At 61.3% G+C, this 57,671-nt stretch carries 49 protein-coding genes and 1 tRNA gene (1 of these 50 running past the window's edge); 34 read left to right on the forward strand and 16 right to left on the reverse strand.

Annotated features, from left to right (window positions below; translation table 11 throughout):
* Nucleotides 1-370: 370 nt before the first annotated feature.
* Nucleotides 371-1,567, reverse strand: a complete 1,197-nt coding sequence (locus tag LMG28727_RS31945; protein ID WP_201646307.1) for a M20 aminoacylase family protein — start codon at nt 1,565-1,567, stop codon at nt 371-373.
* A 185-nt stretch (nt 1,568-1,752) separates the two neighbouring features.
* Here LMG28727_RS31945 and LMG28727_RS31950 point away from each other — a divergent pair, with 185 nt between their 5' ends.
* Both LMG28727_RS31950 and LMG28727_RS31955 read left to right on the forward strand, forming a co-directional pair.
* A complete protein-coding gene (locus LMG28727_RS31950; RefSeq protein ID WP_201646308.1) occupies nt 1,753-3,831 on the forward strand; it encodes a molybdopterin-containing oxidoreductase family protein in 2,079 nt (692 codons plus the stop codon).
* Between the two features lie 147 nt (nt 3,832-3,978).
* Nucleotides 3,979-5,652 carry a long-chain fatty acid--CoA ligase gene (locus LMG28727_RS31955; protein ID WP_201646309.1) on the forward strand — a complete coding sequence of 558 codons (1,674 nt, stop codon included), beginning with the start codon at nt 3,979-3,981 and terminating at the stop codon, nt 5,650-5,652.
* A 183-nt stretch (nt 5,653-5,835) separates the two neighbouring features.
* Here LMG28727_RS31955 and LMG28727_RS31960 read toward each other — a convergent pair whose 3' ends face one another.
* Nucleotides 5,836-7,005 carry a porin gene (locus LMG28727_RS31960; protein WP_201646310.1) on the reverse strand — a complete coding sequence of 390 codons (1,170 nt, stop codon included), beginning with the start codon at nt 7,003-7,005 and terminating at the stop codon, nt 5,836-5,838.
* 304 nt (nt 7,006-7,309) lie between these two features.
* Between LMG28727_RS31960 and coq7 the strand changes: the two genes are divergently transcribed.
* The 18 genes from coq7 (at nt 7,310) to lpxC (ending at nt 27,845) form a co-directional block, all read left to right on the forward strand.
* Nucleotides 7,310-7,948, forward strand: a complete 639-nt coding sequence (gene coq7, locus LMG28727_RS31965) for a 2-polyprenyl-3-methyl-6-methoxy-1,4-benzoquinone monooxygenase (protein WP_201646311.1) — start codon at nt 7,310-7,312, stop codon at nt 7,946-7,948.
* A gap of 463 nt (nt 7,949-8,411) precedes the next feature.
* Nucleotides 8,412-8,840 (forward strand): division/cell wall cluster transcriptional repressor MraZ, encoded by a 429-nt coding sequence (mraZ, locus tag LMG28727_RS31970; protein ID WP_074765919.1) that lies wholly within the window; start codon nt 8,412-8,414, stop codon nt 8,838-8,840.
* Between the two features lie 15 nt (nt 8,841-8,855).
* On the forward strand, nt 8,856-9,809 hold the full coding sequence (gene rsmH, locus LMG28727_RS31975) for a 16S rRNA (cytosine(1402)-N(4))-methyltransferase RsmH (protein WP_201646312.1): 954 nt from the start codon (nt 8,856-8,858) through the stop codon (nt 9,807-9,809).
* Nucleotides 9,806-10,156 carry a cell division protein FtsL gene (gene ftsL, locus LMG28727_RS31980; RefSeq protein WP_201646313.1) on the forward strand — a complete coding sequence of 117 codons (351 nt, stop codon included), beginning with the start codon at nt 9,806-9,808 and terminating at the stop codon, nt 10,154-10,156. The genes rsmH and ftsL overlap by 4 nt, the downstream gene beginning before the upstream one ends.
* On the forward strand, nt 10,153-12,036 hold the full coding sequence (locus LMG28727_RS31985; RefSeq protein ID WP_201646314.1) for a peptidoglycan D,D-transpeptidase FtsI family protein: 1,884 nt from the start codon (nt 10,153-10,155) through the stop codon (nt 12,034-12,036). The genes ftsL and LMG28727_RS31985 overlap by 4 nt, the downstream gene beginning before the upstream one ends.
* A complete protein-coding gene (locus LMG28727_RS31990; RefSeq protein ID WP_201646315.1) occupies nt 12,033-13,580 on the forward strand; it encodes a UDP-N-acetylmuramoyl-L-alanyl-D-glutamate--2,6-diaminopimelate ligase in 1,548 nt (515 codons plus the stop codon). Before LMG28727_RS31985 ends, LMG28727_RS31990 begins: the two co-directional genes overlap by 4 nt.
* Nucleotides 13,577-14,989 carry a UDP-N-acetylmuramoyl-tripeptide--D-alanyl-D-alanine ligase gene (locus LMG28727_RS31995; RefSeq protein ID WP_201646316.1) on the forward strand — a complete coding sequence of 471 codons (1,413 nt, stop codon included), beginning with the start codon at nt 13,577-13,579 and terminating at the stop codon, nt 14,987-14,989. The genes LMG28727_RS31990 and LMG28727_RS31995 overlap by 4 nt, the downstream gene beginning before the upstream one ends.
* Before the next feature lie 17 nt (nt 14,990-15,006).
* Complete coding sequence (mraY, locus tag LMG28727_RS32000; RefSeq protein ID WP_201646317.1) at nt 15,007-16,176, forward strand: phospho-N-acetylmuramoyl-pentapeptide-transferase; 1,170 nt, start codon at nt 15,007-15,009, stop codon at nt 16,174-16,176.
* 22 nt (nt 16,177-16,198) lie between these two features.
* The gene (gene murD, locus LMG28727_RS32005) at nt 16,199-17,713 is read left to right on the forward strand and encodes a UDP-N-acetylmuramoyl-L-alanine--D-glutamate ligase (RefSeq protein WP_201646318.1); all 1,515 of its coding nucleotides are present in this window, start codon (nt 16,199-16,201) and stop codon (nt 17,711-17,713) included.
* A complete protein-coding gene (gene ftsW / locus LMG28727_RS32010) occupies nt 17,710-18,981 on the forward strand; it encodes a putative lipid II flippase FtsW (protein WP_201646319.1) in 1,272 nt (423 codons plus the stop codon). Before murD ends, ftsW begins: the two co-directional genes overlap by 4 nt.
* Complete coding sequence (gene murG / locus LMG28727_RS32015) at nt 18,978-20,096, forward strand: undecaprenyldiphospho-muramoylpentapeptide beta-N-acetylglucosaminyltransferase (RefSeq protein ID WP_201646320.1); 1,119 nt, start codon at nt 18,978-18,980, stop codon at nt 20,094-20,096. The genes ftsW and murG overlap by 4 nt, the downstream gene beginning before the upstream one ends.
* Complete coding sequence (gene murC / locus LMG28727_RS32020; RefSeq protein WP_201646321.1) at nt 20,093-21,496, forward strand: UDP-N-acetylmuramate--L-alanine ligase; 1,404 nt, start codon at nt 20,093-20,095, stop codon at nt 21,494-21,496. Before murG ends, murC begins: the two co-directional genes overlap by 4 nt.
* A gap of 1 nt (nt 21,497) precedes the next feature.
* Nucleotides 21,498-22,451 carry a D-alanine--D-alanine ligase gene (locus LMG28727_RS32025; protein ID WP_201646322.1) on the forward strand — a complete coding sequence of 318 codons (954 nt, stop codon included), beginning with the start codon at nt 21,498-21,500 and terminating at the stop codon, nt 22,449-22,451.
* A gap of 24 nt (nt 22,452-22,475) precedes the next feature.
* Nucleotides 22,476-23,228: a cell division protein FtsQ/DivIB gene (locus LMG28727_RS32030; RefSeq protein ID WP_201646323.1), complete on the forward strand. Its 753-nt coding sequence runs from the start codon at nt 22,476-22,478 to the stop codon at nt 23,226-23,228.
* Between the two features lie 27 nt (nt 23,229-23,255).
* Nucleotides 23,256-24,488 carry a cell division protein FtsA gene (gene ftsA, locus LMG28727_RS32035; protein WP_007180311.1) on the forward strand — a complete coding sequence of 411 codons (1,233 nt, stop codon included), beginning with the start codon at nt 23,256-23,258 and terminating at the stop codon, nt 24,486-24,488.
* Between the two features lie 183 nt (nt 24,489-24,671).
* Entirely contained in the window at nt 24,672-25,874 is a 1,203-nt protein-coding gene (ftsZ, locus tag LMG28727_RS32040; protein WP_201646324.1) for a cell division protein FtsZ, read from the forward strand.
* Between the two features lie 258 nt (nt 25,875-26,132).
* Nucleotides 26,133-26,636 (forward strand): peroxiredoxin, encoded by a 504-nt coding sequence (locus tag LMG28727_RS32045; RefSeq protein WP_201646325.1) that lies wholly within the window; start codon nt 26,133-26,135, stop codon nt 26,634-26,636.
* A gap of 291 nt (nt 26,637-26,927) precedes the next feature.
* Nucleotides 26,928-27,845 (forward strand): UDP-3-O-acyl-N-acetylglucosamine deacetylase, encoded by a 918-nt coding sequence (gene lpxC, locus LMG28727_RS32050; RefSeq protein WP_074765890.1) that lies wholly within the window; start codon nt 26,928-26,930, stop codon nt 27,843-27,845.
* 76 nt (nt 27,846-27,921) lie between these two features.
* On the opposite strand, the gene LMG28727_RS32055 is transcribed toward lpxC, so the two are convergent.
* Nucleotides 27,922-28,404, reverse strand: coding sequence for a DciA family protein (locus tag LMG28727_RS32055; protein WP_201646326.1), 483 nt, complete (start codon nt 28,402-28,404; stop codon nt 27,922-27,924).
* A gap of 299 nt (nt 28,405-28,703) precedes the next feature.
* Here LMG28727_RS32055 and secA point away from each other — a divergent pair, with 299 nt between their 5' ends.
* The 4 genes from secA (at nt 28,704) to LMG28727_RS32075 (ending at nt 34,243) form a co-directional block, all read left to right on the forward strand.
* Complete coding sequence (gene secA, locus LMG28727_RS32060; RefSeq protein WP_201646327.1) at nt 28,704-31,520, forward strand: preprotein translocase subunit SecA; 2,817 nt, start codon at nt 28,704-28,706, stop codon at nt 31,518-31,520.
* Between the two features lie 151 nt (nt 31,521-31,671).
* A complete protein-coding gene (argJ, locus tag LMG28727_RS32065) occupies nt 31,672-32,913 on the forward strand; it encodes a bifunctional glutamate N-acetyltransferase/amino-acid acetyltransferase ArgJ (RefSeq protein ID WP_201646328.1) in 1,242 nt (413 codons plus the stop codon).
* Nucleotides 32,914-32,954: 41 nt separating this feature from the next.
* Complete coding sequence (locus tag LMG28727_RS32070) at nt 32,955-33,824, forward strand: ATP-binding protein (RefSeq protein ID WP_201646329.1); 870 nt, start codon at nt 32,955-32,957, stop codon at nt 33,822-33,824.
* Nucleotides 33,821-34,243 (forward strand): NUDIX domain-containing protein, encoded by a 423-nt coding sequence (locus tag LMG28727_RS32075; RefSeq protein ID WP_201646330.1) that lies wholly within the window; start codon nt 33,821-33,823, stop codon nt 34,241-34,243. The genes LMG28727_RS32070 and LMG28727_RS32075 overlap by 4 nt, the downstream gene beginning before the upstream one ends.
* A gap of 98 nt (nt 34,244-34,341) precedes the next feature.
* Here the strand turns inward: LMG28727_RS32075 and LMG28727_RS32080 are convergent, their stop codons facing one another.
* The 9 genes from LMG28727_RS32080 to LMG28727_RS32120 form a co-directional block, all read right to left on the reverse strand.
* Nucleotides 34,342-34,539 carry a DNA gyrase inhibitor YacG gene (locus LMG28727_RS32080; protein WP_201646331.1) on the reverse strand — a complete coding sequence of 66 codons (198 nt, stop codon included), beginning with the start codon at nt 34,537-34,539 and terminating at the stop codon, nt 34,342-34,344.
* A gap of 124 nt (nt 34,540-34,663) precedes the next feature.
* Nucleotides 34,664-35,419: a cell division protein ZapD gene (gene zapD, locus LMG28727_RS32085; RefSeq protein WP_201646332.1), complete on the reverse strand. Its 756-nt coding sequence runs from the start codon at nt 35,417-35,419 to the stop codon at nt 34,664-34,666.
* Between the two features lie 283 nt (nt 35,420-35,702).
* Complete coding sequence (gene coaE / locus LMG28727_RS32090) at nt 35,703-36,305, reverse strand: dephospho-CoA kinase (protein ID WP_201646333.1); 603 nt, start codon at nt 36,303-36,305, stop codon at nt 35,703-35,705.
* Between the two features lie 3 nt (nt 36,306-36,308).
* Nucleotides 36,309-37,250: a prepilin peptidase gene (locus tag LMG28727_RS32095; protein ID WP_201646334.1), complete on the reverse strand. Its 942-nt coding sequence runs from the start codon at nt 37,248-37,250 to the stop codon at nt 36,309-36,311.
* A gap of 27 nt (nt 37,251-37,277) precedes the next feature.
* Nucleotides 37,278-38,507, reverse strand: coding sequence for a type II secretion system F family protein (locus LMG28727_RS32100; protein WP_201646335.1), 1,230 nt, complete (start codon nt 38,505-38,507; stop codon nt 37,278-37,280).
* The gene (locus tag LMG28727_RS32105; protein WP_201646336.1) at nt 38,504-39,823 is read right to left on the reverse strand and encodes a GspE/PulE family protein; all 1,320 of its coding nucleotides are present in this window, start codon (nt 39,821-39,823) and stop codon (nt 38,504-38,506) included. The genes LMG28727_RS32100 and LMG28727_RS32105 overlap by 4 nt, the downstream gene beginning before the upstream one ends.
* 148 nt (nt 39,824-39,971) lie before the next feature.
* The gene (locus LMG28727_RS32110; RefSeq protein ID WP_201646337.1) at nt 39,972-41,270 is read right to left on the reverse strand and encodes an HlyC/CorC family transporter; all 1,299 of its coding nucleotides are present in this window, start codon (nt 41,268-41,270) and stop codon (nt 39,972-39,974) included.
* A 179-nt stretch (nt 41,271-41,449) separates the two neighbouring features.
* Nucleotides 41,450-41,526: transfer RNA gene (locus tag LMG28727_RS32115), tRNA-Pro, on the reverse strand.
* Between the two features lie 38 nt (nt 41,527-41,564).
* Nucleotides 41,565-42,557, reverse strand: coding sequence for a polyprenyl synthetase family protein (locus tag LMG28727_RS32120; RefSeq protein ID WP_201646338.1), 993 nt, complete (start codon nt 42,555-42,557; stop codon nt 41,565-41,567).
* A 238-nt stretch (nt 42,558-42,795) separates the two neighbouring features.
* Between LMG28727_RS32120 and rplU the strand changes: the two genes are divergently transcribed.
* The 4 genes from rplU (at nt 42,796) to proB (ending at nt 45,947) form a co-directional block, all read left to right on the forward strand.
* Nucleotides 42,796-43,107: a 50S ribosomal protein L21 gene (rplU, locus tag LMG28727_RS32125; RefSeq protein ID WP_007180329.1), complete on the forward strand. Its 312-nt coding sequence runs from the start codon at nt 42,796-42,798 to the stop codon at nt 43,105-43,107.
* Between the two features lie 25 nt (nt 43,108-43,132).
* Entirely contained in the window at nt 43,133-43,396 is a 264-nt protein-coding gene (rpmA, locus tag LMG28727_RS32130; protein ID WP_007180330.1) for a 50S ribosomal protein L27, read from the forward strand.
* Between the two features lie 238 nt (nt 43,397-43,634).
* The gene (gene cgtA / locus LMG28727_RS32135; RefSeq protein WP_201646339.1) at nt 43,635-44,756 is read left to right on the forward strand and encodes an Obg family GTPase CgtA; all 1,122 of its coding nucleotides are present in this window, start codon (nt 43,635-43,637) and stop codon (nt 44,754-44,756) included.
* A 72-nt stretch (nt 44,757-44,828) separates the two neighbouring features.
* On the forward strand, nt 44,829-45,947 hold the full coding sequence (gene proB, locus LMG28727_RS32140) for a glutamate 5-kinase (protein WP_201646340.1): 1,119 nt from the start codon (nt 44,829-44,831) through the stop codon (nt 45,945-45,947).
* 136 nt (nt 45,948-46,083) lie between these two features.
* Here the strand turns inward: proB and LMG28727_RS32145 are convergent, their stop codons facing one another.
* The gene (locus LMG28727_RS32145) at nt 46,084-46,635 is read right to left on the reverse strand and encodes a CNP1-like family protein (protein WP_201646341.1); all 552 of its coding nucleotides are present in this window, start codon (nt 46,633-46,635) and stop codon (nt 46,084-46,086) included.
* A gap of 76 nt (nt 46,636-46,711) precedes the next feature.
* Nucleotides 46,712-47,452: an RNA pyrophosphohydrolase gene (locus LMG28727_RS32150; RefSeq protein ID WP_201646342.1), complete on the reverse strand. Its 741-nt coding sequence runs from the start codon at nt 47,450-47,452 to the stop codon at nt 46,712-46,714.
* A gap of 312 nt (nt 47,453-47,764) precedes the next feature.
* On the opposite strand from LMG28727_RS32150, the gene LMG28727_RS32155 reads away from it, so the two are divergent.
* Both LMG28727_RS32155 and LMG28727_RS32160 read left to right on the forward strand, forming a co-directional pair.
* Nucleotides 47,765-49,501, forward strand: coding sequence for a proline--tRNA ligase (locus LMG28727_RS32155; RefSeq protein ID WP_201646343.1), 1,737 nt, complete (start codon nt 47,765-47,767; stop codon nt 49,499-49,501).
* A 12-nt stretch (nt 49,502-49,513) separates the two neighbouring features.
* Nucleotides 49,514-50,113 carry a MarC family protein gene (locus LMG28727_RS32160; protein ID WP_201646344.1) on the forward strand — a complete coding sequence of 200 codons (600 nt, stop codon included), beginning with the start codon at nt 49,514-49,516 and terminating at the stop codon, nt 50,111-50,113.
* Between the two features lie 82 nt (nt 50,114-50,195).
* On the opposite strand, the gene LMG28727_RS32165 is transcribed toward LMG28727_RS32160, so the two are convergent.
* The gene (locus tag LMG28727_RS32165; RefSeq protein WP_074765851.1) at nt 50,196-50,747 is read right to left on the reverse strand and encodes a hypoxanthine-guanine phosphoribosyltransferase; all 552 of its coding nucleotides are present in this window, start codon (nt 50,745-50,747) and stop codon (nt 50,196-50,198) included.
* A gap of 142 nt (nt 50,748-50,889) precedes the next feature.
* Nucleotides 50,890-52,257, reverse strand: coding sequence for a signal recognition particle protein (gene ffh, locus LMG28727_RS32170; RefSeq protein WP_201646345.1), 1,368 nt, complete (start codon nt 52,255-52,257; stop codon nt 50,890-50,892).
* An 84-nt stretch (nt 52,258-52,341) separates the two neighbouring features.
* Between ffh and LMG28727_RS32175 the strand changes: the two genes are divergently transcribed.
* The 4 genes from LMG28727_RS32175 to LMG28727_RS32190 all read left to right on the forward strand — a co-directional run.
* Nucleotides 52,342-53,259: a cytochrome C assembly family protein gene (locus tag LMG28727_RS32175; RefSeq protein WP_201646346.1), complete on the forward strand. Its 918-nt coding sequence runs from the start codon at nt 52,342-52,344 to the stop codon at nt 53,257-53,259.
* Between the two features lie 10 nt (nt 53,260-53,269).
* Nucleotides 53,270-53,575: a PP0621 family protein gene (locus LMG28727_RS32180; protein WP_201646347.1), complete on the forward strand. Its 306-nt coding sequence runs from the start codon at nt 53,270-53,272 to the stop codon at nt 53,573-53,575.
* Complete coding sequence (gene ampD / locus LMG28727_RS32185; RefSeq protein ID WP_201646348.1) at nt 53,572-54,168, forward strand: 1,6-anhydro-N-acetylmuramyl-L-alanine amidase AmpD; 597 nt, start codon at nt 53,572-53,574, stop codon at nt 54,166-54,168. Before LMG28727_RS32180 ends, ampD begins: the two co-directional genes overlap by 4 nt.
* Before the next feature lie 539 nt (nt 54,169-54,707).
* Nucleotides 54,708-57,671, forward strand: partial view of a ribonucleoside-diphosphate reductase subunit alpha gene (locus LMG28727_RS32190; protein WP_201646349.1) — the 5' portion only. The gene runs 42 nt beyond the window's last position; the window shows 2,964 of its 3,006 coding nt (coding positions 1-2,964); the start codon lies at nt 54,708-54,710; the stop codon falls past the right edge of the window.

Raw genomic sequence — 57,671 nt, forward strand, 5'->3', positions numbered from 1 at the left:
GCAGCCCATTGGGCAGCCCATCCGCTGGCCGGATCATCCGGTCCACGTGTAACTACTACGGTAACTACTACGCGTGCGACCACCCCCGCCCGGAAACACTTCCTGCACCCCCCTCCCGCCGCAGATACCGTTGCGGCATAGGCCCCAGCGTCTTCCTGACCATCGAAATAAACGCGCTCAAAGCCTGATAATCCGGTTCAACCGTAACCGTAACCGTAACCGCAACCGCAACCGCAACCGTCGACGCCAGCACATCGAGCCAGCGACGATCAGCGCGTCAAAGCCCGCCCGCTAACCGCAACGGCCCATTCCTCACAGCGAACCGCAGCGGCCGCAACATCCCCGTCTCATCAACTCGTCCACAAAAAATCTACTCACCCTGCGCGAGAAACCGTTGCGCCAGTCGCACCCAATACGTCGAGCCAATTGGCAGTAGTTCATCGTTGAAGTCGTAGCTGGCGTTATGCAGCATGCAAGGACCCGCCCCATGTCCTGAATCCCGGTGGCCACCGTCGCCGTTTCCCAAAAACGCATAGCAGCCAGGCTTCGCAAGCAGCATGAACGAAAAATCCTCGGCGCCCATGGTAGGTTCCACGGCGTCGTCGACATTTTCCGCCCCGACTATCTCCTTCATCACCGTCGCTGCAAAGCGTGCTTCTTCGCTGCTGTTGATCGTCGGCGGATAGTTTCTGTGGAAATGGATCTTGACCGAGCAATCGTATGCGTCGGCCGTGCTCTCCGCGATCTTGCGCATGCGCGTTTCGATAAGATCAAGCGTTTCAGTGGTAAACGTCCGCACCGTCCCGGCGATCCATGCATCATTTGGAACGACGTTCACGGCGTCGCCAGCATGAATCTGGGTAATGGACAACACAGCGGTATCGAGCGGCTTTTTATTTCGCGTGATGATGCTCTGCAATCCATTCGCAATCTGCACCGCGGTGAAAACGGGATCACGACCGTTATGCGGCAGCGCCGCGTGAGATCCTATCCCTTTGATTTCGATGCGAAATTCGTTGCTCGACGCCATGATCGGACCTTCAGTCACACCAAAGTGTCCCGCCGGCATACCCGGCCAGTTATGGATGCCAAACACGGCATCAACCGGAAATTTCACAAACAGGCCGTCGTCGATCATGGCCTGAGCGCCCGCACCGCCTTCTTCGGCCGGCTGGAAAATGAACACGATCGTGCCGTCAAAGTCACCATGCTTGACCAGATGCCGCGCCGCACCGAGCAGCATTGCGGTGTGCCCGTCATGACCGCACGCATGCATCTTGCCGTCGTTTTTCGAGCGATGTTCGAAACTGTTCAACTCCTGAATCGGCAGCGCATCCATATCTGCGCGAAGACCAATGGAGCGTGGGCTGCTGCCGCGTTTCAGGACTCCAACCACGCCGGTCTTGCCCAAGCCACGGTGCGTTTCGATGCCCCACGATTCAAGGGTCTTGGCAACCAGATCAGATGTCGCCGTCTCTTCGTAGCGCAATTCCGGGCGGGCATGGATCGTTCGTCGAAGAGTCTGAATTTCGCCGTGTGCGGCTTGGATTTCGGGAATCAGTTTCATGATGGAGTGTTTGACGCACTTGTACTTTGACTTGCTTGGGATCGCTCGGGGCCACATAGGCCCGGGCACGGTGATAATCGATTCTACGCCGAAGGCCTTTTTGACGGCACTATCGAGGCCACTCGCCAATGGACGTAAAATCCCGCTTTGCTCCGTCGCTTTTCGTTTCCGCCGATAAATAACCCATGAATGCTCCGACAGAATTCGCGCGTGCCGTGTGCCCGCATGATTGCCCCGATACCTGCGCAATGCGCGTAACCGTCGAGAATGGTCGAGCGCTCAAGGTCGCCGGTGATCCGGATCACGCGCCGACACAGGGAGCGTTGTGTACCAAAGTCACGCGCTATCCGGAGCGTGTGTACCATCCGAACCGGCTGACTACGCCGATGAAACGCGTCGGGCGAAAGGGCGAAGGGCGCTTCGAGCCGATCAGTTGGGACGAGGCAATGGAGTTGGCGGCAACCCGTCTGTCGGAAATTGCGAGCCGCGCGCCGGAAGCGATCCTGCCCTACAGCTACGCGGGCACGATGGGCCTCGTTCAGGGCGACAGTATTGCGCAACGGTTTTTTCACAAGCTGGGCGCGTCGCAACTGGACCGCACCATCTGTGCGGCAGCCGGAGCCGCCGGTTTGAAGTACACGTATGGCGCAAGCGTCGGCATGCTCACCGAGTTTTTTGCGGAAAGCGAAGTGATTTTGATCTGGGGATCGAATCCGATCGCGTCGAATCTGCATTTCTGGACCCGTGCGCAGGAGGCCAAGCGTCGCGGCGCGCGTCTGATTGCGATCGATCCTTATCGCTCGTTGACCGCCGAGAAATGCCATCAGCATATTGCGCTCAAGCCCGGTACGGACGGCGCATTAGCACTCGGCATGATCAACGTCCTGATTGCAGAAAACCTGCTCGATCACGCGTACATCTCCGCGCATACGCTGGGATTCGACGAATTGAAGGGGCGCGCGCTGACCTATACGCCGTCGCGCGTTAGCGAAATCTGCGGCATTAAAGAGCAGGAAATCATCGAACTTGCACGACTTTATGCAGGTACGAAGAAAGCCGCCATTCGCATGAACTACGGTCTGCAGCGCGTTCGCGGCGGCGGCAATGCCGTGCGCGCAATCGCCTGTTTGCCGTCGCTCACCGGCGCCTGGCGCGAGCGTGCGGGCGGTGCGCTGCTGTCCTCCAGCGGGTGGGCGCCGGTCGACTCGCACGCGCTTCAGCGTCCGGACCTGATGCCGGGATGGCCGTCCAAGGTCAGCCGTGTCATCAATATGAATGCAATTGGCGACGCGTTGCTGCATCCCGGCGACGCCACTTTCGGCCCCAAGGTCGAAGCCGTCGTCGTCTATAACTCGAATCCTGTCGCCGTTGCACCCGATTCGCAGAAGGTCGCGGAAGGTTTTGCGCGCGACGATCTCTTCACGATCGTCCTCGAACACTTCCAGACCGATACCGCCGATTACGCCGATCTGCTGTTACCCGCGACGACGCAACTCGAACATCTCGACGTGCACAAATCGTACGGGCATACCCACGTGATGCTCAACCAGCCGGCCATTTCCCCCGTCGGAGAGGCACGCCCAAACACCGAGATCTTTCGCGGCCTGGCGCGTCAAATGGGACTCGACGACCCCGCATTGTTCGAAACGGACGAAGTCGTCGCGCAAGCCGCATTCCGCTGGGAAGACAAGACGCTCGAAGGCGTTGACTGGGACACGCTAAAGAACACGGGTTGGGCGAAGCTGAACCTGCCGGACGCGCCCTTCGCCGAAGGTGGTTTCAGAACGCCGTCCGGAAAATGCGAGTTCTACAGTGAGCGTCTGGCTCAGCAGGGACTCGACCCACTGCCGGACTATCTGCCGCCCTACGAATCTGCGGATGGCGCGCCCGAACTCGCCGCCCGTTATCCACTCGCCATGATCTCGCCGCCCGCCCGCAATTTCCTGAACAGCACGTTCGTGAACATCGAAAGTCTGCGATCCACGGAAGGCGAACCGCATCTCGACATGCACCCGTCCGACGCGCATATGCGCGACATCGTCGACGGAAACCAGGTGCGCATTTTCAACGATCGCGGTTCGATGCAGGCGCGCGCCCGAGTCACCGACAAAGCGCGCGAAGGCCTCGTCGTCGGCCTGTCGATATGGTGGAAAAAACTCGCGCCGGACGGTCGCAACGCCAATCAGGTCACGAGCCAGGCGTTGACCGACCTCGGCGGATCGGCGACCTTCTATGACTGCCTGGTCGAAGTCGAACGCGTTTGAAAATACAGGAGAAATCCCTGTCGCGCTGGCTCAGGAGCGGTTCGAGGCTGCAGTCTAACCAGGTTGCTTTTCGCGAATAGCAACGTGGTGTGCATGCTACGATGCGTTTTTAGCACGACCATTCGAAAATAAATCAGGAGACGCTGCATGGACAAAATCTGGCTGAAATCTTATCCGCCTGGCGTTCCCGCAGAAATTGACACGAGCCGCTATTCATCGGTTGCCGACCTGCTTGAAGAGGCCTTCCGTGAGCATCGCGCAAAACCTGCGTTCGCCTGCATGGGTAAAGAGCTCAGCTACGGCGAAATCGACACGTTGTCACGCAAGCTTGCGGCGTGGTTCCAGTCAAAGGGAATCGCCCGCGGTGCGCGTATCGCGATCATGATGCCGAACGTGCTGCAATATCCGGTGGCGATTGCTGCCATCCTGCGCGCGGGTTATGTGGTGGTGAACGTGAACCCGTTGTACACGCCGCGGGAGCTCGAGCATCAGCTCAAGGACAGCGGCGCAGAAGCTATTATTCTGCTCGAAAATTTCGCGGTGACGTTGCAGCAGATCGTGCGCAACACCTCGGTCAAACATGTCGTCGTGGCGGCGATGGGCGATCTGATGGGGATCAAGGGCGCGCTGGTGAATTTCGTCGTGCGCAAGGTGAAGAAGATGGTGCCGGCGTGGAGCCTGCCGGGCCACGTGCCGTTCAATACCGCGATCGCCGAAGGCGCGCGCCAGAGTTTCAAGCCGGTTCAGCAAGGTCCGGACGACGTCGCATTTCTCCAGTACACGGGCGGAACGACCGGCGTGGCAAAGGGGGCGACGCTGCTGCATCGAAACCTGATTGCGAACGTGTTGCAGTCGGAAGTCTGGCTCGATCCGGTTCGCGCGAATCGCACGGATATCGATCAGTTCATCACCGTGGTCGCGTTGCCGCTTTATCACATCTTCGCGCTGACCGTATGCGGGCTGCTGACCATGCGTACCGGCGGCCTCGGCGTGCTGATTCCAAATCCGCGTGATATTCCCGGCACTATCAAAGCGCTCGAAGGTTATGCGATCACGACGTTCCCGGCCGTCAACACGCTATACAACGCGTTTCTGAACAGTCCGGACTTCCACAAGCTGAATTTCTCGAAACTGCTGGCAGCAAACGGCGGAGGCATGGCGGTGCAGGAAGCGGTGGCCAAGCGCTGGTTCGAACAGACGCATACGCCGATCATCGAAGGGTACGGCCTGTCGGAAACGTCGCCATGCGTGACCTGCAATCCGGCCACGGTCACCGAATACAGTGGGACGATTGGCTTGCCGCTGCCGTCCACGGAAATTTCGATTCGCGACGACGAAGGCAATGAAGTGCCGCTCGGCCAGCCTGGCGAGATCTGCATTCGGGGCCCGCAAGTGATGGCTGGCTACTGGAAGCGGCCCGACGAAACCGCCAAGGTGATGACATCGGACGGCTTCTTCAAATCAGGCGATGTCGGCCTGATGAACGAAAACGGCTACGTGAAGATTGTCGACCGTAAAAAGGACATGATTCTGGTGTCCGGCTTCAACGTCTATCCGAACGAAATCGAAGACGTGGTCGCGAAATTGCCGGGCGTGTTCGAAGTCGCCGCGGTTGGCGTGCCAGACCAGCATTCGGGCGAGGCGGTGAAAATCTTCGTTGTGAAGAAAGACCCGGCGCTGACCGACGCCGATATCCTCGCTTACTGCAAAACGCAGCTGACCGGCTACAAGCGTCCCAAGATCGTCGAATTCCGCACGGAACTACCTAAGAGCAATGTCGGCAAGATACTGCGCCGCGAACTGCGTGATGGGCGCGTGTAAGCAATAGCGCCATAGCGAAACAGAAAGGCCCGGCAAACGAAAGTTTGCCGGGCCTTTCTGTTTATATCCGCAGCGATTCGAATCACAACGCTTGGCGCCGCTCCCACGCTATTCAAACAAAAAGCCGCACAAAAAAAAGGCGCCCGAAGGCGCCTTTGAGATGCACTGCTTTTTTACGACTTATTAGAACTTGTGACGGATGCCGACGCGTGCCGTGAACTGGTTCTGGCTGGTCGACGGCGTCAGGTTGTTGATGTTCGCCGTTGCTGCGACGACATCGCCTGCTGCGTTCACCGTGTCGCCCGTAGCGTGCTGGTACACGCCCGTTACGTACACGTCGGTACGCTTGGACAGGAAGTAGTCGATGCCCAACGCGCCCTGGTGGTACTGAGCGCGCGAATTGCCTTCGACCTGCGTGCCGCGCGTGTAGTCATACGCTGCGCCAACCAGCAGAGCCGGGGTCAACTGATACTTGAAGTTGACTTCGCCGTTGTTGAACGTAGCCGACTGGCCCTTGAACGGCGATGCGAATGCCGAGCCCAGGTTGCCGAAGCGGATGTTCGAGTACGTTGCACCGATCGTTGCTGCGCCGAACGTGTATGCGCCGCCAGCACCGATGACCTGATACGTGTTAGCCGATGCGAAGCCCGAGTAGATCGTGTTCGTCACAGCAGCGTTGGCAGCCGTTGCCGTACCGCCGTTGTTGAACAGGCCGCCCGAAGCTGCCGGCGTACGCGAGTTCAAGTACGCTGCGGCCAACTGGAGGGGACCGTTGTTGTAACCTGCGCCCAACGACCAGATCTGGTTGCCGGTGAAGTTGCCCGACTGGCCGCCGAAGCTGTACGTGCCGCCGAACGTCAGGCCGCCGTAGTTGCTGCTCGTGTACTTGACCGTGTTGTTGGTGCGGTACGCGTTGTTGAAGTTGTCGAGGTCGCCCGGGTGAGCCGCGATGTAGCCGCCCCACTGATCGCCCACTTCCAGCGGACCGACATAGTCGACCACGGAGTCGTACTGACGACCCAGCGTGACGGTACCAGCCTGGCTCGACAGACCCACGAATGCTTGACGACCGAACAGCAGACCGCCTTGACCCAGCTTGCCGTTGTTCACGTCAAAGCCGTTTTCCAACACGAAGATTGCCTTCAGACCGCCGCCCAGATCTTCCGTGCCGCGCAGACCCCAACGCGAGCCTTGCAGTTCGCCGCTGGACAGGTTGTACAGGTGGCTGCCACCTGCGTTCGTGTTGAAGTTGAAACCTTCATCAATAATGCCGTACAGGGTCACGCTGCTCTGAGCATGTGCGACGCCTGCGAATGCGCCCAGGGCTGCGAGAGCGAGAAGCGACTTTTTCATCGAATGATCTCCAAGGATTACGAATCTTTTATACAAGGCGAATATTTTGTGTGGCTCTCTGGGCCTTGCTTGTCCAACTTCGCGAGAAGTTGCACGTAATGTAACAAAAGGCATACATGGCACAAAGAAAAAGGAGGGGGCCTGGAAGGCTCCTGTTTCGTTTACGCAACATGGTCTAAAATCTTGAATTAGCTGCCCATTTCATGCGAAATCAAGGTTGCCGCGCAGTCGGTTTTGCCCCGCAAAGCCTTGTCACGTGGACCTGCCACTTCGGTGAGGCAGTTGTTGAATCAGGGAGTGCTTAATGTTTCTGGACGAGTTGATTACCGAGTTTGATCGGGGTTTACGCTCAATGACCGGCGTATCGCGGATGAGTCGTCCGTTGCCGGTTCCGCAAGAATCGGCGGCGCTGGCGGAGGCGCCCGAGCTCTCGCCGGCAGAGCGCGCACACGCCGCGGGTTTGATGCGTGTGAACCATGTGGGCGAGGTCTGCGCACAGGCGCTCTATCAGGCTCAGAAACTCGCTACGAAATCGCCGTCGTTGCGCGCCGTTTTCAATCACGCCGCGATCGAAGAAGAGGATCACCTCGCGTGGACCGCGAAGCGCCTTGAAGCACTCGACTCGCGCCCCAGTCTGCTGAACCCGCTCTGGTATACCGGCGCGCTCGCTATTGGTCTCGCGGCGGGCCGTCTGGGTGACCGCGTCAGTCTCGGTTTCATGGCCGAAACCGAACGCCAGGTGGAACAGCATCTCGATAGCCACCTGGATGAATTGCCGGCCGCCGACCGCGAGTCGCGAGCCATCGTCGAACAGATGCGCGCAGACGAAGCGGAGCACGGCAAAGCTGCGATCGACGCCGGCGGCATCGAGTTGCCATTCCCGGCGCGTGCGTTGATGCGCGCCGTATCGAAAGTGATGACGAAAACCGCCTATTACATATAGCGTTTACAGCACCGTCGCTTATCTCTTCTGAAAGTGGGACGGCGCCCCCTGCGCCGTCCTTTGAATGTCTCCCCAATACCCTCCGGCATCTCTTAAATCCGCTTAACGATCTCTTTCATTCCGCGCGCTTCCCCGGCACTTTTCACGTATCACCTTCACAAGCTTCACTAGCTCATTCATTTATAACGGTTTTCCGTTTTATGCATGATGTGAACGAGTCGCGCTAAGTCCTTGTTCTAACAAACAAAATCCGCTCGAAAAGCGTCGGTCTCCCTTGACCCCTGTTTAGCGTTCCTCTAAAGTGGGAGACAGTGTGAGAAAGTGTATTTTTGTGTGATCTCACGTGCAGTTTCGGGTAGATTTTCACGAATCGGGCAGCCGGCGCAAAAGTGCCGCGAGCAACTAGTCGCAGGGGACAGGAGTCAGCGCCAAAGCGCGAGCTCTGGTCACAGGGGAGAGCGAAGTGTTCCAAGGGGCGTCGGCGTTGACGCTCGATGCGAAAGGGCGGATGTCGATCCCTTCTCGTTATCGGGATGCGCTGCAAACACAGGCAGAGGGCCGGGTGACGATCACCAAGCACCCGGACGGCTGCCTGTTGCTCTTTCCGCGCCCGGAGTGGGAAATCTTTCGCGACAAAGTCGACAAGCTGCCCATGAACGCAGCCTGGTGGAAACGCATTTTTCTCGGTAATGCAATGGATGTAGATATGGACGGCGCAGGCCGCGTGCTGGTGTCGCCGGAGTTGCGCATGGCTGGTGGGTTGGAGAAAGAAGTGAACCTGCTCGGTATGGGCCGTCACTTCGAGTTGTGGGACGCACAAACTTACGCCGCGAAGGAACAGGCGGCGATCGCCGAGGGCATGCCCGAAGCGCTGAAGAATTTCACGTTCTGATCGCGGCATACATATATGGCACCTGCGATGGGAAACGAATTGCAGCATCGCTCGGTGCTGCTGGACGAAGCGGTCAACGCGCTGGTTAATCGCGCGGACGGCGTTTATGTGGACGGCACGTTCGGGCGCGGTGGTCACAGTCGCCTGGTGCTGGAGAGGCTGGGTGAGTCGGCGCGTCTGATCGCGTTCGACAAAGACCCGCTCGCCATCGCCACGGCGCAGCAGATTGCCGATCCGCGCTTTGAGATCGTGCACGAGAGTTTTGCTTCACTGCGCACCGCGATTGCGGAGCGCGGGGTTGGGCGGGTGTCGGGTGTGTTACTGGATCTGGGCATATCGTCGCCGCAAATCGACGATCCGGAGCGGGGCTTCAGCTTCCGCGCCGACGGCCCGCTCGACATGCGGATGGACCCGACGCGCGGCGAGTCTGCTGCTGACTGGCTGGCGCGGGCCACGGTGCAGGAATTGACGGAGGTGATACGAGATTATGGGGAAGAACGGTTTGCTTTTCAGATTGCAAAGGCGCTTGTTGCTCGCCGGGCAGAGTCCGACCGTCTTGGGCCTCTCGTCAGCACGGGCGAGCTTGCCCAAATCGTGGCTAACGTCGTCAAAACCCGTGAGAAGGGCAAGGATCCGGCAACCCGCACCTTTCAGGCTATACGGATTCACATCAATCAAGAGCTTGCGGAGCTGCAAGTCGTTTTAGAAGCAGCGTTGTCGCTGCTGGAGCAAGGGGGGCGGCTGGTGGTCATCAGCTTTCATTCGCTCGAAGACCGGATCGTCAAACGATTCCTGCAGGCGCACGCCAGTACGCCTGCAATCGATCGTCGCCTGCCGATTCGCGCCGTCGACCTGCCGAGCCCCCCGCTCAAGATCATCGGCCGTGTGTTCGCGAGCGACGCTGAAGTCGCCGCGAATCCGCGCGCCCGTTCTGCCGTCATGCGTGTGGCGGAGCGGATCGCGCCATGAATCGCCTCAACATCTTCCTGCTGATCATCGTGATGGGGTGCGCGTTGTCGGTCGTGAACGCCACCAATCAGCAGCGGCAGATATTTATCCAGTTGCAGCGCGCTCAATCACAGGAGCGCCAGCTGCAGCAGGACTATTCACAGCTTCAATATCAGCAGAGCGCGCTGTCGAAAACGTCGCGCATCGAGCAGATCGCCACCGACTCACTGAAGATGCAATCGGTCACGACCGGCCGCACCCAATACCTGACGCTCGACCCGGGCGCCGTGAAGGCTGAAGACGCGCCGATTCCCACCTCGGGCCCGGCGTCGGCACCGGTAGCGAAAGGTCGCGGAGGCGTGCGATGAAAAAATCATCGGCTCGCAAGAGCGTAGCTTTTTCGGCCAATCCGATCCTGTCGGTGCGTCTGCCGATGTGGCGTTCCAAACTCGTCGTGTTCATGCTGTTCATGGCGTTCGTCGCATTGGCCGCGCGCGCGTTCTGGATTCAGGGTCCGGGCAACGCGTTTTATCAGAAGCAGGGTGAAATCCGTTATCAGCGCCGGCTTGAGTTGCAGGCCACGCGCGGCAAGATTCTCGACCGTAACGGTCTCGTGCTCGCCACGAGTCTGCCGGTGCGCGCTATCTGGGCGATTCCCGAGTCTGTGCCGGACGACCTTGGCGCAGACAAGCTGAATTCGCTCGGGCAATTGCTCGGCATGACCAATAAGGAACTGCGCACGAAGTTGTCCGAAGACAAGAACTTCGTCTACGTGAAGCGTCAGGTTCCGGTCGACGTCGCCGACAAAGTGACTGCGCTCGACATCCCAGGCATTTATTCACGCGACGAATACAAGCGCTTCTATCCGGAAGGCGAGATCACGGCCCACCTGATCGGCTTCACCAATGTGGAAGACGAAGGCCAGGAAGGCGTCGAACTCGGCGATCAGAAGCTGCTCGCCGGTATGTCGGGCAGCCGCCGCGTGATTAAAGACCGGATGGGTCACATCATCGAAGACGTCGACGAACAGGTCGTGCCGCATAACGGCCAGGACGTCGATCTTTCTATCGACAGCAAGATCCAGTACATCGCGTACACGAATCTGAAAGCGGCCGTCGAGAAGTTCAAGGCGAAGGCGGGCGCGGCAATGGTGATCGACGTTCGCACCGGCGAAGTGCTGGCGCTCGTCAATTACCCGACATACAACCCTAACGACCGCTCGCACCTCACGGGCGACCAGTTGCGCAACCGCATTCTCACCGACACGTTCGAGCCCGGCTCGATCATGAAGCCGTTCACGATTTCGCTCGCGCTCGATCTGCACCGCGTCACGCCGACTACACTGGTAGATACGGGTGGGGGCCGCTTTGTGCTCGACGGTGCACCGATTACCGACGACAGCGGCTTCGGCGTGCTGACAGTGGGCGGCGTGATCCAGAAGTCGAGCAACATCGGCGCGACGAAGATCGCGATGCAGCTCAGGCCCGAAGAGATGTGGAATATGTACACCAGCATCGGTCTCGGCCTGGCGCCGAAGGTCGGCTTCCCGGGCGCGGCGGCGGGCCGCCTGCGTCCGTGGAGAAGCTGGCGCCGCATCGAGCAGGCGACCATGTCGTATGGCTATGGTCTGTCGGTGTCGCTGTTCCAGTTGGGCCGCGCGTACACCGCGATCGCGCACGACGGCGAGATCATGCCGGTGTCGATTTTCCGCACGCCGGGCGATCAGCCGGCCACCGGTCCGCAAATTTTCGCGCCGACTACCGCGCGTGAAGTGCGCGCGATGCTCGAAACCGTGGTGGCCCCGGGCGGCACGTCGCCGGATGCGGCGGTGCCGGGTTATCGCGTCGGCGGCAAGAGCGGTACGGCGTATAAGCACGGCGCTCATGGTTACGACCACTCCAAATACCGCGCGTCGTTCGTCGGCATGGCGCCGATGCCGAATCCGCGCATCGTCGTGGCCGTATCGGTCGACGAACCGACGGCGGGCAGCCACTTCGGCGGACAGGTGTCCGGTCCGGTGTTCTCGAGCATCGTCGGCGATACGCTGCGTTCGCTGAATGTGCCGCCGGATATGCCGGTCAAGCAGATGGTCGTGTCGGACGATTCGGCGAACGCTGTGCCCGGCAATCCGGGCAATGCGGCCACGCCTTCCACGCCGGGCGCAGCAAAGAAGCTGTCCACCAGCGCCAGCGCGAAAAAGCTGACGATTTCCGCCGACGCCAAAAATCACCCCGGAGTGGTGCGATGAGCGCGCTGCGCAAGCAACATCCCGCGCACCGGCAGATCGCCGACGCCGTCACCTGGCTGCACGCTCGCGTGCAGCCAGGTGCGCATCTGCACGCCGACACACGTTCGCTCGCAGCGGGCGACGTGTTTTTCGCGTATGCGGTGGACGGCGCGGATAACCGCGCGTTTATCGACGGCGCACTGGAACGTGGCGCGGCCGCAGTGCTGGTTCAACCCGAAGGCTTTAACGGCCCAATCGATCCGTCGAACACGCTCGCTGTGCCGGCGTTGAACGAACTCGCGGGCTCGATTGCAAGCGGCTGGTACAACGATCCGAGCGACCGCATGTTGACGGTCGGCGTCACCGGAACCAACGGCAAGACCTCGTGCAGCCAGTGGATTTCGACCGCGTTGACGGCGCTGGGCAAGCGTTGCGCGATCATCGGCACGCTCGGCACCGGTTTGCCCGGCCAACTCGTCCACACCGGTTTCACGACGCCCGACGCGCCGCAACTGCAACGCAGTCTCGCCCAGTTGCGTGACGCGGGTGCGCAGGCGGTGGCGATGGAGGTGTCGTCACATGCGCTGCATCAGGGGCGCGTGAACGGCACCGCATTCGACATCGCCGTGTTCACGAATCTCACGCAGGACCACCTCGACTATCACGGCACGTTCGACGCGTACGAAGCGGCGAAGACGCGTCTGTTCGCATGGCCGGAATTGCGCGCGGCCGTGATCAATCGCGACGATGCCGCAGGGCGTCGTTTGCTGGTCAGCACGCAAGGCCACGCGCGCACCATCGCTTACGGGCTTGATTCGACGCTGCAAGATGCGCCGCAAGCCGACGCGTTGCTGCTTGCATCGAATGTGCGCGCGACGGCGACTGGCACCGCGTTTCATCTGAGCACATCGGATTGGGGCGACGCCGAAATCGAAGTCCAGACGCTCGGCGCGTTCAACGTCAGCAATCTGCTGGGCGTCCTTGGCGCATTGCTCGCCGCTGACGTGCCGTTCGACGCCGCGCTCGTCGAACTCGCGAAGCTCGAATCGGTGAATGGCCGCATGCAACGCCTCGGTGGCCGTTTGCAGAACGACGAGCCGCTCGTTGTAATCGATTACGCACACACGCCGGACGCGCTCGAAAAGACACTCGAAGCGTTGCGTCCTATCGCGGAAGCACGCGGTGGCGAGCTGATCTGCATGTTCGGCTGCGGCGGCGATCGTGATGCGGCCAAGCGTCCTTTGATGGGCGCGATCGTCGAGAAGCTCGCCGACGGCGTGGTGGTCACCAGCGACAACCCGCGCAGCGAAGACCCGCAATCGATCATCGATCAGATCACGGCAGGCATGAACGACGCGTCGAAGGCCCGTCGTATCGAAGACCGCGCGAGCGCGATTCTGCAGGCCGTCCGCACTGCCGCACGCGAAGACGTCATCGTGCTGGCCGGTAAGGGACATGAAGCAACACAGGAAATCATGGGCAAGAAACGCGCTTTCTCCGATCAGGATCACGCACGCCTTGCGCTTGCCGCACGCGCGACGCACACCCGCGGAGGTGGCGAATGAGCATGTTCACGCTGCGTGATGCCGCCGCGCTGATTCCCGGCGCAACCGTTATTGGTGACGACAGCGTCGCGTTCGAACGCGTGTCGACTGATAGCCGCAGTGCAGGCCCAGGCGATCTGTTCGTCGCGATCAAGGGCGACCGTTTCGATGCTCACGACTTCCTGCCGGAAGTCGCGGCACGCAATGTCACGGCTGCACTCGTTACGCGTACGCCCGATGGCTGGAACACCCCCGCGATTCGCGTGAACGATACGCGCGTCGCGTTGGGTGCGCTTGCGCGTGGCTGGCGTCGTCAATTCGGCATGCCGCTCGTCGCCGTGACGGGCAGCAACGGCAAGACCACGGTCAAGGAAATGATCGCGTCGATTTTCGCCGCGTCGGTTGGCGCGGAAGCGCGTCTCGCGACCGCCGGCAATTTCAACAACGACATTGGCTTGCCGCTCACGTTGTTCCGTTTGCATGCCGCGCATCAATTGGCGGTGGTCGAACTCGGCATGAACCATCCCGGCGAAACCTCGTTGCTCGCGAAACTCGCCGAGCCGACGGTGGCTGTGGTGAACAACGCGCAGCGCGAGCATCAGGAATTCATGGCGACCGTCGAAGCGGTTGCGCTCGAACACGCCAGCGTGATTCATGCGCTGACGCCGGAAGGCATCGCCGTGTTCCCCGCTGACGACGCGTTCGCGAGCATCTGGCGGGTGGCCGCGACGGGCAACCGCATCATCGACTTCGCGCTCAACAGCGACGGCCGCACCACGGAAGCCGCCGTCACCGGCACGTTCGACGGCAATCAGCTCAGCATCGACACGCCCGAAGGCCACATCGAGCTCACGCTGCAAGTGCTCGGCGACCACAACGCGCACAACGCATTGGCCGCGACATCTGCCGCGCTGGCAGCAGGCGTTTCGCTCGACGCGATCAAGCGTGGTCTCGAATCGTTCGGCGCAGTCAAAGGCCGCTTGCAGGTGAAGCAGGCCGTACTCGGCACGCTCGCCGGCGCGACCGTGATCGACGACACCTACAACGCTAATCCCGACTCGATGCGCGCCGCAATCGACGTGCTCGCATCGCGCGCGTCACCGCGCGTCTTGGTGATGGGCGACATGGGCGAAGTCGGCGACAACGGTCCGGCATTTCACCGCGAAATTGGCGCTTACGCCAAAGAGCGCGGTATCGACGTGCTGTACGCGATGGGCGACGCATCGCGCGACGCCTGCACTGCGTACGGTGCAAACGCGCATCACGTGGCCGACGTTGGCACGTTGATCACGCAATTGCAGCAGGCCGGTTTCGGCGCTGCCGCAACGCTTCTCGTGAAAGGCTCGCGCTTCATGCAAATGGAGCGCGTGGTGGACGCCGTAACGAGTCCACAACCCAACGCTGCGGGCTCGAAGCCCGCCGCACATTGAAATAGAAGGACCGAAGCATGCTACTGGCGCTGGCGCAATGGCTGCAGAATGACGCAAGCTTCTTGCGCGTGTTCAGTTATCTGACTTTCCGTGCAGTGATGGCGACCATCACTGCACTGCTGATCGGGCTCGTCTGCGGCCCGGCAGTGATCCGCAAACTGACCGCGATGAAGGTCGGTCAGGCCGTCCGTAAAGATGGTCCGCAATCGCACCTGGTCAAATCGGGTACGCCGACCATGGGCGGCGTGCTGATTCTGCTCGGCATCGCTGTGGCGACATTGTTGTGGGCCGATCTGACGAATCGCTTCATCTGGATCGTGATTCTCGTCACGTTCGGTTTCGGCGTGATCGGCTGGGTCGACGATTACCGCAAGGTGGTCTACAAGGACCCGCGCGGTATGTCGTCGCGTGAGAAGTATTTCTGGCAGTCGGTGATCGGTCTGTTCGCGGCGGTGTATCTCGCGTTCAGCGTGTCCGAAGCTAGCAACGTGCGCGTGTTCGACCTGTTCATGGCGTGGGTGCGCAGCGGCTTGTCGATGGGCTTGCCCGCGCGCGCCGATCTGATGCTGCCGTTCTTCAAGTCGATCAGCTATCCGCTCGGCGTGTGGGGCTTCATCGTGCTGACGTATCTGGTGATCGTCGGCGCGAGCAACGCGGTCAATCTCACCGACGGTCTCGACGGTCTCGTGATCATGCCGGTCGTGCTGGTCGGCGCGTCGCTCGGCGTGTTCGCGTACGTGATGGGCAGTTCGGTCTATTCGAAGTACCTGCTGTTTCCGCATATCGCCGGTGCCGGCGAACTGCTGATTTTCTGTTCGGCGATGGGCGGGGCAGGGCTCGCGTTTCTGTGGTTCAACACGCACCCGGCTCAGATGTTCATGGGCGACGTCGGCGCGCTCGCACTCGGCGGCGCGCTCGGCACCGTCGCGGTGATCGTGCGTCAGGAAATCGTGCTGTTCATTATGGGCGGCATTTTTGTCGCGGAGACACTCTCGGTGATGTTGCAGGTCACCTGGTTCAAGTTCACCAAGCGCCGTTTCGGCGAAGGGCGGCGTCTGTTCAAGATGGCGCCGCTGCATCACCACTTCGAACTGTCGGGCTGGAAGGAAACGCAGGTGGTCGTGCGTTTCTGGATCATCACGTTGATGTTGTGTCTGTTCGGTTTGTCCACGCTCAAGTTGCGTTAAACGGGTAATAGGAAAGCAAGCGATGTTCGGCGAGAAGTTTCGGGATCGGCAAAAGCCGATGGTGCTCGTGCTGGGACTGGGTGAATCCGGTCTCGCCATGGCGCGCTGGTGCGCGCGGCACGGCTGTCGGCTGCGTGTGGCCGATACGCGCGAGGTGCCGCCGAATCTGCCCGCACTCGAAGCGCATGGCGTCGACGCCGAGTTTGTCGGCGGAGCGTTTTCGCCGGTGTTGCTTGACGGTGTCGAACTCGTTGCGATCAGCCCGGGTTTGTCGCCGCTCGCCGCCGATCTTCTGCCGTTGATCACGGCGGCGCGTGAGCAGGGCATTCCGGTCTGGGGCGAACTCGAACTGTTCTCGCAGGCATTGAAGTCGCTGGGCGAAAGCGGCTATGCGCCGAAAGTGATCGCGATCACCGGCACGAACGGCAAGACCACGACGACGAGCCTGACCGGCCTGCTGTGCGAACGCGCGGGCAAGAAGGTCGCGGTGGCCGGCAACATCAGCCCGTCGCTGCTCGACAAGCTCACTGAAGCCATCGATCAAACCGCGCTGCCCGATGTCTGGGTCCTCGAACTGTCGAGCTTCCAGCTGGAAACCGCCCACACGTTTGCTCCGGACGCGGCCGCGGTGCTGAACATTACGCAGGATCACCTCGACTGGCACGGTGGCCTCGACGCTTACGCGGCTGCGAAGGGTCGCATCTTCGGTACACAGACCGTGCGTGTGCTGAACCGCGACGACTCCCGTGTGATGTCGCTCGCGCCTTCAGCGAACTCCGAAGCTGAAATGATCACGTTCGGCGTCACTGAGCCGAAGAACGATGGCGACTACGGTTTGCTGCGCGATAACGGCATGGTGTGGCTCGTCGAAGCGCACGATCGCGACGCTAGCGACGAACCTGTGCCGAAGCGTCGCCGGAAGAATGAAGTGGTGAGCGCACCGAACATCGCGTTCAAGCGTTTGATGCCTGCCGATGCGTTGCGGATTCGCGGATTGCACAACGCGGCCAACGCGCTGGCCGCCTACGCATTGGCACGCGCGATCGGTCTGCCTGGCGCGCCGCTGTTGCACGGCTTGCGTGAATACCATGGCGAGCCGCATCGCGTGGAATTGATCGCGTCGATCGAAGGCGTCGATTACGTGGACGACAGCAAGGGCACCAACGTCGGCGCAACGGTTGCCGCACTCGACGGCCTCGCGCAGCGCATCGTGCTGATCGCCGGTGGCGACGGCAAGGGCCAGGACTTCGACCCGCTCGCCGCGCCGGTGATGCGCTGGTGCCGTGCGGTGATGCTGATCGGCCGTGACGCACCGTTGATTCGCGCGGCGCTCGAACACAGCGGCATTGCGCTGACCGATCACGCGACGCTCGAAGAAGCGACGCGCGCAGCGACCGCCCTGGCTGAACCTGGCGACGCCGTGCTGCTGTCGCCGGCTTGCGCCAGCTTCGACATGTTCAAAGGTTATGCACACCGTGCCGCCGTATTCCGCAGCACGGTCGAAGATATCGCGGCCGAACGGGGGACGATGATATGAGCTGGTCGGAACGTTTCGGTTCGCGTCAGGCTGCGGCAGGCGATGCAGGCGGTGGGTCGCGCGTCGCGAGCGGCCGCACAGGCGGCAGCGGTCTCGCGAGCGCGGTCAATGCCGTGCGCCCGTTGCGCTCACGGATGCTCGACTACGATCACTCGCTGCTGTGGGTGGTCGTCGCGTTGCTCGGCCTCGGCATCGTGATGGTGTATTCGGCGTCGATCGCGATGCCTGATTCGCCGAAATACGCGTCGTATCGCGACTACGCGTTCCTCGTGCGTCAGATCATCTTCGTGGTGATGGGCTCGGTGGTCGGCGTCATATCGTTCCGCATCCCGATCTCGACGTGGGAAAAATACGCGCCGAAGCTGTTCCTGATCTCGCTCGTCGCGCTGGTGATCGTGCTGATTCCGCACATCGGCAAGGGCGTGAATGGCGCGCGTCGCTGGATTCCGCTCGGCATCACGAACATGCAGCCGTCCGAAATCATGAAGCTCGCGGTGACGATCTACGCGGCGAACTACACGGTGCGCAAGCAGGAATACATGCACAGCTTCGCCAAAGGCTTCCTGCCGATGGCGTTTGCCGTCGGTGTGGTCGGCGCGTTGCTGCTGCTCGAACCGGACATGGGCGCGTTCATGGTGATCGCGGCGATCGCCATGGGTGTGCTGTTTCTCGGCGGCGTGAACGGCAAGCTGTTCGGCGGCCTGGTGGCGACGGCGGTCGGCACGTTCAGCCTGCTGGTGTGGGCGTCGCCGTGGCGTCGTGAGCGGATCTTCGCTTACCTCGATCCGTGGGACGACCGTTACGCGCAAGGCAAGGCTTATCAGTTGACGCACTCGCTGATCGCGTTCGGACGCGGCGAGTGGTTCGGCGTGGGTCTCGGCGGCAGCGTCGAAAAGCTCAACTATCTGCCGGAAGCGCACACCGACTTCATCCTCGCGGTGATCGGTGAAGAACTCGGCTTTGTCGGCGTGCTGGTGGTGATCCTGATGTTCTACTGGATCGTGCGCCGTTCGTTCGAGATTGGCCGTCAGGCGCTCGCACTCGACCGCACGTTTGCAGGTCTGGTTGCGAAGGGCATCGGCATCTGGTTTGGCGCGCAGACCTTCATCAACATGGGCGTGAACCTCGGCCTGCTGCCGACCAAAGGTCTCACGTTGCCGCTGGTCAGTTACGGCGGCTCGGGCATTTTGCTGAACTGCGTGGCCGTGGCTGTTTTGATGCGCGTCGATTACGAGAACCGGGTTTTGATGCGCGGAGGCAAGGTATGACCGCTGTGCCGCAACGCACGCTGATGGTGATGGCCGGAGGCACCGGGGGACACGTGTTCCCGGGGCTCGCGGTCGCTCATCTGATGCAGGCGTGGGGCTGGAAGGTCGTCTGGCTCGGCAACCCCGCGGGTATGGAAGCCACGCTGGTGCCGAAGCACGGCATTCCGATGGAGTACGTGCGTTTCGGCGGACTGCGCGGCAAGGGCATGAAGACCAAGCTGATGTTGCCGCTGAATCTGTTGCGCGCGTGTACGCAGAGCCTCTCCGTGCTGCGTCGCGTGAAGCCGGATGTCGTGCTCGGCATGGGCGGCTACATCACGTTCCCGGCAGGGTTGATGACTGCGTTGAGCGGCCGTCCGCTGGTGCTGCATGAACAGAATTCGATTGCGGGCCTCGCGAACAAGGTGCTGGCGAAGGTCGCGAAGCGCGTGCTGGTCGCGTTCCCGAATGCACTGCCGCACGGTGAATGGACCGGCAATCCAATTCGTGAGGAACTTGCGCGCGCGATTGCACCCAAAGCACGCTACGCGCAACGCAGCGGTCCGCTGAATGTGCTCGTCGTGGGCGGCAGTCTCGGCGCGGCTGCGTTGAACGAAGTGGTGCCGCGTGCGGTGGCTTTGCTCGCGCCGGATGAACGGCCGCGCATCGTGCATCAGGCGGGCGCGAAGCATATTGAAGCGCTGCGCGAGAACTACGCGGCAGCCGGTTTGCAAACGGGCGCGGACGTCGAACTCGTGCCTTTCATCGACGACATGACGAGTGCCTACGCGAAGGCCGATCTGGTGATCTGCCGTTCGGGCGCGATGACGGTGTCGGAGATTTCGGCGGTTGGCGTGGCGGCGTTTTTCGTGCCGTTCCCGTATGCAGTAGACGATCATCAAACAACTAATGCAGCGTTCCTCGCCGACAACGGCGCGGCGCTGGTCGTGCAGCAACGTGACCTGTCGGCGGAAAAGCTCGCTGACTGGTTGCGCAGCCAGACGCGGGAAACCCTCGCGGACATGGCGGAGCGTTCGCGCTCGCTCGCGAAACCCGACGCCACGGAACAGGTGGCGCAGATTTGCGCCACTGTGGCGGGTTCGATTTCGGGCGCGAGCCCAGAAGGAAAGCAATGAAACACATCGTCAAACATATTCACTTTGTCGGCATCGGCGGTGTCGGCATGAGCGGCATCGCGGAGGTGCTGGTCAACCTCGGCTATCAGGTGAGCGGCTCGGATCTGTCGAGCAACGCAATCACCGATCGCCTCGCCAACCTCGGCGCGCGGATCTCGATTGGTCACGCGGCGGAGAACATCGAAGGCGCGAATGCGGTGGTCGTGTCGACGGCTGTGCGCAGCGACAACCCGGAAGTGCTGGCCGCGCGTCATCGCCGTATTCCGATCGTGCCGCGCGCGGTGATGCTCGCGGAACTGATGCGTCTGAAGCAGGGCATTGCGATTGCCGGTACGCACGGCAAGACCACGACTACCTCGCTGGTGGCGAGCGTGCTGGCGGCGGGCGGGCTCGATCCGACCTTCGTGATCGGCGGACGCCTGATCAGCGCGGGCGCGAATGCGCGGCTCGGCACGGGCGACTTCATCGTCGCCGAAGCGGATGAGTCCGATGCGTCGTTCCTGAATCTGTTCCCGGTGATCGAAGTCATTACGAACATCGACGCCGATCACATGGACACCTACGGCCACGACTTCGCGCGGCTCAAGCAGGCGTTCATCGAGTTCACGCATCGTCTGCCGTTTTACGGTATCGCGGTGCTGTGCGTCGACGATCCGAACGTGAAGGAGATCCTGCCGTTCGTGTCGAAGCCGATCATCCGCTACGGTCTGGCGGCGGACGCGCAGGTGCGCGCGGTCAACGTGACGGCGCACGACGGCAAGATGCATTTCACCGCGCTGCGCGAAGACGCGGCGCCGCTCGACATTGTGTTGAACCTGCCAGGCGAGCACAACGTGCAGAACGCGTTGGCCGCGATCGCAATTGCGACTGAACTTGAAGTGAAAGATGCCGATATCCAGCGAGCACTCGCGGATTTCAATGGCGTGGGCCGACGCTTCCAGCGTTACGGCGAAGTGCCGGTCATCAGCGAAGGCAAAACCTCCGGCGCCTACACGCTGGTCGACGACTACGGTCATCACCCGGTCGAAATGGCGGCCACGGTGGCGGCGGCGCGCGGTGCATTCCCGGGGCGTCGTCTGGTGCTGGCATTCCAGCCGCACCGCTTCACGCGCACGCGTGATTGCTTCGAAGATTTCGTGAAAGTGTTGTCGACCGTCGACGCGCTCGTGCTGACCGAAGTCTATTCGGCCGGCGAGGCGCCGATCATCGCCGCGGACGGTCGCGCATTGGCGCGCGCGCTGCGCGTGGCGGGCAAGGTCGAGCCGGTATTTGTCGATACGGTGGATGAAGTGCCGGACGCGCTCTCAGCAGTGGTGCGCGACGGCGACGTGGTGATTACGATGGGCGCGGGTTCGATCGGCGGAGTGCCGGGTCGCCTGGCATTGGAAACCAAGGTGTGAAATGAGCAGTATTAAATCAGATCAACTCGCCAAACAATTCGGCAAGGTAGCAGTGCTGCTCGGTGGCGATTCGGCCGAGCGCGAGGTGTCGCTCAATTCCGGGCGGCTCGTGCTGCAAGGTCTGCGCGACGCCGGTGTCGACGCGCATCCGTTCGACCCGGCCGAGCGTCCGCTCGCCGCGTTGAAAGAAGAAGGCTTCGTGCGCGCATTCAATGCGCTGCATGGCGGCTATGGCGAGAACGGCCAGATTCAGGGCGCACTCGACTTCTACGGCATCAAGTACACCGGCAGCGGCGTGCTCGGCTCGGCGCTCGGTCTGGATAAATTCCGCACCAAGCTCGTGTGGCAGCAACTTGGTATTCCGACGCCGCCGTTCGAAGCCGTGCTGCGCGGCGACGACTATGAAGCGCGCGCGCAAGAGATCGTCGCGAAACTCGGCTTGCCGCTGTTCGTGAAGCCGGCGAGCGAAGGGTCGAGCGTCGCGGTGATCAAGGTGAAGAGTGCTGACGCTTTGCCGGCTGCGCTGCTCGAAGCGATCAAGTACGACCGGATCGTCGTGGTCGAAAAGAGCATTGAAGGCGGCGGCGAATTCACCGCGTGTATCGCCGGCGATCTGGACCTGCCGGTGATCCGCATCGTGCCGGCCGGCGAGTTCTATGACTATCACGCGAAGTACATCGCCGACGACACGAAGTATCTGATCCCGTGCGGTATCGCAGCGGAAGAGGAAGCGCGTCTGAAAGTGCTAGCACGCCGCGCGTTCGACGTGCTCGGCTGCACCGACTGGGGCCGCGCCGACTTCATGCTCGACGCGGACGGCAACCCGTACTTTCTGGAAGTGAACACGGCGCCTGGCATGACCGACCACTCGTTGCCGCCGAAGGCGGCGCGCGCAGTGGGTATCAGCTATCAGGAACTGGTTGTCGGCGTGTTGGCGCTGACGCTCAAGGACTAACCGGGGCGACCCGAAAGCAACACCATGTGGAACAACGTTCGCCAGCTCAATCTCGCCGCCAACGCATTGCATGTGTTGCTGGTGCTCGTGCTGCTGGCGGCAGGCGGTTACTGGCTGATCCAGCGTCCGAATTTCGCGCTGCGCGAAATCCAGATTGGCGGCGATACGGAGCACATCAATTCGCCGACGGTGCGTGCCGGGGTAGTGGGACATTTGAAGGGCAACTTTTTCACGGTCGATCTCGACGTGGCGCGTCAGGCGTTCGAGCAGATGCCGTGGGTGCGTCACGCGAGTGTGCGGCGGGTCTGGCCGAACGCACTGGCTGTCACGCTGGAGGAGTACAAACCGCTGGGAACGTGGGGCAGCGATCAGTTGGTGAGTACCGATGGCGAGCTGTTCACCGCGAACCAGGGCGAGCTGGACCAGGAGCTGCCCGCGTTCGATGGCCCGGACGGTACGGCGAAAGAAGTGGTCGCGCGTTATCACGACTTTCAGAAGTGGTTTGCACCGCTGGCTGCGACGCCGGACGAAGTGACGCTGTCACCGCGTTACGCGTGGACGGTGAAGTTGTCGAACGGTACGCAGGTTGAACTTGGGCGCGAACGCAATCAGGACACGCTGCTCGATCGCAGCAAGCGCCTGACGGCGGCGTGGGGCGCAGTGACGCAACGTTGGGGAAAGGATATCGAGTATGCGGACTTGCGCTATCCGAACGGTTTCGCGATTCGTGCCGCTGGCATGCGCTTTATCAGCGAACCCGACAAAGGCAAGAAGTAAACGGACATCACACGCAATGAGCACGCTATGAGTAAAGACTATAAAGATCTGCTGGTCGCCCTCGACATCGGGACGTCGAAGGTCGTGGCCATCGTCGCCGAGTTGAAGGGCGAAGGTCACTACGAGGTGATCGGCCTCGGCCAGAGCGAATCAAAGGGGCTCAAGAAAGGCGTGGTGGTGAATATCGAAGCCACCGTGCAGTCCATTCAGCGCGCGCTCGAAGAAGCCGAGCTGATGGCCGACTGCAAGATTACGAATGTGTTCACCGGGATCGCCGGCAGCCATATCCGCAGCTTCAATTCGAGCGGTATGGTGGCGATCAAGGAAAAGGAAGTCACGCAGACGGACGTGGCGCGTGTGATCGAAACGGCGAAGGCGATCAACATTCCGACCGATCAGCAGGTGCTGCATATCCTCACGCAGGAATTCATCATCGACGGTCAGGAAGATGTGCGCGAGCCGATCGGCATGAGCGGCATTCGCCTCGAAGTGAAGGTGCATATCGTCACCGGCGCGGTGAGCGCGGCGCAGAACATCGTCAAGTGCGTGCGCCGTTGCGGGCTCGAAGTGAACGATCTGATTCTGCAGCCGCTCGCGTCATCGCTCGCGGTGCTGACGGAAGACGAGAAGGAACTCGGCGTGGTGCTGGTCGATATCGGCGGCGGCACGACGGATATTGCGATTTTCAGCGAAGGCGCGATCCGTCACACGGCGGTGATTCCAATCGCCGGCGACCAGATCACGAGCGACATCGCGATGGCGTTGCGCACGCCGACGCCGGACGCTGAAGACATCAAGGTCGATTACGGCATCGCCAAGCAGGCGCTCGCCGATCCGGACGAGATGATCGAAGTGCCAGGTCTCGGCGAACGCGGTCCGCGTACGTTGTCGCGCCAGGCGCTGGCGGCGGTGGTCGAGCCGCGTGTCGAAGAACTGTTTTCGCTCGTGCAGCAGGTGGTGCGCGAGTCGGGTTACGAAGAGCTGCTGAGCTCAGGCGTGGTGCTGACCGGCGGCGCGTCGATGATGCTCGGCATGGTCGAACTGGGTGAAGACATTTTCCTGAAGCCGGTGCGTATCGGCGTGCCGGAATACGCGGGCGGTCTGGCGGACGTCGTGCGTAATCCGCGCTATTCGACGGCGATGGGCCTGCTCGTCGAAGGACGCTCGCAACGCATGCGCGGCCGCAAGGTCGCCGTGCAGTCGGGCTCGATGGGACAGGTTTTCACGCGGATGAAGGACTGGTTCCTCGGCAATTTCTAACGGTTTGCAGTGGCGTCAGCAGTCGAATAAGCAGTCGAATAAGCAATTGAATCAGCAGTCGGATTCAAAGCAGGGTTGAACAAATCGCGCCGGTGCCGGCGGCCAGCGCGCGACAGGAGGTTGCCCGATCTCCTGCCGGATAACGGCCGAGTGGCTGTACTTTTCTATCTTGACGGAGGCAACATGGAATTCCAGATGCTGGAAACCGAAACGAACGGCACCATCATCAAGGTGGTCGGAGTAGGTGGCGCTGGCGGCAATGCCGTTCAGCACATGATCAACAAAGGCGTGCAAGGCGTCGACTTCATCGTGATGAACACGGACGCGCAGGCTCTGTCGCGTTCGCGTGCCACCGCGGTGATCCAGCTCGGCAACACGGGTCTGGGCGCTGGCGCGAAGCCGGAAATGGGCCGCGCAGCAGCAGAGGAAGCACGTGAGCGTATCGCCGACGCATTGCGCGGCGCGCACATGGTCTTCATCACGGCCGGCATGGGCGGCGGCACGGGTACGGGCGCAGCACCCGTGGTCGCGCAGATCGCCAAGGAAATGGGTATCTTGACCGTTGGCGTGGTCAGCAAGCCGTTCGAATTCGAAGGCGGCAAGCGCATGCGCACTGCAGAAGCTGGTTCGCAGCAACTGGAGGATCACGTCGACTCGCTGATCGTCGTTCTGAACGACAAGCTGTTCGAGGTGATGGGCGATGACGCCGAGATGGACAAGTGCTTCCAGTGCGCTGACGACGTTCTGAACAACGCTGTGGCCGGCATCGCGGAAATCATCAACGTCGACGGTCTGGTGAACGTCGACTTCGAAGACGTGAAGACGGTGATGGGCGAGCAGGGCAAGGCGATGATGGGCACGGCGACGGTGGCCGGTGTCGATCGCGCGCGTCTGGCTGCAGAACAGGCTGTGGCCAGCCCGCTGCTGGAAGGTGTGGATCTGTCCGGCGCGCGTGGCGTGCTGGTGAACATCACGTCGAGCCGTTCGCTGCGTCTGTCGGAAACGCGCGAAGTGATGAACACGATCAAGAGCTACGCGGCGGAAGACGCCACCGTGATTTTCGGCGCGGTGTACGACGATGCAATGGGCGACGCGCTGCGCGTGACGGTCGTGGCAACGGGTCTGGGCCGTGCGGCGAAGAAGCAGCAATCGGCACCGATGACGCTGCTGCGCACCGGCACCGACAACCAGCCGATCGGCACGATGCAACACGCGGCTTACGCACCGGCAACGTCGCACGCGGCGACGGCTGATTACGGCGCGCTGGATACGCCGGCTGTGTGGCGCACGTCGCGCGATACGGCGGCTTCGCACGTGCAGGCGCTGCAGGAAAAGGGCGTCGACACGTACGACATTCCGGCATTCCTGCGCAAGCAGGCGGACTGAGCGCGCGAGCAGGCTTTCGTTGCCGCGTTGCGGGTGGTACGCAGTGCAGCGCTGGCGGACGAATGCACGAGCGTGGCGGGTGAACGGCGAACAGGTCGCGTATCGTCAGATTCGCGGCAAGGACAACTGCCCTCTTCGGATTCACGAAGCGGATGGGGCGACTGTCGCCGAACGGCGTAGCCTTTAATGGCCGCGCGCTAATTTCACTGCGACACGACGACGTGCGAGCGTGCTTCGCATCGATGCAAAGGACTGAGCATGATTCAATCAGGTGAAAAGCTGCCCGACGCAACGCTCTTCGAGTTTGTCGAAGACGAGCGGGCGGGCTGCACGTTGGGGCCGAACAGCTTCGACGTGCGCGAGCAGACGGCGGGCAAGCGCGTGGTGATCTTCGGATTGCCGGGCGCTTTCACGCCAACCTGTTCGGCCAAACATGTACCGGGTTATGTCGAGCACGCCGGGCAGTTGCGCGCTGCGGGCATCGACGAAATCTGGTGCGTGTCCGTCAACGACGCGTTCGTAATGGGCGCGTGGGGACGCGATCAGCACGCCTCGGGCAAGGTGCGCATGATGGCGGACGGTAGTGCGGCTTTCACGCGGGCGCTGGGTCTGGAGCAGGATTTGTCGGCGCGCGGCATGGGAATCCGTTCCCAGCGCTACGCGATGGTGGTCGACGACGGCGTGGTCAAGACGTTGAACGTCGAGGCTGCCGGCAAATTCGAAGTTAGCGATGCAGCAAGTATTCTCGCGACGTTGAGCTAGTTGCGCGGGCGTCGTCCCTTCGCCTGCGGCCGCGTGCTTTGTAGCGCGTTGCGTCGGGGCAACGGGGTTTGAGACGCTTTTGTGACAGGCCGTTACGCGGGCCGATGACCGGAAACGCCTCCGTTCCGGGACATCGGCCCGTCACGCTTTCCCTGACGGGAGCCCCTTGGGTAATGCAGCGAAACAGATTGATACGTTCCGTGCAACGACGCTTCCAAGGGTATTGGAGTATAATTCGTGCTATGGAATAAAAAGTCCCGATTGGGATTTTCAATCGAATAGAAGATCACCATGTTGAAGCAGCGCACTATCAAAACAATCGTCAAGACAGTTGGCATTGGCCTGCATTCGGGTCGCAAGGTCAATTTGACGCTTCGCCCGGCGGCGCCGGACACTGGCATCGTGTTTTCGCGCGTGGATTTGCCCACGCCGGTGGACATTCCTGCGTCGGCGATGGCGATTGGTGATACGCGTCTGGCTTCCGTGTTGCAAAAAGACGGCGCGCGCGTGTCGACCATCGAACATCTGATGTCCGCTTGCGCCGGTCTTGGCATCGACAACCTTTACGTCGACGTCACCGCTGAAGAAATTCCGATCATGGACGGCAGCGCGGGTTCGTTCGTGTTCCTGATCCAGTCGGCAGGAATCGAGCAGCAGAACGCTGCCAAGAAATTCATCAAGGTAACGAAGCCGGTTGAAATTCGTGACGGCGACAAATTCGCCCGTCTCGACCCGTACTTCGGTTTCAAGCTCAAATTTACGATCGACTTCCGTCATCCGGCCGTGGATAAGACTGGCCAGGCGCTGGAAGTGGACTTTGCCAACACGTCATACGTACGGGAAATTGCCCGTGCGCGCACGTTCGGTTTCGCGCATGAAGTGGAAATGATGCGTGAATTGGGTCTGGCGCGCGGCGGCAGCATGGACAACGCGATCGTGCTCGACGAATACCGCATTTTGAATAACGACGGCCTGCGTTACGACGACGAGTTCGTGAAGCACAAAATGCTCGACGCGATTGGCGATCTCTACGTGGTCGGCCATCCGTTGCTGGCGTCGTACGACGCGTACAAGTCGGGTCACGGCCTGAATAACGCGCTGTTGCGCGAACTGCTGGCGCACGAAGATTCGTACGAAATCGTCACGTTCGACGACACGCAAAAAGCGCCGCGCGGTTTTGCGTATGAGACGCAGACGGCGTTTGCGTAACGTTTTTCGGTAGCACGAAGTACAAAAAAACGGCCCCTCGGGGCCGTTTTTGTTTTCAGCGCGACTTCGGAAAACCTCAGCGGTTTCTCCGATGCCGGGCCGCCATTCTCGCCAGCGCTTCCTGCAACGGCGACGGTTCCAGCGTCTCGCTCAACGCATGCAACGCATCGGCGCCGACCGGCGTCATGCGCGCCTGCTTGACCGGCGGCGGTTCCTTGACCGGCTGCGGACGCACGCGAATTCTCAATGCATTGACTGGCCAGCCGCGCTGCTGCAAATCCGACAACAGCCGTGGTTCAAGATGCCGCAGCCGCGCCGCGAGCGCGTTGTGCGCAGCAAACAGGGCCAGCACGCCGTCCTTGATAAAACCCGGTTCGACACTCGTCGCGAGATAGTCGGGCAACAGCGAGCGCAAATCCTTCTCCAGCGCGGCAATCTGCTCGACGCCCGCGCGCAGCGCCGCGTACGCATCCGTGCGATTGAGCACTTCGGCGACAGGCTGCGGGCGGCGCGCCTTGAACTGCTGGGGCGGCCTTGAAAAGGATTGAAAACGGCTCATGTTTATAGATAAGGGCGTGTTCGCACCCTATTGCGCGTTCACGCAGCGATTGTACCGCGCGGGATGTACGCGAGCCCGGCTCAAGTCGTACTGTCACAGGTGGGCGCAACGGCCTTTGTCCACACGGCCAACGTAGCGCCTCCGACACAGGCGCGGCCGGGGGCGCGTGCTAAAATGCCCGATTCGAATTCACTCTTGGACTAAGCCGCCGAGGCCCTTCCGACCCCGGAGCGCAGTGCACGATCCGTACGATCGGCACCGCGCAACCCAGCCGAAGCCGCGACGCAGACAACGATCCGATGACCACCGGTTTTCTACAAAAGATTTTTGGCAGCCGCAACCAGCGGCTAGTCAAGCAATATCAAAAGACCGTCGCGGCGATCAATGCGCTCGAACCGCAGATCGAGCAATTGACGGACGATCAACTGCGCGCCAAAACGGGTGAATTCCGCCAGCGCGTCGCGAGCGGCGAATCGCTCGACAAGCTGCTGCCGGAAGCCTTTGCGGTCTGCCGCGAGGCCAGCAAGCGGGTGCTGAAAATGCGTCACTTCGACGTGCAGCTGATCGGCGGCATGGTTCTGCACTACGGCAAGATCGGCGAAATGCGCACTGGCGAAGGCAAGACCCTCGTCGCTACGTTGCCGGTGTACCTGAATGCGTTGTCGGGCCGCGGCGTTCACGTCGTAACGGTCAACGACTACCTCGCCCAGCGCGACGCCGAATGGATGGCGCGTCTGTATAACTTCCTCGGTCTGTCGGTCGGCATCAACCTGTCGCAGATGGACCACGAGTCGAAGCAGCAGGCCTACGCCGCAGACATCACGTACGGCACGAACAACGAATTCGGCTTTGACTACCTGCGCGACAACATGGTCTACGAGACCGACGCGCGCGTGCAGCGAGCGCTGAATTTCGCGGTAGTCGACGAGGTCGACTCGATCCTGATCGACGAAGCCCGTACGCCGCTGATCATCTCCGGCCAAGCCGAAGACCACACCGAACTTTACGTGCGCATGAATGCGCTGCCGCCGCTGCTCGAACGCCAGATCGGCGAAGAAAAAGCGGACGGCACCGGCGTCGAAAAGCCGGGCGACTACACGCTGGACGAGAAAGGCCGTCAAGTCTTCCTGACCGAATCGGGTCACGAGAAGGCGGAGCGTCTGCTCGCCGAGTGGGGTCTGATCGGCGAAGGCGAAAGCCTTTATGCACCGCAGAACATCACGCTGATGCACCACGTGTACGCCGCTCTGCGCGCGCACACGCTGTTCTTCAAAGACCAGCACTACGTGGTGCAGAACAACGAAGTCGTGATCGTCGACGAATTCACTGGCCGCCTGATGTCGGGCCGCCGCTGGTCCGATGGCTTGCATCAGGCCGTTGAAGCGAAAGAACACGTCAAGATCCAAAGCGAGAATCAGACGCTTGCGTCGATCACGTTCCAGAACTATTTCCGCATGTACGCGAAGCTGTCCGGCATGACCGGTACAGCGGATACGGAAGCGTACGAGTTCAACGAGATCTACGGTCTCGAAACGGTCGTGATCCCGACCAACCGTCCGCCGAAGCGGATCGACAAGCAGGATCAGATCTACAAGACCGCTAAAGAGCGTTATGACGCGGTGATCCGCGACATCCGCGATTGCTATGAGCGCGGTCAGCCGGTGCTGGTCGGTACGACGTCGATCGAAAACTCGGAACTGCTGTCGCATCTGCTGAAGCAGGCTGGCTTGTCGCACGAAGTGCTGAACGCGAAGCAGCACGCGCGCGAAGCTGAGATCGTCGCGGAAGCGGGTCGTCCGAAACGCATCACGATCGCTACCAACATGGCCGGTCGTGGTACCGACATCGTGCTCGGCGGCAATGCGGAAAAGCAGGCGTCGTTCCTCGAGCAGGACGAAACGCTTTCCGACGACGAAAAGCAGCGCCGTATCCAGAAGCTGCACGACGAATGGCAGGCTCTGCACGATCAGGTGAAGGCCGCTGGCGGTCTGCACATCATCGGCACCGAACGTCACGAATCGCGCCGGATCGACAACCAGTTGCGCGGCCGTGCCGGCCGTCAGGGCGACCCGGGTTCGTCGCGCTTCTACCTGTCGCTGGAAGATCCGCTGCTGCGCATTTTCGCTGGCGACCGCGTGCGCGCGATCATGGACCGTCTGAAGATGCCGGAAGGCGAGGCGATCGAAGCGGGCATCGTGTCGCGTTCCATCGAATCGGCGCAGCGCAAGGTTGAAGCGCGCAACTTCGACGTTCGCAAGCAATTGCTCGAATACGACGACGTGTCGAACGATCAGCGTAAGGTGATCTACCAGCAGCGCAATGAATTGCTCGAAGCGAACGACATCACCGAAACCATCGGCGCCATGCGTCATGGCGTGATCGCCGATATCGTCCATCAGTTCGTGCCGGTTGGCAGCATTGAAGAACAGTGGGACGTGCCTGAACTCGAAGAAGTGCTGCGTAACGAATGGCAACTCGACCTCGCGATCCAGGAAATGATCAACGAGTCGAACTCGATCAGCGCGGACGAGATTCTCGAAGCAGTCGAAGCCGCGGCGGACGAAGCATACGAGGCGAAGGTCGAACTGGTTGGTCGCGAGTCGTTCAGCTCGTTCGAACGCTCGATCATGCTGCAAACGCTGGACCGTAGTTGGCGCGAACATCTGGCTGCGCTCGACCACCTGCGTCAGGGCATCCACCTGCGCGGCTATGCGCAGAAAAATCCGAAGCAGGAATACAAGCGCGAGGCGTTCGAACTGTTCGCCGCGATGCTCGACGCGGTGAAGCTCGAAGTCACTCGGGTAGTGATGAACGTGCAGATCCAGTCGCCGGAACAGTTGGAAGATGTGGCCGATCAGTTGGAAGAGCAGGGTGGCCATCTCGAGAACGTCGAGTTTCGCCATGCCGAGTTCGCTGAAGCGGCAGCCGCCGCGGCTGCGCCAGTGGCGGCAGAAGCAGCCACCGCCGCGATGATCGGCGACGCGATGAGCCACGGCTCGTCCTCGCAAGTGACGGCCAACGTGAACGCGGACAACGTGCCGAAGGTCGGCCGTAACGATCCGTGCCCATGCGGCAGCGGCAAGAAGTACAAGCAGTGCCACGGCAAGATCGTGTAATGTCGAAAGCGGCGCGCTCCTGAGCGCGCCGCGTCGTTTTACCCGCTGCCTTGCTGTAGATTTCGCGGTGGTTCGGCATCTGCCCGGGCCACCAGTTTCCGTATCCCTCAATGCCGGCGCCTGCCGGCATTTTCTTCGACAGGTCGCGACCATGGCTGTCAATTTCCCTTCGATCGATCCCGCTCAACTCCACCCCGTCGCCGGCGTTTCGCTTGGCTGGGCCGAGGCGAATATCCGCAAGCCGAACCGCAAGGACGTGCTCGTCGTCACTGTCGGCGAAAACGCGACAGTAGCCGGCGCGTTCACGCTGAACCGTTTCTGCGCAGCGCCCGTCACGGTGTGCCGTGAGAATCTGGAGCGCGTGCGAGCAGGCGGCAAGCCGATTCGTGCGCTGGTGATCAACACCGGCAACGCGAACGCGGGTACCGGTGAGCCGGGCATGCTGGCGGCGCGCGAAACCTGCGCCGAACTTGCGCGTCTCGCGGACATCTCGCCGGAGCAGGTGCTGCCGTTCTCCACTGGCGTGATTCTCGAGCCGCTGCCGGTCGATCGGCTGAAGGCAGGGTTGCCGGCTGCGCTGGCCAATCGCAAGGAAGCGAACTGGTACGACGCCGCGCAGGCGATCATGACCACTGACACGCTGCCCAAGGCCACTTCGCGCCAGGTCACGATCGACGGTCACACGGTCACGCTCACGGGTATCAGCAAGGGCGCCGGCATGATCAAGCCGAACATGGCGACCATGCTCGGCTTCCTCGCGTTCGACGCGGCGGTCGCACAACCGGTGCTCGACGCGCTGGTCAAGCACGTGGCGGACCGCTCGTTCAACTGCATCACGATCGATGGCGATACCTCGACCAACGATTCGTTCATCCTGATCGCGTCGGGCAAATCGAGCCTGCCGGCGATCACCTCCACCGATTCGCCCGCTTATGCAGCGCTGCGCGATGCGGTGACCGATGTCGCCCAGACCCTCGCGCAACTGATCGTGCGCGATGGCGAAGGCGCGACGAAATTCATGACCGTGCAAGTCGAAGGCGGTTCGAGCGTCGGCGAATGCCGCCAGATCGCGTATGCGATCGGCCACTCGCCGCTCGTGAAGACGGCCTTCTATGCATCGGACCCCAACCTCGGCCGCATTCTGGCGGCCATCGGCTATGCCGGCGTGGACGATCTCGACGTCGGCAAGATCGATCTGTATCTGGACGACGTGCTGGTTGCCACCGCTGGCGGCCGCAATCCGGCCTACCGTGAAGAAGACGGCCAGCGCGTCATGAAGAAGAGCGAGATCGGCATTCGCGTCGTACTCGGGCGCGGCGATGCGCAAGCCACGATCTGGACTTGCGATCTGTCGCACGACTACGTGAGCATCAACGCCGACTATCGTTCGTAATCAGGTTCACTACGCGGCCTCTGGCCGCTTACCTCACTGTCATGGACAAACTCGAACAGTTTTTGACCCGGGCCGAAGCCGTGCTCGTCCGTCTGGAAGCGATGCTTCCGCCTGCCGCGCCGGAAATCGACTGGTCGGCGGCGGTGGCGTTTCGCTGGCGCAAACGCCAGGGGCGCGGCTACCTGCAACCGGTGCCCGCCATTTCGTCGATCACGCTCGACGACCTGCAGAACATCGATCGCCAGAAAGGCCTGATCGAGCAGAACACGCGCCAATTCGTGCACAAGCAGCCTGCCAATAACGTGTTGCTGACGGGCGCGCGAGGCACCGGCAAATCGTCGCTGATCAAGGCGTGCCTGAATGCGTACGCGAAAGACGGGCTGCGTCTGATCGAAGTCGACAAGGACGATCTGCATGATCTCGGCGATATCGTCGATCTGATTGCGCAGCGGCCGGAACGCTTCGTGGTGTTTTGCGACGACCTGTCGTTCGAAGACGGCGAGTCGGGCTACAAGGCGCTGAAGGTGGCACTCGACGGCTCGATCGCCGCACAGTCCGACAACGTGCTGATTTACGCGACGTCAAACCGCCGTCATCTGTTGCCCGAATACATGAGCGACAACGAGACATACAAGCACACGTCAGACGGCGAGATTCATCCCGGCGAACTGGTCGAAGAAAAGATTTCGCTGTCCGAGCGCTTCGGGCTGTGGGTCAGCTTCTACCCGTTCAAGCAGGACGACTACCTGTCGATCATCGGCCACTGGCTGCGGCATTTCGGTTGCGACGACGCTGAAGTCGAAGCCGCGCGTGGCGATGCACTGGTGTGGGCGCTCGAACGCGGCTCGCGTTCGGGGCGCGTGGCGTGGCAGTTCGCACGCGACTGGTCCGGCCGGAAGAACCCGGCATGAGCGACACGCAGAAAAACGCCGCTGCTCGCAAGGTGACCGAAGTCGCTGTCGGTGTGCTGGTTCAGCCGGATGGGCGTTATTTGTTGGCGCAGCGCCCGGCTGGCAAGCCCTATGAAGGCTACTGGGAGTTTCCGGGCGGCAAGCTGGAAGCGGGCGAGTCGGTCGAGGCCGCGCTTGCCCGTGAATTGCACGAGGAACTGGGTATCGACGTGAAGGCAAGCCACCTTTGGCACACGCTCGAACACGACTACCCGCACGCGTATGTTCGGCTGTTTTTCTGCAAGGTGACGCAGTGGTCCGGCGAGCCGCATGGTCGCGAAGGTCAGGCTTTTGTCTGGCAGACGCTGCCGGCGGACGTCGAGCCGCTCTTGCCAGCGACTATTCCGGTGCTGGAATGGCTCGCGGCTGAGAAGGGCTGAAAAGCCGGTCCGCGCGGCAGGGGCATGCGCTAGCGCCGGCCCGCGCGGTTCGTGACACGCCTCTGGCCCCCGGTACTCGCTGCGGGGCCACGTCACAATTAATGCGGGTTGTAATCCCCGCCAGGCGTCTCATCCGACGACGCTTCCTGATCGGTCCCGCCGATCTTGTATTTCTCAGCGGCCCAGGCGCCCAGATCGGTCTGCTTGCAACGGTCGGAGCAGAACGGACGAAAGCGGTTTTCAGGGGTCCAGCGGACATCTTTGCCGCAGGTGGGGCATTTGACGACGGTAGGCATACGGTCAGGTGATCAATCGCAAACGGAACAAGTAACGAATATAGGGGCTTTTCGCGCCGCTTTAAAGGCGCGAGGTTGTCGAAAGCGGATTCACGACGCGCGCAGAGAAGCGCTGAAGCTCAGCTTACAGGCTGCACAGAGTAAGCTGAAACGGCACGTCGACATCGGCCGCACGCGGACGCAGATCGCCATCCTGAACCGTGAAACGCACCCAGAGCATGTACTTGTTGGCGCTCGCTTCGGGAATCACCCGCAACTCCGGCGACACGCGCACCTGCATTAACTGATACGAGCGGCCCGACAGCATTTGCTGATAACTACCCTGCATGGCCATGACTTTCGACGCCTGACCAGATTCACGAGCAAGGCGCAGCACGATGATGGCCGCGTCGCGCAAAGGCAGCAGCGGTGTGACCCATTTCGCGATGTCCTGACGACGCTGATCAGGATGGATCTGCTGCCACGCGTAATAGGAGGGCAGGTCAAACTTGCAGGTGCCACCGGGAATAATTGCGCGGCTGCGGATGCTGGCAAGCCATTCGTTGTCTGCCAGATGCTGGCCGGTCTTGCCCTGCATCTGCGAAAGTCCCGCCAGGGTCTGTTCGATTTCGCCGAGCACCGCTTCCAGCGCGTTCTGCTCGATTCCCGGATTGCCACGAAACGGCGCCAGCGTTTGCCGTTGACGTTCGAGTTCCTTCATCAGATCGGATTTCAGATCTGCGCGACCCGCAACCTCTGAGATTTCGAACAACGTTGTCAGTGCGACGTGATGTTCCCTGGCGTCTTCCTGAGTCAGAAAGAACGTGAAGCGCTCGAACAGGTCTTCGAGGCGCAATAGCGTCCGGATTCGCTCGTTGAAGGGATACTCGTAAAGGATCAAGCGGGCTCGCCTCGGGCGTGGTCGGTGACGGGAATGCAGAACATTCTAATGCGGTGAGACTACCCTAGCAATCACGCACTTTTTCCGCGTGCTTTCGCAACTTTTTTCACCTGTTTTCGGTGGTTTCTGCGCGCTTCGGTTCATGTGCTGCTGCGAAGTCCGACGAATGGGTGACGCTGGCGTAGCTTTGACCTCGGCTGGTTACGTGAATGTGGGATGCAGAGGCCGTCCGGGCGTGAAGTAGTTTTGCACGCGGTTCGGCTTCAGTTCACGCGCTCGCCGCTCACGCAAGTGCAAGCGACAGGTACGCACGATGCTGTGCGTCGACCTGTGTTTTGAGCAATTCAAGTGGCGCGTTGTCGTTATCGATGACGTCGTCGGCGGCGGCGAGACGTGCTTCGCGCGTGGCTTGGCGCGCGATGATTGCCAGCACCTGTTCGCGGGTGAACCCATTGCGATTCATCACGCGTGCGATCTGTGTCTCGACACTGCAATCGACGGTGAGCACGCGGTTCGCGCGGTTTTTCCAGCTTCCCGACTCAACCAGCAGCGGTACGACGATGATCACATAAGGTCCTTGCGCTTCGCGCTGCTCGCGTTCGGTCTCCGCACGAATCAATGGATGCGTAATAGCTTCGAGACGTTTGCGCGCATCCTCGTCGCTAAACACCAGCGCACGCATCCGGGTGCGGTCGAGCGAGCCGTCTGGGGCGACGAATGCATCGCCGAACTCGGCGGCAATTAGCGGCATGGCAAGGCCATGTGGCGCGCTGATGCGATGGGCAATCACGTCTGTGTCGACAAGAGGTACGCCATGCGCGGCGAACAGATCCGCAACGGTCGATTTGCCGCTACCGATGCCGCCAGTCAGTCCCACGACAAACATGCTTCAGCCTCCCAGAGCCAGATAAAGCGGGGTGCCGACGAACAGCGTGAGCGCACCGCCCGCTGCGAGAAACGGCCCAAACGGCAGAGGTTCTTCGAAGCGCATGCGGCCTCGCCATGTTGCGGCAAGGCCAACCACCGCGCCGGTCACTGCCGCAATCAGCACGATCTGCGGAAGCGCGGCCCAGCCAAGCCACGCGCCGAGCGCCGCCAGCAGCTTGAAGTCACCATAACCCATGCCTTCGACGCCACGTACCAGCTTGAAGAGCCAATGCACGGCCCACAAGACCAGATAGCCGAAGATGGCGCCGAGCACGGCATCCTGCAGGTTTGTGAACATGCCGTTGAAATTGAAGATGAGCCCCGCCCACAGGAGTGGCAGCGTCATCGAGTCGGGCAGCAGATGCGTGTCGATGTCAATCGCGCTCATGGCGAGCAGCGTCGCGCAGAGTCCGAATGCAGCAAGCGCCGACGTTGTCGGACCAAACAGCGCGAGCGACCCCGCGGCAAACGCGGCGGTTACGATTTCGAGCAGCGGATAACGCAGGCTCACGCGCGCGTTGCAAGCGGAACAGCGCCCGCGCAGCAACAGGTAACTCAGTACCGGCAGGTTTTCCCAGGCGCTCAGTACATGTCCGCAATGAGGGCATGCGCTGCGTGGCACCCACAGGTTGTAGCGCGCCGGCAGACCGTCTTCTTCGAGCGATTCGCCGGTTGCTTCGCGGATTTCGTCACGCCATGCACGTTCCAGCATGATTGGCAGACGATGCACGACCACATTCAGGAAGCTGCCGATTACCAGGCCAAGCACGATCGCGAACGCAAATTGCACGCCGCTGGGCAAGCTGCCGAACGCCGCGCCGAAGGCGGCTGTGAAGTGCCCGGGCAGTAAGCCCGAGAGCAGGCTGGAAGAAGTTTCTGGCACGAGTGAAAGAGGAGCCCGCATGGATAAGGGATGGATTCGGCTGCGATCCTACACCACGTTGCCGAGTTGAATAATGGGAAGATACATCGCAATGACAAGGCCGCCGACCAACGCTCCCAACACGACGATCACGAGTGGTTCGCACAAACTGGCCAGCGTGCCGATCTTCTCGTCTACTTGACGATCCGCGAGCGATGCAACGTCGATCAGCATGGTGTCGAGCGCACCGGATTCTTCGGCAACGGCGACCGGCTGCACGACCTCGGGTGGAAAGCAGCGCTCCGCGCGCATTGCTGCGGCCAACCGCTCGCCACGCCGCAGCCGGGTGGCGATTTCGCTGGTGGCACGATCGAAGAATGCGTTGCCGGTGGCATGAGTCAGCGAGTCGAATGCATCGGCCAAAGGTGTTCCCGCCGACAGCAACGTGCCGAGCGCGCGACTCCAGCGCGCCGCGCACAACGTACTCAATAGCGGACCGACAACGGGCATTCTGAGCGATAACCGTGCGAACCGGATACGTGCTGCTTCGGAACGGCGTAGCAGAAACGTCGCAGCCGAACCCAAAGCGAAGCTCATGATGAACACCGGCACACTCCAGCGCGCCGCGCCGGACGACAGCGCGAGCACGAACTGCGTCGGTGCGGGCAGTTTCGCGCCGAAGCCGTCGAAGATCTGTTTGAACGTCGGCACGACCCACACGAGCAGCGCCGCAGTTATCGCCATGGCCAGCAGTAAGATCGCGGCCGGATAGGTCAGCGCCGCACGCACTTTCGCGCGTTGGGCGGCGGCGCGCTCCCGGTCTTCCGCGATGCGGGCGAGCACGGCGGGGAGCGCGCCGGCCGCTTCACCGACTTCTACAAGCTGGCAGTACAGCGCGTTGAACTGCACCGGGTGCCGCTGCAATGCTGCCGAGAAGCGCAGGCCGCCAGTGATGTCGCGCGCCAATGCGCCAACGATTCGCGGCATGCCTTGACGATTCGAAGACTGCGCCTGGGCGAGCAGATCAAGGGCCGGTGCTAGTGGCAGACCTGCACGCAGCAAGCTGGCGAGTTGACGAGTGAACAACGTGACTTCCGTGACGCGGGCTTTCGGACTCGGTGCCGCCCCTTGCGCCGTCAGTTCGGTGATGAAAAGGTTGCTCCGCTTGAGCATGGCGCGCGCGCTGCCTGCGTCTGACGCGATGAGTGTGCCGCTCCTGCGTATCCCGTCGGCATCGGCGCCTCGCCATTTGAAGCGGGTATCGGCAATAACGGGCCGCTGTGTCGTCGCGGTGTTCATGCAACCTCGGTGGCGGCCAGTGCTTCGGCGAGACTGGTGGTGCCGTCGCAGACTTTCGCCAGCGCAGCGTCGCGCAACGTGCCCACCTGTTCGGTTCGTGCGAGGCGTGCAAGCTCGTGCGAGCTGGCGCCTGCCACGATCAGTTCCCGCATTGCGTCGGAAACCGGCATCACCTGATGAACGCCGACGCGTCCCCGGTAGCCGATGCCGTGGCAAGCGGCGCAGCCGATCGCCGCAAAAGGTTGCCAGCGTCCGAGTTGCTGTTCGTCGAACCCGGCTGCGCGAAGCGCCGCTGATGATTGCGGCGCCGGCACACGACAGGCGACACACAGGCGCCGGACCAGGCGCTGAGCCGTGACCATTCGCAGCGCAGCGGCCAGGTTGTACGGCTCGACTCCAATATCGATCAGACGAGCGATGGCTGAAGGCGCGTCGTTCGTATGCAAGGTCGACAGCACGAGGTGGCCGGTCTGCGCCGCCTTCACCGCGACGTCGGCCGTTTCATGATCACGGATTTCGCCGACCATGATCACGTCGGGATCCTGTCGCAAAAACGCACGCAGTGCCACCGCGAAAGTCAGGCCGGCTTTTTCGCGCACACTAACCTGATTGATGCCGGCTAGCTGGATTTCCGCGGGATCTTCTACAGAACACAAATTGGTCGCTTCGCCGTTGAGCAGATTCAGGAAGCAGTAAAGCGACAACGTCTTGCCGCTGCCGGTTGGGCCCGTGACTAGCACGAGACCGTGAGGCGCGCGAATCGCTGCGTCGACCGTGTTGCGTTGACGCGGATCGAGACCGAGCGCGTCGAGCGATAGATCATTTGGCAGCGCCTCGAGTCGCCGCAACACCAGCTTTTCGCCGAATAGCGTGGGCAGCGAATTGACGCGATAGTCCTCGACGCGGCCCGGCGCTGTGGCGATACGCAGCCTGCCGTCCTGAGGCACGCGCCGCTCGGCGATATCCATGCGCGCCAGCACTTTCACGCGGGTAATGAACGCGTCTCGCAGATGCGCAGGCGGTGGCGGAATTTCATGCAGCACGCCGTCGACCCGCAAGCGTACGCGCCAGCTGTGTTCCATCGGCTCAATGTGAAGGTCTGATGCGTTGCGGCGGGTGGCTTCCTGCAACGTATCGGTCAGAAGCCGGACAGCAGGGGCGTTGTCGGGATCTGCGCTGGTGGCTGCGCGATTCGCGGCAGCATTCGTTGCATTGGCTTCGCCGGCGAACGGGCTGGGTTTCGGCCTGAGCAGGCTTTCGCGTTCTGGCGCGCTCGAACGCGGCGAGGCCGGCGCCGTTTGAAAAGACGTTTGCATGAGAGACCGGTGATGAGCCGCCTGTTAATTACGATGGCTTCATCTTCCGGCGAGACGATGGCTTAGCGCCACTCGGCCGTTCGGCCAATGGTACGAGTTTCGCCGCTGTGCGATGCTGGGCGAGTCAGGCGTGCGCTGACTTTGGAATTTAGCCCAGCAATGCTTTACCGGTCTTCGCGCGCGCTGGCGGCTTAAACAGTTTGACGGTACGAATGGCCTGATCGTCGCTGCGCATGACCTCGAGTTTGATATCGCCGATCTGCACACACACGTCACCATCGGGAATGTCCTCAAGAATTTCGAGGATCAGACCGTTGAGCGTTTTCGGCCCGTCAGTGGGCAACGTGATTTGCAGCCAGCGGTTCAGTTCACGCAGCGGCATGCTGCCAGCGACGATGCATTCGCCGCTCTCGTTCCAGCCGCCGCGCGAATTGGCGCTACGTGGAATCGAGGTAGTGAACTCGCCGATCAGTTCTTCGATGATGTCTTCCGGCGTGACGAGGCCCTGCAGTTCGCCATATTCGTTGACGACCAGCGCCGTTCGATGACGGCTCTCCTGGAAGTATTGAAGTTGCTGGAATACGGGCGTACCAGAGGGCACGAAGTACGGCTCGGCCAGCAGTTCACGCAACGTTTCGCGCTCCAACTCCTGGTTATGCAGCGCTGCCAGCGTCTTGCGGACGTGCAGCACACCAAGCACCCGGTCGATGTCGCCTTGATAGACGATCAACTTATTGTGATAGCAGGTTTCGAGTTGATGCAGGATCTGTTCGAACGGTGCCTCAAAGTCGAGCGCTTCGATGCGGCGGCGCGGAATCATTACGTCATCGACGGAAATGTTTTCGAGGTCGAACAGGTTCAGCAGAATGCTGCGGTGTTTGGTCGGCATGAAACTGCCGGACTCGAGCACGATGGAGCGTAATTCTTCAGTAGAGAGGCGTTGATCGCGCGCGCCCTTTGTATTGATGTGCAATACACGCAAGATGGTGTTCGCGAACAGATTGACGACCCAGACGAGCGGTTTGGCGACGCGCATCATTGGCGCGATCAGCAGGCTCGCCGGCAGGGCGATTTTTTCAGGGAACGTTGCGCCGACAATCTTCGGCGTGATTTCCGCGAACACAATGATCAGGAACGCGACGATGCCGGTTGCGATCGACAACACCAGGTTGTTGCGACCGAACGTATGCAGCGCGATCGACGTGGTAAGTACGGGGATGATCGTATTGAACAGATTGTTGCCGATCAGCACGACGCTTAACAGTTGATCGGTATGCGCCAATAGACCCTGGGTGGTCTTCGCGCCGAGTGCGTTCTTGCTGGCAAGGTGCTTCAGGCGATGGCGGTTGATCGCCATCATTGCCGTTTCGGAAATCGAGAAGAAGCTCGAGCAGATAAGCAGCAGAAAGACGGCGCCAATCTGCGCCCATAAGGGAAGTTGTTCCACGCGTCGTGAAGAATAGGGGAGAGGATGGAGAGAATATAGCAGAGGGGGCAATGTGAGCCGCCCGGGGAAAGGCGTGAGTCAGCAGCAGCTGGCTGCATCGCCGAAAGAGGGGTGCAAAAAACAAAAAACCGCCGAGCAAGCTGGGCGGTTTTTCGAGCCTTGAATTAACAAGGCAAATTTGGTCGGGGTGAGAGGATTCGAACCTCCGGCCTCTACGTCCCGAACGTAGCGCTCTACCAGGCTAAGCTACACCCCGATCTGTACTGCTGGACTCTTACGGTGTTTTAGTCTCGTTCAAGACTGTCTTGCCGTCGAGTAAGAACATAATTCTAGCAGGGTATCTTTGAAAATGGAATCGGGAAATGAAGAAATTGCTGCCGCTGCTGCCAGCGCTTCCTGCTTTGCGCATTCGAGCGTGTGATCCAGCGCGCCGGAACGGGTAATGGCCTCGAAAATCGTGTCGAAGCGATCCGTGCCGCCTTGTTCGATTGCTTCCCGTGCGAGCGCCGACTGTTCCGGCGTGCCACGTTCGATCAAATAGATCAACGGGAGGGTGGGTTTTCCTTCGCGAAGATCGTCGCCAGCGTTTTTGCCCATCGATTCAGCCGTGCCTGTGTAATCGAGCCAGTCGTCCATGATCTGGAACGCTGTGCCGATCCGGCGGCCGAATTCTGCGGCAGCCGCTTCGATCTTGGCGTCTGAGCCGGCCAGAACGGCGCCGAGTTGCGCAGCCGCCTCGAACAGTTTGGCTGTCTTGTAGCGAATCACTTGCATATAGCGGGCTTCGTCGACGTCTGCGTCATGCATGTTCAGCAATTGCAGAACTTCGCCTTCGGAGATGATGTTGGTCGCCTCCGACAGAATCTCCATGACGCGCATCTTGCCGACGCCGACCATCATCTGGAACGAGCGCGAGTAGAGAAAGTCGCCGACCAGCACGCTCGCGGCGTTGCCGAACAGTGCGTTGGCGGTCTGGCGCCCGCGCCGCAGATCGGATTCGTCGACGACATCGTCGTGCAGCAGCGTGGCGGTGTGGATGAACTCGACGACCGCCGCCAGTTCGTGCCGGTGCCCCGTGGTTTCACCCAGCGCGCCGGCCACCAGCAACAGCAGCGCTGGCCGCAGCCGCTTGCCGCCGGCACTGATGATGTACTCGGAAATTTGATTGATCAGCATCACGTCGGATGCAAGACGGTGCCGGATGACGCGATTGACCTGCTGCATGTCTTCGGCGATCGGAGCGAGCAGGCTGGCGGCGTTGGAGGAGGGGGTGGCAGTCGACGACATGATGGCTGAATTGGGTAGTGCCGCGAATTATAAGGCGAATCGCGACAGTTCCGGGTCGCAGGCTGCGGCGCGGCGCGTTCGAAGCCGCTTCAGGACCCGCGCGCCGGGCTGTGCGGCAGGGTGCGGTCATTGCGCGGGGCGGCTTGCAATGAGTTTTGACCGAGGAGCTAACTCTATGTATAATCACGGGTTTCCGCGCGCGGTGCGTGGAAAAAATGAACACAGAGTGAGGTTCTCAATGTACGCGGTCATAAAAACCGGTGGCAAGCAGTATAAAGTTGCCGTCGGCGAAAAACTTAAAGTAGAACAGATACCGGCAGACATTGACGCTGAAATCACGCTCGACCAGGTTCTCGCAGTGGGCGAAGGCGAATCGATTAAGTTCGGTACGCCGCTGGTCAGTGGGGCTTCCGTCAAGGCTACCGTCGTGTCGCAAGGTCGTCACGCAAAAGTGACCATCTTCAAGATGCGTCGCCGGAAGCACTACCAGAAGCATGGCGGCCACCGCCAGAACTATACCGAACTGCGCATCGACGCGATCAACGCGTAAGCGCACCGGTTAAGGAGCAAATCAAATGGCACACAAAAAGGCAGGCGGATCATCCCGCAACGGCCGCGACTCTGAATCGAAGCGTCTCGGCGTGAAGGTTTATGGCGGTCAGGCTATCAACGCTGGCGGCATCATCGTTCGTCAACGTGGCACGCGTATGCACCCGGGCGAAAACGTTGGCATCGGCAAGGATCACACCTTGTTCGCGCTGACGGACGGCCACGTCAATTTCTCGACGAAAGGCGCAGCGAAGAAGCACATGGTCAACGTCGTCCCGGCAGCAGTCTGAGTTTAGTCAGGCACGGGCTTCAGGACCGGAAAAAGGCCCCGCGAAGTTAGCGGGGCTTTTTTTATTGCAGCGCTTTCGCCAGACGGGCGCCGTTCAATCGCCCTCGGGACTATGCCGTTCGGCCGATTGATCAACGTGCGGTGGGCGCGGCAAAATAGCATTCAGAAGTATCTGGCGGCACAAGTAGCATTAAATCTAGCAGCACCATCTGGCAGTACACCACGGGACGGAGTTACGCATGAAGTTCATTGACGAAGCGAGGATTGAAGTCATCGCCGGCGACGGAGGGGATGGCAGCGCGTCGATGCGCCGCGAGAAATTCGTTCCGTTCGGCGGCCCGGATGGCGGCGACGGCGGCCGGGGAGGCAGCGTTATTGCGATCGCAGACCGCAATATCAACACGCTGATCGACTACCGCTACGCGAAAAAACATCTGGCGCGCAACGGCGAAAACGGCCGCGGCGCAGATTGCTACGGCAAGGGCGGCGATGACATCACGCTGCGTATGCCGGTCGGCACGACCATTACCGATATGGAAACCGGCGAGTTGATCGCCGACCTGACCGAGCACAACCAGAGCGTGCAAATCGCGCAGGGCGGCGCGGGCGGTCTCGGTAACCTGCATTTCAAATCCAGTACGAACCGCGCGCCGCGTCAGAAGACCGACGGCAAGCCGGGCGAACGCCGCATGGTGCGCCTCGAATTGAAGGTGCTGGCCGACGTTGGTCTGCTCGGCATGCCGAACGCAGGCAAATCGACCTTTATCTCGTCGGTTTCGAACGCGAAGCCGAAGATCGCCGACTACCCGTTCACGACGCTCGCGCCGAACCTTGGCGTGGTGCGTGTCGGGCCGAGCCGCAGCTTTGTGATCGCCGACATTCCTGGTTTGATCGAAGGCGCGGCCGAAGGCGCAGGTCTCGGTCACCAGTTTTTGCGTCACCTGCAACGCACCGGCTTGTTGCTGCACATCGTCGACCTCGCACCGTTCGACGAAGCGGTGGACCCGGTCGCGGAAGCCAAGGCAATTGTCAACGAACTGCGCAAATACGACGAACTGCTGTTTGAAAAGACGCGCTGGCTCGTGCTGAACAAGCTCGACATGGTGCCCGAAGACGAGCGTGAAGCGCGCGTCGCGGCGTTCCTCGAAGGCTTCGGTTGGGAAGGCCCTGTCTTCGAAATCTCGGCACTGACCGGCCAAGGCTGCGAAAACCTCTGCTACGCAGTGTTCGACCATATCGCCGCGCATTCCGATGCGCAGCGCCAGGCGGAAGCAGAAGATCTCGCCGCCGACGTGCGTTTCCGCGAAAAGCCGGTAGCACCGGCTGCGGCAGACGAATCTGGCGTCGACCCGCAGGAATAAAAGAGCTCGAGCGCCGGCAGCCCCTGCGCGCTGCCGGTTTGCATCACGCGTCATCTTGGGAGACTGCGCACAATGCGTTCCGTCATCGCAGATTCACGGCGATTGGTAGTGAAAGTCGGTTCGAGCCTTGTCACGAATGACGGGCGCGGCCTCGATCATGCTGCGATCGGCCGCTGGGCCGCGCAGATTGCTGCGCTGCGCGCACAGGGCAAGGAGGTGGTGCTGGTCAGTTCGGGCGCCATCGCTGAAGGAATGCAACGGCTCGGTTGGACCAAAAGGCCGCGCGAAATCGACGAATTGCAGGCGGCTGCTGCTGTTGGTCAGATGGGCCTCGCACAGGTTTACGAAAGTCGCTTTGCCGAGCACTCCATTCAGACCGCGCAGATTCTGCTGACTCACGCAGACCTCGCCGATCGCGAACGCTATCTGAACGCACGTTCCACGTTGCTGACGCTGTTGCGCCTCGGCGTGGTACCGATCATCAACGAAAACGACACCGTCGTTACCGACGAAATCAAGTTCGGCGACAACGACACACTGGGTGCGCTGGTCGCCAATCTGATTGAAGGTGATGCGCTCATCATCCTCACCGACCAGCAAGGCCTTTTCACCGCCGATCCGCGCAAGGATCCGAACGCCACACTCGTGCAGGAAGCCGACGCTGGTGCAGTGGAGCTCGAAGCCATGGCGGGCGGTGCTGGTTCGAGCCTCGGTCGGGGCGGCATGCTGACCAAGATTCTCGCTGCCAAGCGCGCGGCCCATAGCGGTGCGAATACGGTGATCGCGAGCGGGCGCGAAGCGGATGTGCTGTCCCGTCTCGCCTCTGGTGAAGCAATCGGCACGCAACTGATTGCACGCACGGCGCGGATGGCGGCACGTAAGCAATGGATGGCCGATCACCTGCAGGTGCGCGGTCATGTGGTGATCGACGACGGCGCGGTGGAAAAGCTGACCGGTGGCGGCAAGAGTTTGCTGCCGATTGGTATCGTCGGCGTGCAGGGTGCGTTTGCTCGCGGTGAGGTTATTGCCTGCCTGAGTTCGGCCGGACGTGAAGTGGCGCGAGGCCTGACGAACTACAGCAGCGCGGAAACGAAGCTGATTCAACGCCGTCCGAGTGGCGAAATCGAATCGGTGTTGGGCTATATGCTTGAGCCTGAGCTGATTCATCGCGACAACCTGGTGCTGGTCTAATCACTGACGGGTGGCCGCGCAGAGTACGTGAAAAAGCCGCTCCAGGCGAAACCTGGAACGGCTTTTTTCTTATCCGCTGCATGCTCAGAATCACATCACATCACATCACGCCACGTCACGCCGGCGCAACAGCGCCTCAATGAATCAACGAAGCCGCTGTACGCTTGTAGCGAATGTTCTCAACAATCTGCTTCGCGTTCGCTGCAGGCATCTTGTTCGCGCACATGTAATCCTGATAGAGCGACGCCTGATATGCATTCAGCGTGCCGTTCTCAATGCGCCTGAATTCGTTCGCAACGGTCGTGTCCCAACCATCGTGATCCGCATTCAACCCCGCGTATTGACGCGCCTCATAGGTGTCGCAGCGAATCCCCTCGTAATTCACATTGCGCGCGCCGCTGGGGCTAGTCACCACCACGACATAGCGCACCACGCCGTCGGAACCAACGCTAACCGAGGTCTGGTCGATTGCGAATTGCAGCGGCGTATTACCCGACACTTCGAAAGGCAGCAAATTCGATTCTTTCGGCAGCGGCGGCAGCGTGTCCACCTTGTTTTCAACCCAGTTGCCTTTCCGGTCCAGCAGATACACAAACGCGCTGTCGTCTTTATTGGTGGGTTTGCTGGCGCAGCCAGCCAGCAGGGCGCCAGTGGCAACGCACGCCACGACGAGTGCAAATGCTTTCAATATGATTTCCTCGAAACACTGGCGCGACTCGAGGAGCCGCGCCAGCAGAGACGGCCTGGACAGCCGCATGGAGTTGTTAATTGCGCACGCCCGGGCGGTACAGCGAGCCGAGGGTTTCGCTGGCCGATTCGTCTTCGTGTTCCGGCTCGGCGTGTACTTCCGCCGGTGACCCGGAGCCCGGACCGCAATCGGATGCGATCGTGACGTGAACCGATGTTTCGATGCTGACGGTGGTTACCGAAGTCACCGTCATTACCGTGGAATCCGGTGGACTTTCCATTGACGACGCTATCCGTGGATAACGAGGCCCGTGGTGCCCGCCAGGTTTTTCCGCACGCGGCGCAGCCCGGCGCATGAAACGGGATAGCTCCGTCAGCGCCAACTGGTACACATCCCGCTTGAACTCGATCACACAGTCGAGCGGCACCCAGTACTCGTTCCAGCGCCACGCATCGAACTCAGGGTGGTCGGTGGCGCGCAAGCAGATGTCGCAATCGCGCCCTACCATCCGGAGCAAGAACCAGATTTGTTTCTGGCCGCGGTAATGACCGCGTACTTCGCGCTTGATGAACTTGTCAGGCACCTCGTAACGCAACCAGTCGCGCGTGCGACCGATCACCTTGACGTGCTCAGGAAGCAGTCCGGTTTCTTCGTGTAACTCCCGATACATCGCTTGCACGGGGGTCTCTCCGTACTTGATGCCCCCTTGCGGAAACTGCCAGGAATGTTCACGGAGCCGTTTGCCCCAAAACACCTCGTTGTGCGCGTTCAAGAGGATGATGCCGACGTTCGGGCGAAAGCCTTCACGATCCAGCATACAACCACCTTCGAATCCTTTAAAATTGCTTTGATTATAAACAGATAACGGTCCCGACGCACCGAATCGGCTCAGAATGGAACGATTCGCCGCCAAAGGCCCGCGTTTGCGGTAGCCTGTCAGTCTTTCCGTGCCTTATCCCCTGTGCAAAGGCTTTGCGCGGCGCGGTTCGTCCAACAAGCGGCGCCGCATCGTGTACGCGTGCCGGTTGTCGGACAAACCGTGCCGGCCCGCGTCGGATCTGTGTCGATTTCCCCACCGTTTTCACCTTTCGGGCGGTCCCTCCGGAGCCGCCGCTTTTGGAAAATCTGAATGAAAGCTTCCCGTTTCTTTATCGGCACCCTGAAAGAAGCTCCGGCCGACGCCGAGATCGTCAGCCACAAGCTCATGGTGCGCGCCGGCATGATCCGTCGCGTGGCCGGCGGTATCTATAACTACCTGCCGGTTGGACTGCGTTCCATCCGCAAGGTGGAAAACATCGTGCGCGAAGAAATGAACCGGGCAGGCGGGATCGAACTGCTAATGCCGTCGGTGCAGCCGGCGGAGTTGTGGCAGGAATCGGGCCGCTGGGAAAAGTACGGCCCCGAACTGCTGCGCTTCAAGGACCGCAGGCAATCCGACTTCGTGCTCGGACCGACGCACGAAGAAGTCGTCACCGACATTGCGCGTAACCAGATCAAGAGCTACCGCCAGTTGCCGGTCAACTTCTATCAGGTGCAGACGAAGTTCCGCGACGAGATCCGTCCGCGTTTCGGCGTGATGCGCGGCCGCGAGTTCATCATGAAAGACGCGTACTCGTTCGACAAGGACGCCGAAGGTCTGCGTGAGTCGTATCGCAAGATGTACGACGCGTACGTGCGCATCTTCACGCGCCTCGGTCTGGACTTCCGGGCAGTGGCGGCGGACAACGGTTCGATCGGCGGCAGCGGATCGCATGAGTTTCACGTGATCGCCGAAACCGGTGAAGACGCGATCGCCTATTGCCCGACGTCCGAATTCGCAGCGAACGTCGAAGCGGCCGAAGCGCTGCCGTTGTATGCCGAACGCGCGGCTGCTGCAGAAGAGATGACAAAGACCGCAACGCCGGGCAAAGCGAAGTGCGAGGCCGTGGCTGAGCTGCTGAATATTCCGCTCGAACGCACGATCAAGTCGATCATTCTGGCGACCGAAAACGAAGGCGCCGAGCCGACCATCTGGTTGCTGATGCTGCGCGGCGACCACGATCTGAACGAGATCAAGGCAAGCAAGCTGCCGGGTCTGGCCGACTTCCGCATGGCAACCGAAGCCGAAATTATCGAGACCTTCGGCACGCCGCCTGGCTACCTCGGTCCGATCAACACGAAGAAGCCGGTCAAGGTCGTCGCGGATCGCACGGTCGCGAACATGAGCGACTTCGTGGTCGGCGCGAATGAAGTGGATTACCACATCACCGGCGTGAACTGGGGCCGCGATCTGCCGGAGCCGGTCGTTGCCGATATCCGCAATGTGAAGAAGGGCGATCCGTCGCCGGACGGCAAGGGCGAGATCGACATCTGCCGCGGTATCGAAGTGGGTCACGTGTTCCAGCTCGGCACGAAGTACTCGGAAGCGATGAACGCGACCTGCCTCAACGAGAACGGCAAGCCGCAGCCGATGGAAATGGGCTGCTACGGCATCGGCATCACGCGTATTCTCGGCGCCGCAATCGAACAGAATTTCGACGACAAGGGCATCATCTGGCCGGAATCGATTGCCCCGTTCGAAGTCGTGCTGTGCCCGATGGGCTATGACCGCAGCGAAGCCGTGCGCGAGCAGGCCGACAAGCTGTACGCGGAACTGGTCGAAGCGGGCGTCGACGTGATTCTCGACGACCGTGGCGAGCGCCCGGGCGTGATGTTCGCCGACTGGGAACTGATCGGCGTGCCGCATCGTCTGGTGATCGGCGACCGTGGGCTGAAGGACGGCAAGCTCGAATACCAGGGCCGTCGCGACGCCGAAGCAACGCTGCTGCCGGTTGAAGACGCAGGCCAAACGGTGATCGGGAAAGTTCGCGCAGCGTTGGCGCGCTAAGCGGAGCGGACGGTGGAGTACACCTTCCTGTCCGCGACCATCCTGCTGATTCTGATCACGGATCCGCTCGGCAATATTCCGCTGTTCATCAGCTGCTTGCGCAGCGTGTCGCCGGAGCGGCGCACGATCGTCATTCTTCGTGAAGTGGCGATCGCGTTTGCGATTCTGCTGGTGTTCATGGTGCTCGGTCAGGGCTTTCTGCGCGTGATGAGCCTGAGCGATCAGTCGTTACGGATCGGCGGCGGAATCGTGCTGTTTCTGATTGCGCTGCGGATGGTGTTTCCCCATCCGGACGGCCCGTTCGGCGGCGATTCGCGTGGCGGCGAGCCGCTGATCGTGCCGCTCGCAATTCCTGCGCTGGCGGGGCCGTCAGCACTGGCAACGGTGATGCTGCTGACGTCGCAGGCGCCCGGCAAGACCTTCGAATGGATCGGTGCGCTGACCGTCACGATGATCGTCTGCGCGATCGTATTGATGCTGGCTGAGCGTATTCAGACGTGGTTAGGCGAGCGCACGATGGCCGCGTTCGAGCGCTTGATGGGTCTCGTGCTGGTGGCGATTGCAGTGGAGATGATGCTCGGCGGAATCCGCTCTTTCGTGCATCAGCTTTGAATCCAGTATGGCGATCAACAAAAAAGCGGCCCGTATGGGCCGCTTTTTTTACATCTATCGTTACTCGGGCAGAAGCTTTGCTTCACGCGCCTTCGGTCAGCGCCCGGATGGTCGGCAGATTGCGCCAGTAACCCTTCGCGTCCATTCCGCAGCCGAACACATAGCGGTCCGGCACTTCAAAACCGCAGTAATCCGGACGCAACGGCTTCGCCTTCGGAATGATCTTCTCGCACAGCACCGCGCTCAGGAAACGCTTCGCGCCCATCGCCATGATGCGGTCGCGGATCGCGGCCATCGTCTCGCCTTCGTCGAGAATGTCGTCGAGCACCAGCACGACACGATCCTTCACCGACTCGGCCGGCGCCACGCGCCATTGCATCTCGTTGCCGCCCTTGGTGGTGTTGCGGTAGCGGGTCAGGTGGATGTAGTCGAACTCGAGCGGGAAATCGAGGTGCGGCAGCAGCATGCCGGTGAACACCGCCGCACCGCCCATGACCGACAGCACGAGCGGGAAGTCCTCGCTCATTTCGTCGCGGATGGCAGACGCCATGCCGCTGATCGACGCGTTGACGTCGTCGGCCGAAACGATTTCTTCGGAGTGGCTAAAAATGTGGAGAGCTTCTTCGCGGTTCATGACGTCTGACGGGCGGTGACTGTATACATAGTGTGGGTGAGAAGGGCGGCACGCGGTACAGAATAAACCCGCATGAATCCGAAGCTTGCCGCGCGTTCCGTGGTGCCTCTACGCAAACGCGCGTCCGCCATCCTGTTCAAGCTTAGCGCATGCCGGGCAACATGCCCTTCATGCCGCGCATCATCTTCTGCAGATTGCCGCCCTTGAGCTTTTTCATCATGGTGCGCATCTGGTCGTACTGGTTCAGCATGCGGTTGACTTCCTGCACCTGCACGCCCGCGCCCGCAGCGATGCGGCGCTTGCGCGTGGCCTTGATCAGGTCGGGCTTCGCGCGCTCGAGTGGTGTCATCGAATTGATGATGCCTTCCATGCGGCGCATCTGCTTCTCGGCCTGGCCCATGTCGGCGCCGGCGGCGGCTTGCTGGAATTGCGCGGGCAGCTTGTCCATCAGCGACGACAGACCGCCCATGCCCTTCATTTGCGTAAGCTGTGCGCGGAAATCGTTCAGATCGAAGTCGCCGCCTTTCTTGACCTTGTCGGCGAGCTTCTGCGCGGCCTGGACGTCGACGCCCTTCTGCGCTTCTTCGACGAGGGCGAGAATGTCGCCCATGCCGAGAATCCGGTTCGCCATCCGGTCCGGATAGAAAATTTCGAGGCCGTCGAGCTTTTCGGCGACACCGACGAACTTGATCGGCTTGCCCGTGACGTGACGCACGGAAAGCGCCGCGCCACCGCGCGAGTCGCCGTCGAGCTTGGTGAGGACCACGCCGGTGAGCGGCAGCGCGTCGCTAAACGCTTTCGCGGTGTTGACCGCGTCCTGACCGAGCATCGCGTCGACGACGAACAGCGTTTCCGCCGGCTTCAGCTCGCTGTGCAGAGCGGTGATTTCCTGCATCATCGCTTCGTCGATACCGAGACGGCCGGCCGTGTCGACCAGCAGCACGTCGTGGTAGTGGCGCTTCGCCCAATCGACAGCAGCGCGCGCGATGTCGACCGGTTTCTGATCCTGCTCCGACGGGAAGAAGTCTGCGCCGACCTGCTCGGTCACCGTCTTCAACTGCGCGATAGCAGCAGGGCGGTAGACGTCGCACGAAACGGTCAGGACTTTCTTCTTGTACTTTTCGCGCAGCAGCTTGGCGAGCTTGCCGACCGTGGTCGTCTTACCCGCGCCTTGCAGACCCGCCATCAGGATGACGGCCGGCGGCGTGACGGCGAGATTCAGTTCGATCGCTTTGCCTTCGTAGTCGCCGCCGATGATGGCGGTCAGCTCGCGCTGCACCACGCCGACCAGCGCCTGACCCGGCGACAGGCTGCTGATAACTTCCTCGCCAAGCGCCTTTTCCTTCACCTTGGCGATGAACTCGCGCACGACGGGCAGCGCCACGTCGGCCTCGAGGAGCGCGAGGCGAACTTCGCGCAGCATTTCCTGGGTGTTCGCCTCGGTGAGCCGGGCTTCGCCGCGCAGCGTCTTGACGACGCGCGCCATCCGTTGAGTCAGATTGTCGAGCATGGGGAGCGATGAACGGTGGTGCGGCCCGCGCAGCACGCAACGAGGGAGACGTCGCGGAGTAGGGGCCTAGTGTAAACTTCGAATATGGATATTGTACTGTATGCCCTCACTGCGCTCCTCTATGGCGGTCTCGCCGTGGCTGGCTGGCGCTCGCACCGGCACGCCGCCTTGCGCCCCATGCTCGAGAGCGTGCCGCCGGTGCCCGACACCGCGGGCGTGTCGGCGGCTTCGGGCATGAGCACGCCGGGCCGTGCGCTGTTATTCGTCGCGCTGCTCGCGCACGGCGTGCTGCTGCACACCACCATCTTTCCGCAGAACGCGATGGTGTTCGGCTTCGCGTTCGCGCTGTCGGCGATGTTCTGGCTGGGCGCGGGCATCTACTGGATAGAGAGCTTTTTCTTTCCGCTCGACGGGTTGCGTCTGCTGGTGTTGCCGCTCGCCTGCATTGCGTCGCTGATGCCGCTCGCGTTCGGCGGCGTGCGCGTGTTGCCGTATTCGGCCGCGCCAATGTTCAAGTTGCACTTCCTGATCGCCAATATCGCATATGGTCTGTTCGCGATCGCGGCGCTGCACGCGATCCTGATGCTGCTGGTCGAGCGGCGTCTGCATGCAATGCGCGGCGGTCTTGCGCAACGGAACGTGGCCGCGGCGAACCACGGCTGGCTGTCGGGCTGGCTCGACACACTGCCGCCTCTGCTGACCTTGGAAAAACTGCTGTTCCGTTTGATCGGCGCAGGTTTTGTTCTGCTGACGCTGACCCTCGTATCAGGCATTCTGTTCAGCGAGCAACTGGTCGACCGCGCGTTGCGGCTCGATCACAAGACCGTGTTTGCGATTCTTTCGTGGGTCATGTTTGGCGCGCTGCTAACAGCGCGCAAGGTGTCCGGCTGGCGCGGCCGTGCGGCATTGCGCTGGGTGCTGGCGTCGTTCGTCGCGCTGTTGCTGGCGTACGTCGGCAGTCGTTTTGTTTTCGAGGTGCTGTTGCACCGTGCTGTAGTGTGAGCGTGTCCCCATGCGACAAATTTTTCTGCTGATCCTTCTTTTCATCGTCGGGCAATGGCTGGTGAAGGCGCTGCGCCGTCATGACGCACAGTCTGCGCAACGCACCGGAGGTGCCGGCGCGAATGGCGCCAAAGGTGCCGGCGGCGGCGCGCGTCCCTCCGCCGCGCCGCAACTCGCTGAACCCATGATCCGCTGCGCCGAGTGCGGCGTGCATGCGCCGAAGAGCGACTCCGTCGTGGTAGCGGGCCAACCGTTCTGTAGCGCCGCGCACGCGCAGCGTCACGGCGCGCGTCCGTCGGGCCGCGACGCCCGATGAGCGTCGAGTTCACCGTCGATGCCGACGGTTGGGTCGCCGCCGCACGCAAACTGCCATCGCCGAATTTCGAAGCGCGGCCCGCAGGGGTCGTGCCGACGCTGGTCGTGGTCCACAACATCAGCCTGCCGCCGAATCAGTTCGGCGGCACGGCGATCGCCGAATTATTCCTGAACACGCTCGACTGCAACGCTCATCCGTACTACGACTCGCATCTGCGCGGCGTGCGGGTGTCCGCGCATTTCGTGATTCTTCGCGACGGCACGCTCGAACAGTTCGTGTCGTGCAACGAACGCGCGTGGCATGCGGGCGCGTCGAATTTTTTCGGACGCGAGCGCTGCAATGATTTCTCGATCGGCATCGAACTGGAAGGCAGCGACGCCGCAGCCTTCGAAGCGGCGCAATACCGCACGCTCGGTGCGCTCGTGAGCGCGTTGACGGCACGCTATCCGGTCGAAGCTATAGCCGGTCACTCAGACATCGCCCCCGGTCGCAAGACCGATCCTGGGCCCCATTTCGAGTGGCCGCGTCTGCGCGACGACACCGCGCTTTCCGATCAGTACTTCCCCTATCTCAAGTTTTCCGAAACGCGGTAAACCCCTTTCGCGCGAGATCGCAGAACCCGAAGGAGAGCGAGGCGTGGCCTCGTTTTTCGGGGCATATCCTCGTGTCCCGCTTCACGCCGTGCGAAGCAAAAGTCAAGACTTCGAAAGCAAATAAAACGATTTGACCTGTCTCGAATCTCCACTATACTTGGTGCCACAAACCGGGTTGTGCACTATATCTTGTGTGGTCTGTGCATAACTCTGTGAATAACCGAGTGTATAAGTCCGCGGCGCCCCGTTCTCCGAGCATGGCGCCGCAAGCATTCCAGAGCAGTGAAAAATTTCCTGCGGTGCAGCCGGTAGAGACCTCCGGCTGCATCCAGCAGCATTCGGGGAAAGGGCACAGCCAGTGATCGCGACACACACCATGAAGACCGTTTCCAATTCGAATCAGGCTTCATCGCAGTCGCATCCAGCCATCCGGATCAGCCGGCCTTTTTCCAGCACTCCATCGCTTGCGCACACGGCTGCGCAGCATTCGATTTAATCCGCGGCACTCGCCGCACTTTCCAGAACCAGGAGCTTTGCACATGCAAACCACCGACAACGCGACGACCCGCTACGAGGGCTCATCGACTGGCCAGGCGTTTGGCCAGGCTCAAGGCGCCCAGGCGCTCGCGCCGCAAGCGACTTACGCCGACTACAAGGTGATCCGTCGCAACGGCAGCGTGGTGTCGTTCGAACCGTCGAAAATCGCCATCGCAGTGACGAAGGCATTTCTGGCCGTCAACGGTGGTCAAGGTGCGGCGTCGGCGCGTGTGCGCGAACTGGTCGAGCAACTCACGCAAAGCGTGGTGCGCGCGCTGCTGCGCAGCCGTCCGAACGGCGGCACGTTCCATATCGAAGACATTCAGGATCAGGTCGAACTCGCGCTGATGCGCGGCGGCGAACACAACGTCGCGCGTGCTTACGTGCTGTATCGCGAGAAGCGCACGCAGGCTCGCGGTCATGACGAGCAGGTCGCGGCCAGCGCGCCGGGTCTGAACGTGACCGACAACGGCGTCTCGCGTCCGCTCGACCTGGCCGCGCTGCGTGGCGTGATCGAATCCGCTTGCGCGAATCTGGGCGACGCGGTGAGCGCCGATCCGATCATCGCGGAAACGGTGAAGAACCTGTACGACGGCGTGCCGATGACCCAGGTCTACGACTCGGCCATCCTCGCTGCTCGCACGATGATCGAAAAAGACCCGGCGTACAGCCAGGTCACCGCGCGCATCCTGCTGCACACGATCCGCCGCGAGATCCTCGAAGAAGAAGTCACACAAGGCGAAATGGCCGAGCGCTACGCCGAGTACTTCCCGAAGTTCATCAAGCGCGGCATCGCTGCCGGCCTGCTCGACGACAAGCTCCAGCAGTTCGACCTGAAGCGCCTGGGCGCGGCGCTCGACAACAGCCGCGATCTGCAGTTCGGCTACCTCGGCCTGCAAACGCTGTATGACCGCTACTTCCTGCATCACGACGGCGTGCGCATCGAAATGCCGCAGGCATTCTTTATGCGTGTCGCAATGGGCCTGTCGTTGAACGAGATCGACCGCGAAGCGCGCGCCATCGAGTTCTACAACATCCTGTCGAGCTTCGACTTCATGTCGTCCACGCCGACGCTGTTCAACTCGGGCACGCATCGTTCGCAACTGTCGTCGTGCTACCTGACGACGGTCGACGACGACCTCGACGGCATCTACGAAGCGCTGAAGGAAAACGCGCTGCTGTCGAAGTTCGCCGGCGGTCTGGGCAACGACTGGACGCGCGTGCGTGCGCTCGGTTCGCACATCAAGGGCACCAACGGCAAGTCGCAAGGCGTGGTGCCGTTCCTGAAGGTCGTCAACGACACGGCAGTCGCCGTGAACCAGGGTGGTAAGCGCAAGGGCGCGGTGTGTGCGTATCTGGAAACGTGGCACCTGGACATCGAAGAATTCCTCGAACTGCGTAAGAACACCGGCGACGACCGTCGTCGCACGCACGACATGAACACGGCGAACTGGATTCCCGACCTGTTCATGAAGCGTGTGATGGAAGGCGGCGACTGGACGCTGTTCTCGCCGTCCACCTGCCCGGACCTGCACGACCTGTTCGGCGCGGAATTCGAAACGGCTTACACGGCTTACGAAGAGAAGGTCGCGCGCGGCGAGATCAAGCTGTTCAAGAAGGTGCCGGCAGCTCAGCTGTGGCGCAAGATGCTGGGCATGCTGTTCGAAACCGGCCACCCGTGGATCACGTTCAAGGATCCGTGCAATGTGCGTTCGCCGCAACAGCACGTCGGTGTCGTTCACTCGTCGAACCTGTGCACGGAAATCACGCTGAACACGAGCGATGCTGAAATCGCCGTGTGCAACCTGGGTTCGGTGAACCTGGTCGCTCACCTGAAGGAACAGGCAGACGGCACGCTCGTGCTCGACCACGAAAAGCTCAAGCGCACGGTCAGCGTGGCCATGCGCATGCTCGACAACGTGATCGACATCAACTACTACGCGGTCGCCAAGGCACGTAACTCGAACCTGAAGCACCGTCCGGTTGGCATGGGCATCATGGGCTTCCAGGACTGCCTGCACCTGCTGCGCACGCCGTACGCATCGCAAGAGGCTGTCGCGTTCGCCGACACGTCGATGGAAGCGGTTTGCTACTACGCTTATTACGCGTCGACGGAACTGGCGCAGGAACGCGGCCGCTATTCGAGCTACCGTGGTTCGCTGTGGGATCGTGGCATCCTCCCGCAAGACTCGGTGAAGCTGCTGGCTGACGCACGCGGCGGTTACGTCGAAGTCGATTCGAGCGAGTCGATGGACTGGACCGAACTGCGTGCGCGCATCGCCCAATACGGGATGCGCAACTCGAACTGCGTGGCAATTGCACCGACGGCGACGATCTCGAACATCATCGGCGTGTCGGCCTGTATCGAACCGACGTTCCAGAACCTGTATGTGAAGTCGAATCTGTCGGGCGAATTCACGGTGGTCAACGACTACCTGGTGCGCGACCTGAAGGCACGCGGCCTGTGGGACGAAGTGATGGTCGCCGACCTGAAGTACTTCGACGGCACGCTGTCGCGCATCGACCGTATTCCGGCCGACCTGCGCGCGATCTACGCGACCGCGTTCGAACTCGATCCGGTGTGGCTGGTGGAAGCGGCGTCGCGTCGTCAGAAGTGGATCGACCAGGCGCAGTCGCTGAACATTTACATGGGTGGCGCATCGGGTAAGAAGCTCGACGAGATCTACAAGCTCGCATGGGTCCGCGGTCTGAAGACCACGTACTACCTCCGCACGATGGCGGCGACGCACGTCGAGAAGTCGACGGTTGCACACGGCGCGCTGAACGCGGTGAGCTCGGGTGGCAGCGAAGGTTCGGGCGGTGCAGCAGGTGGCGCGGCAGGTGGTTTCGGTGCAAACAACGGCGCGGCTGGCGGTGCCGCAGGCGGCTTTCAGGCTTCAGCGGCCACGCCAGCAGTCGGGATTGAAGCAGCGCCGGAAGCGGATGGTCCGGTGTGCATGATGCGT

The organism is Paraburkholderia metrosideri, from assembly GCF_904848625.1.
GTDB lineage: Bacteria > Pseudomonadota > Gammaproteobacteria > Burkholderiales > Burkholderiaceae > Paraburkholderia > Paraburkholderia metrosideri.

Excerpts from the sequence above, each read along its gene's own strand:
- LMG28727_RS32095 (WP_201646334.1), bottom strand. The coding sequence starts at position 37,250 with ATGCGGGCTCCTCTTTCACTCGTGCCAGAAACTTCTTCCAGCCTGCTC.
- murD (WP_201646318.1), top strand. The coding sequence starts at position 16,199 with ATGTTCGGCGAGAAGTTTCGGGATCGGCAAAAGCCGATGGTGCTCGTG.
- ftsW (WP_201646319.1), top strand. The coding sequence starts at position 17,710 with ATGAGCTGGTCGGAACGTTTCGGTTCGCGTCAGGCTGCGGCAGGCGAT.
- LMG28727_RS32150 (WP_201646342.1), bottom strand. The coding sequence starts at position 47,452 with ATGCTGGATCGTGAAGGCTTTCGCCCGAACGTCGGCATCATCCTCTTG.
- LMG28727_RS31990 (WP_201646315.1), top strand. The coding sequence starts at position 12,033 with ATGAGCGCGCTGCGCAAGCAACATCCCGCGCACCGGCAGATCGCCGAC.
- LMG28727_RS32100 (WP_201646335.1), bottom strand. The coding sequence starts at position 38,507 with ATGAACACCGCGACGACACAGCGGCCCGTTATTGCCGATACCCGCTTC.
- ftsA (WP_007180311.1), top strand. The coding sequence starts at position 23,256 with ATGAGTAAAGACTATAAAGATCTGCTGGTCGCCCTCGACATCGGGACG.
- ampD (WP_201646348.1), top strand. The coding sequence starts at position 53,572 with ATGAGCGTCGAGTTCACCGTCGATGCCGACGGTTGGGTCGCCGCCGCA.
- LMG28727_RS32030 (WP_201646323.1), top strand. The coding sequence starts at position 22,476 with ATGTGGAACAACGTTCGCCAGCTCAATCTCGCCGCCAACGCATTGCAT.
- rpmA (WP_007180330.1), top strand. The coding sequence starts at position 43,133 with ATGGCACACAAAAAGGCAGGCGGATCATCCCGCAACGGCCGCGACTCT.
- LMG28727_RS31995 (WP_201646316.1), top strand. The coding sequence starts at position 13,577 with ATGAGCATGTTCACGCTGCGTGATGCCGCCGCGCTGATTCCCGGCGCA.
- LMG28727_RS31960 (WP_201646310.1), bottom strand. The coding sequence starts at position 7,005 with ATGAAAAAGTCGCTTCTCGCTCTCGCAGCCCTGGGCGCATTCGCAGGC.
- LMG28727_RS32070 (WP_201646329.1), top strand. The coding sequence starts at position 32,955 with ATGGACAAACTCGAACAGTTTTTGACCCGGGCCGAAGCCGTGCTCGTC.
- LMG28727_RS32175 (WP_201646346.1), top strand. The coding sequence starts at position 52,342 with ATGGATATTGTACTGTATGCCCTCACTGCGCTCCTCTATGGCGGTCTC.
- LMG28727_RS32120 (WP_201646338.1), bottom strand. The coding sequence starts at position 42,557 with ATGTCGTCGACTGCCACCCCCTCCTCCAACGCCGCCAGCCTGCTCGCT.
- argJ (WP_201646328.1), top strand. The coding sequence starts at position 31,672 with ATGGCTGTCAATTTCCCTTCGATCGATCCCGCTCAACTCCACCCCGTC.
- rsmH (WP_201646312.1), top strand. The coding sequence starts at position 8,856 with ATGGCACCTGCGATGGGAAACGAATTGCAGCATCGCTCGGTGCTGCTG.
- lpxC (WP_074765890.1), top strand. The coding sequence starts at position 26,928 with ATGTTGAAGCAGCGCACTATCAAAACAATCGTCAAGACAGTTGGCATT.
- LMG28727_RS32055 (WP_201646326.1), bottom strand. The coding sequence starts at position 28,404 with ATGAGCCGTTTTCAATCCTTTTCAAGGCCGCCCCAGCAGTTCAAGGCG.
- ftsZ (WP_201646324.1), top strand. The coding sequence starts at position 24,672 with ATGGAATTCCAGATGCTGGAAACCGAAACGAACGGCACCATCATCAAG.
- coq7 (WP_201646311.1), top strand. The coding sequence starts at position 7,310 with ATGTTTCTGGACGAGTTGATTACCGAGTTTGATCGGGGTTTACGCTCA.
- cgtA (WP_201646339.1), top strand. The coding sequence starts at position 43,635 with ATGAAGTTCATTGACGAAGCGAGGATTGAAGTCATCGCCGGCGACGGA.
- coaE (WP_201646333.1), bottom strand. The coding sequence starts at position 36,305 with ATGTTTGTCGTGGGACTGACTGGCGGCATCGGTAGCGGCAAATCGACC.
- LMG28727_RS31945 (WP_201646307.1), bottom strand. The coding sequence starts at position 1,567 with ATGAAACTGATTCCCGAAATCCAAGCCGCACACGGCGAAATTCAGACT.
- LMG28727_RS32080 (WP_201646331.1), bottom strand. The coding sequence starts at position 34,539 with ATGCCTACCGTCGTCAAATGCCCCACCTGCGGCAAAGATGTCCGCTGG.
- murG (WP_201646320.1), top strand. The coding sequence starts at position 18,978 with ATGACCGCTGTGCCGCAACGCACGCTGATGGTGATGGCCGGAGGCACC.
- LMG28727_RS32155 (WP_201646343.1), top strand. The coding sequence starts at position 47,765 with ATGAAAGCTTCCCGTTTCTTTATCGGCACCCTGAAAGAAGCTCCGGCC.
- rplU (WP_007180329.1), top strand. The coding sequence starts at position 42,796 with ATGTACGCGGTCATAAAAACCGGTGGCAAGCAGTATAAAGTTGCCGTC.
- LMG28727_RS32025 (WP_201646322.1), top strand. The coding sequence starts at position 21,498 with ATGAGCAGTATTAAATCAGATCAACTCGCCAAACAATTCGGCAAGGTA.
- LMG28727_RS32105 (WP_201646336.1), bottom strand. The coding sequence starts at position 39,823 with ATGCAAACGTCTTTTCAAACGGCGCCGGCCTCGCCGCGTTCGAGCGCG.
- LMG28727_RS32075 (WP_201646330.1), top strand. The coding sequence starts at position 33,821 with ATGAGCGACACGCAGAAAAACGCCGCTGCTCGCAAGGTGACCGAAGTC.
- ftsL (WP_201646313.1), top strand. The coding sequence starts at position 9,806 with ATGAATCGCCTCAACATCTTCCTGCTGATCATCGTGATGGGGTGCGCG.
- secA (WP_201646327.1), top strand. The coding sequence starts at position 28,704 with ATGACCACCGGTTTTCTACAAAAGATTTTTGGCAGCCGCAACCAGCGG.
- ffh (WP_201646345.1), bottom strand. The coding sequence starts at position 52,257 with ATGCTCGACAATCTGACTCAACGGATGGCGCGCGTCGTCAAGACGCTG.
- proB (WP_201646340.1), top strand. The coding sequence starts at position 44,829 with ATGCGTTCCGTCATCGCAGATTCACGGCGATTGGTAGTGAAAGTCGGT.
- LMG28727_RS32045 (WP_201646325.1), top strand. The coding sequence starts at position 26,133 with ATGATTCAATCAGGTGAAAAGCTGCCCGACGCAACGCTCTTCGAGTTT.
- LMG28727_RS31950 (WP_201646308.1), top strand. The coding sequence starts at position 1,753 with ATGAATGCTCCGACAGAATTCGCGCGTGCCGTGTGCCCGCATGATTGC.
- murC (WP_201646321.1), top strand. The coding sequence starts at position 20,093 with ATGAAACACATCGTCAAACATATTCACTTTGTCGGCATCGGCGGTGTC.
- LMG28727_RS32165 (WP_074765851.1), bottom strand. The coding sequence starts at position 50,747 with ATGAACCGCGAAGAAGCTCTCCACATTTTTAGCCACTCCGAAGAAATC.
- LMG28727_RS31985 (WP_201646314.1), top strand. The coding sequence starts at position 10,153 with ATGAAAAAATCATCGGCTCGCAAGAGCGTAGCTTTTTCGGCCAATCCG.
- LMG28727_RS32180 (WP_201646347.1), top strand. The coding sequence starts at position 53,270 with ATGCGACAAATTTTTCTGCTGATCCTTCTTTTCATCGTCGGGCAATGG.
- LMG28727_RS31955 (WP_201646309.1), top strand. The coding sequence starts at position 3,979 with ATGGACAAAATCTGGCTGAAATCTTATCCGCCTGGCGTTCCCGCAGAA.
- mraY (WP_201646317.1), top strand. The coding sequence starts at position 15,007 with ATGCTACTGGCGCTGGCGCAATGGCTGCAGAATGACGCAAGCTTCTTG.